This is a genomic window from Ruegeria sp. CE9 (assembly GCF_056537425.1).
In genome coordinates, this window is the sequence record NZ_JBQFRO010000004.1 from 1 (window position 1) to 55754 (window position 55754).

Consider the following 55754-nt stretch of genomic DNA (forward strand, 5'->3'; position numbering starts at 1 on the left):
GCATGCGGGAAATGCCCGTTGCGACGTTCAATGTCGATAAAGGTCCGGTAACGGCCTTCGTCATGCAGCCTGGCAATCGCTGTATCGAGCTGAGCAGTATAGTCCAACGGACCCTCCTTGGATGCCCGGTTACTATAGCTCCGGGCGGCTATTTTCGCCACCTTGCTGGCTTGCCGCAAGAATGACGCCGCGTTCATCTGTCCGACCTGCCTACAGCCGAACCGCTGAACCCAACTTTGATTTGCATCAAATAACGTCTAACGCCCAGACCGACAAGCAAAGTTACGGCCAATAAACGCGAGGAAACGACGCAGGTAGATTCATCAGATCGGTTGGTCAAATCGGGCTGGACGGCCCTACCAACGCTGCTAGGCTCTGCGCAAAATCCAGACCTAGTAGGAGAGCCCCATGTCGCTTGATGCCGTACTCAGCCGGATCGACACCGATCTGACCACCTCGATTGACCGCCTGATGGAGTTTCTGCGCATTCCGTCAATCTCAACTGATCCCGCCTACAAAGAACATGTGGACAAGGCGGCCGACTGGTTGGTCGCCGATCTTCAAAGCATCGGTATTGCGGCCGAGAAGCGCGAGACGCCCGGCCATCCCATGGTCGTTGGCCATGTCGGTGAAGACAGCGATGGCCCGCATGTGCTGTTCTACGGACACTACGACGTGCAACCGGTTGATCCGCTGGAGCTGTGGAACCGCGACCCGTTTGACCCGGCCCTGGAGGACACAGCACACGGACAAGTGATCCGGGGACGTGGGTCATCCGACGACAAGGGCCAGTTGATGACCTTTGTTGAGGCCTGCCGTGCTTGGAAAGCAGTCCACGGCTCCCTGCCCTGTCGCATCACCTTCTTCTTCGAGGGTGAGGAAGAATCGGGCTCGCCCTCGCTCGTGCCGTTCCTGGAGGCAAACAAAGCCGAACTTCAGGCCGATCTGGCGCTGGTCTGTGATACCTCGATGGTCTCGCGCGGCGTGCCGTCGATCGCTTCGCAGTTGCGCGGGATGCTGAAAGATGAGTTCACCATTATCGGCCCCCGCATCGATCTGCACTCGGGTCACTATGGCGGGCCCGGCCTGAACCCGCTGCGCGAATTGTCGCGTCTTGTCGCGTCTTTCTACGATGAAGAAACCGGTCGCGTCGCTGTCGAAGGATTCTACGAAGGTGTGCACGAAGTCCCTGCGGATCAGTTGCGCCAATGGCAGAACTGCGGCTTTGACGAAGCAGAATACCTGAACTCGGTTGGTTATTCCGAACCTCATGGCGAAAAGGGGTATTCGACGCTGGAACAACAATGGGCACGCCCGACGCTAGAAGTAAACGGCCTTTGGGGTGGATACAATGGTGCTGGCTCCAAAACCGTGATCCCGTCCGAGGCGCATTGCAAAATCACCTGCCGTCTTGTCGGAGACATGGACCCGGACGCGCTACGCGATAAAATTCGCAAACATGTCGAAGACCGCTTGTCGACGGATGCCAAAGTTGTCTGGGATAATGACCTAGAAGGATCTCCTGCGTCGGTCATGAATCTTGACCGCCCTGAATTCGAAGCCGCACGCGGCGCATTGTCTGACGAATGGGATCGCGAAGCCGTCTTTACCGGCATGGGTGGCTCGATTCCTGTCGTTGGATACTTCAACACGGTTCTGGGTCTGGATTCGATGCTGGTCGGCTATGCCAATGATGACGATGCGATCCACTCACCGAATGAGAAATATGACGTCAAAAGCTTCCACAAAGGCATCCGCTCATGGGCGCGTATACTGGAATCTTTAACCAAGAAATAGACCTGGAATTTTGCGAGGCTCTGCCTCGCGCTCCGGGATATTTTCGGCCAGATGAAGTGCGGATCCCCTGCTTCATCTGGCTATAAATATCCCGGGGGAGTCGCGGCTTGCTGCGGCGGGGGCAGAGCCCCCTTCCCTTACATGTGAATCACGCGCCCATAGGCATCCAGCACACTTTCATGCATCATTTCTGACAGCGTTGGGTGCGGGAAGACGGTGTTCATCAGGTCTTCTTCCGTGGTTTCCAACTGGCGGCCAACCACATAACCCTGGATCAACTCGGTCACTTCGGCGCCGATCATGTGCGCGCCCAGCAACTCTCCGGTCTTGGCATCGAACACAGTCTTGATCAGGCCCTCGGGTTCACCCAGTGCGATGGCTTTGCCGTTGCCAATGAACGGGAAGCGTCCGACTTTGATGTCATAGCCGAGCTCTTTGGCCTTGGCTTCGCTGTAGCCGACTGAGGCGACCTGTGGCTGGCAGTAGGTACATCCCGCGATGCTTTCGGGTTTGACCGGATGTGCATGCTTGCCCGCGATCAGCTCGGCCACCATGACTCCTTCATGGCTGGCTTTATGTGCCAGCCAAGGCGCGCCGGCGATGTCTCCGATGGCATAAAGCCCATCGACGCCAGTACGGCAGAACTCATCGGTCACAACATGGGTGCGGTCGATTTTGACGCCCAGAGCCTCAAGTCCAAGGTTTTCGACATTGCCGACGATACCTACGGCCGAAATCACGGTGTCAAAATCGTGCTTCTCGACCTTGCCCTTTACCTCGATATGCGCGGTGACCTTGCCTTTGGCGCGATCCAGCTGTTTGACCATCGCCTTTTCCATGATGGTCATGCCCTGCTTGGTAAAGGCCTTCTTGGCAAAGGCGCTGATCTCGGCGTCTTCGACCGGTAAAACGCGATCCATAACTTCGACAACGGTCGTGTCCGCGCCTAAGGTATTGTAGAAGCTGGCGAATTCGATGCCGATTGCGCCCGAGCCGATGACCAGCAGTTTCTTTGGCATCCGAGGCGGCTGCAACGCGTGCTTGTAGGTCCAGACCAGATCACCGTCGGCCTCTAACCCCGGCAATTCGCGCGCGCGGGCACCTGTGGCCAGCACGATATTCTTCGCTGTCAGCTCTTCTGTGCCCTTGTCGGTCTTGACGCTAACCTTGCCTTTGGCCGGGATCGATGCCTCACCCATCACAACGGCCACTTTGTTCTTTTTCAGCAAGTGACCGATGCCGCCCGAAAGCTGCGCCGCAACACCGCGTGAGCGTTTAACGACAGCGTCCAGATCATATCCAACCTTATCCGCCTTCAGACCAAAGTCCTTCGCGCGCTCCATCAGATGGAACACTTCTGATGATCGCAGCAGCGCTTTTGTCGGAATGCAGCCCCAGTTCAGACAGATGCCACCCAGATGTTCGCGTTCTACAACCACGGTTTTCAGGCCTAACTGCGCCGCGCGAATTGCAGCAACATAGCCACCGGGGCCAGCCCCGATTACGATCAGATCATAGGATTGTGCAGCCATGTTTCCCTCTCGGCGCAGGTCGGTTTAAAAACTAGTTTACCGTTAAACTATTTTTCTCAGCGCATCAACATGGCAACCCGCGACATATATGACGCAGGGTCAAATCACATGTATCAAGCTGATTTCAGCCTATACCCACTCTTGAACAAAGGCTAGAACCGGGGTTTCAGGACCATCTGATTTTGAATTTCCGATTTCCGAAAGGCGTCTCATGGCTAAAACGCTCAAAGACCTGCTTCTTGCTCTTTTGAATGCGACATTGATATTGCTGGCGATATGCCTCTTTCTAGGCTGGAAGCTGGCGCAATCCGTAGATCAGATCCGAACCGGGTTTGCTGAAAACCTGCAAGTCGTGGCGCCGTTACGCGAAGAGGCGCAAGGAATTCGCGGAGAACTGACCGCGCTGCGCAGCGATCTTGCCTCCCTAAGCGCGGGATCATTGCTAGACGCGACAATGCGACAACAGGTGAATGCCGCCCTGCAACGCCTTAATAATTTGGAAGGTAAACTCGAAGACACACAGACCCGGCTGGCGAAGCTTGTCGAAGAACCGGAAGACCTGATCAACTATGCGATCACGACATCCGCAGACAGCTTCACCGACCGGATTTTGGTCATCAAGGGATGCGAGCCCGCGACCTAAGTCGCGGCCTGCAATTCGCGCACTGTGGAACCATAGCCGCCGTTGCTGACATATGCGGCTTCGTGTTCAGTTGTGGCGCGTTCCAAAGCATCGTTGCGATATGGGAAACGACCAAACTTTCGGATCACCTCGCGATGCGCACGCGCATGCAGCAGGTTGCTATCGCCACCTTCCGGCATCCGTTCGAGCATCAGGCGCACACAACGCTCCTGATCACACAGATTTTCCGAATGCATCATCGGCAAGTAAAAGAACTGCCGCGCCGGTTCATCGATTTTCAGATCCCAGCCTTTGTCGACCGCGCATTTCGCGGCTGCCAACGCTGCCCTATCCGATGCAAACGCTTGTTTGCTGCCCCGGAACATGTTGCGAGGCAACTGATCCAAAAGGATAATATATGCCAGCGATCCGCTGGGATATGTCAGCCAGAGCGAGAATTTCCCCTCGCACGCATCTTCCCATGTCTTTAGGAATTTTTCCCGGATCCGCGCATCCAGCGCGTCATCCTGTAGGTACCACCCGTCGGGGCCAACCTCATCTAACCAAAAACTCAATACTTCTTCAGGACCTGCCATTGCCCTAGACTCCGTAATTGTCCTCCCCAGGACGTAACGTCATTAAAATCACTTTTACAGATTTGTGACAGTAACATATTGCAACACAAAAGTCACAATTCCGGCGCTCAGGCGGGATCTTGCGTATCCTGCTCATCCTGCGCGGCTTCGATGGCAACCTCTTGCGCTACTTCCAGGGCAACGGGCGACGATGTCGGATAGATCGGCGCAATCGTTCCGGTCTCATCAACGGGTTTGTAGACGCGCTGGGTCATGCGATAGGCGGCATATGCCGCCATCGTAAACATCAGTGCGGCGATGAACAGAAAGAAGCCAGACGGACCGACCACGCCTGCCCCCATCAGCCAACCGGTGATGATTGGGCCGGCAATTGCGCCAAGCCCGTTGATAAAGATCAGCCCGCCCGAGGCCGCAGACATATCGTCATACTCAAGATAGTCGTTGGTATAGGCGATCAGCAGGGAATAGAGCGGGCTTGTCATCCCACCGATGATGAATGCCGCGACCAGAAGCATGGTAAAGGTAACACCGTAGATCATGCCAATCAGCGCGCCAGCACCGCCAACCGCTGCCGTCAGCAAAATCAGCAAACGCCGGTCCATCCGGTCCGAGATCCAACCTATCGGGAACTGTAACAGGACAGCCCCGATGTAGAACACGGCCACGAAGGTCGAGATCTCGACAAGGCTCAGACCGACAGATGCGCCGTAAACCGCGCTCATCCCGAATTGAGCCGAGAATATGCCACCCAACAGGAACATGCCAACACAGCCCAGAGGAGAGGTATCCATCAGCTTGCGCAGGGTCATCGGTTTGGTGGTGTCAAATGCGGGCGTCGGAGAGATCGACAGCAGAATCGGCGCAAAAGAAACCGAAACCAGGATTGATGCGATGACAAAGGTTTCGTACCCGGCTGGATCGCCCACCAACAGCAGGGCCTGCGCGCTGACGACGCCCAACATCTGCACGATCATATAGAGTGACAGTGCCTGCCCCCGGTTCTCGTTGTTTGCAGCGTTGTTCAACCAGCTTTCGGCGGTCACATACACACCCGAGAAACAAAATCCGATGATCACACGGCCCAGCGACCAAGCAATTGGATTGGTCAGCATGGGATACATGATCATGACGGCCGAGATGAACGAAGCGAGCGCCGCAAACACGCGCACATGGCCCACACGGCGGATCATTTCAGGTGCCAGACGCGAGCCGCCCAGAAATCCAAGGAAATAGGCAGACATCACAAAGGACATCTCGAGGGTTGAGAACCCTTCAATCTCTCCGCGCACACCCAGCAACGTGCCCTGCAGGCCGTTGCCAACCATCAGCAACCCCATTCCAAGAAGAAGCGCCCAAGCGCTGGAAAGTACCTGAAGCATTCTGCCTATCCAAAATTGCTGATGTGTTTTGTCCGCTTTGCAATCTTTCCCCAATAACATCGCGCCTGTCTACGACATCATGAAGACGTGGATGGCCAAGTTACGACGATGGGATCAGCAAAGACGCATCTCCATACGAGAAAAAGCGATACTCGCCCGCAACGGCATGGTCATATATTGACTTGACCCGATCTTGCCCCATCAGCGCCGAAACCAGCATCAGCAGGGTGGATTTTGGCAGGTGAAAATTCGTCATCAGCGCATCGGTCACGTTGAATCGGAATCCGGGGTAAATGAAGATATCTGTCTCGCCTTCCCAAGGCTCGATCTGTCCACCACGCGCCGCACTTTCGATCAAGCGCAAAGCAGTCGTTCCCACGGGAATAACCCGTCCGCCTGCTTCTTTGGTTGCCGCGATCTCGGCTGCAGCCCGCGCGCTGACCCGTCCCCATTCAGCATGCATCTTGTGGGTGGTCACGTCTTCGACCTTAACCGGCAGAAAGGTTCCTGCGCCTACATGCAGCGTGACATGGGTGAAATCGACGCCGCGCGCCGACAGTGCCTCCAACAAGTCGTCGTCGAAATGCAACGACGCCGTTGGGGCCGCAACAGCACCAGAGTTTCGCGCCCAAACGGTCTGGTAGTCGGTTTTGTCCTGTTCGTCCGCCGCACGTTTTGCCGCGATATAGGGGGGCAGAGGCATCGCGCCTGCTTGCTCCAATGCTTGATCGAAATCCTCTCCGGTCAGGTTGAAGCGCAAATAGGCCTGGCCATCGGCTACTTTCTCCAAGGTTGCGCTCAGATCATTCGAGAATACGATCTCTTCTCCTGGCTTGACCTTTTTCAGAGGCTTGATCAGCGCCGCCCAGCATCCATCAGATTGCGGGTCCAGCAATGTTGCCTCGATCGCAGCCGAAACCGGCCCCTGCGCGCTGTCCCGGTGTCGCCGACCGCTCAGCCTCGCGGGGATGACGCGGGTGTCATTCAGCACCAATCGATCACCGGGCTGCAATATGTCCAGCAGGTCGAACACGTGCCGATCCTGAATGGCCTCGCCTTGCGCAAGCAGCAGCCGTGCTGAGGAGCGCGGGCTGGCAGGACGCGTGGCAATCAAGTGATCCGGCAGATGGAAGTCAAAATCGCTGAGTTTCATGGCCGCGCCATACATCGGCACGATAGATTCGGCCACCATTCAGATCAGCGATCCTCACCTCGGGTCTGGAGTGCTGGGTGCTCCTCGTCTGGTCGGTCCGGCGTGGCATTGGGACCATCCGAAACAGTTGGGGCAGGTTCGCGTAGGAGATTGCGAAGGAATAGAGGTGCAAGGCCCGAAAGCGGATTGACGGAAACCTTTGGGTCGCTCAGCGGGCCAGTCAGAGTATAATTGAAGGCAAATATACCTTCGCCCTTTTTAGACAGCACACTGCCAATCGCATTGACCAAGTAGATCGGTGAAATCGCGCCGCGCAGATTCAACATACCAACCACCGTATCGATAGTGCCATCAAAGGAAATCCCCATCGACGGCCCTACGGCACTGCCGCTCAACACCTTAACCTCGGTCGGCGTGATGCGCATCTTGCTGTCGATTGCGGAAAAGAAGATACCCTGCCCCGCCATTTCATCCAGCAAACCCACCAAGCTGATCGCGTTCAAAATCGCCGCCATGGCCGGGGCGTCGGTGATCCGCGTGTTCTTGATCTTTAGATCAACATCATAATTTCCGGGCTCAGCGATCGGATCGAGTTGCAATTGCATCGTTCCACCGCGCGCCTGTGTCAGAACCCCGGCCGAGCGCAGAACTGCTCCTGCGTCCTCAGAGGTCAGTCCAACCGCAGATCGCGATGCGCGCGGCGTGACCTGCCCTCTGATCGAAGCACCGCCGTTTATCTGAGCGCTAAAGTCGCCGGTCAGCCCGCCAGTCGTTTGAAACGATCCTTTAAGTCCGGTCAGCGCAACGGTTTCAGTGACCTGCAACCGGTCGAGCGCCACGTCCAGCCTTGGCCCGGGCCCCGCAGCGCCGCCACTGTTACTCCCTTCGCCAATTGTGGATTTCCCAAGATCGAGCACGCCGCCCAGAACGCGGATATCTGGCAGTGCAGAACCGCGTCCAATCAGTTCCGCCGGAACTGCCAACCAATTTCCCAACTCGAACGAGCTGAAACGCACTCTGTCAAACCCGCCGTCCCGGAAAGAGATCGCCGCACTTGTCCGCAATCCCGCCGCATCAATTCGCAGTGAATCAACGCTGAGTTCCGCGCCCAAAGTCGCCTCGGCGGTCAAAGTGCCGCTGGTACTGGCCGATTTTCGCCATCCAAGTTCCGGGATTGCCAGCGCGACACCGACCAGATCGGAATCCGCTGACAAGCGCGGCGGCTCACCTGCACCTAGGCTCAGGCTGAAATCGGCTAACCCTTCTCCGGTTAGCATCCCGCGCGGCAGCCCGGCGTTGATCTGCTCCATCAGACGCGGGGAAAGCTCGATCTGTCCGGTCAATTCGCTTTGCTGCGGAGTTTCTCCGCCAATCGGCTGACGCCACTCGGCCTCGACCGGGACAACACCAAACAGACCATCGCCCTGAATCGCCACCTGCGTCTGATCCCCGATCAGATCCAGGCGGTCGGCGCTGACTTCAAATCCGGGGACCAGCCTGCTGCTCTCCAAATTCGATAACTCGCCCGTATAGTGAAACTTTGTGTCCTCCAGCTTCAGGCCTTTGATCAGAGGCAATGAAAGCGTCCCGGTCAGACTGACCTGACCATCGGCCAGATCGACGGGCAGGTTCGCCTTGGTTAGCAATTGCAGCGGCGGCCGATCCAGCAACGACATAGCCGCGGTCACGTTGCCGCTGGCCTCAATCCGCGCGATTCCGGGAGTGGTTTTTTTGATGCCGGTGTCGGGAATGATGAATGACGTGCCCGAGGCATCAACCACTCCGCCCTCATCCGCGATCACGATCCCTTTTTGTGCCGAAACAGTGAAGCGCCGGTTGAGCAGACTAGCCTGTCCTTGTGCATCCTGAATAGGCGGCAAGGTCTTAGCGAACCGAATTTCGGCCTTGTCGAATTCGAAATCCACGTAGATGTCGGGCTTTTCGTCAGGCCGCAAACGCAAGGCGAAATCCAGATCCGACATCTCTCCGTAGTTCAGATTTTCAGTGACCCACAGTCGCGGCTTCGGGGCCAGCCGTTCCGGCCAGTAATTCAACAGCTGGTCCGAGCTCATCTGGTCGATCTGGGCATCAATCGCAGCCACCCACCCTTCGGACAATCCGGCCAGAGACCCGCTGAGCCGCGCGCGGTGGGCACCGTCCTCGATCGTCATCTGACCCAATTGCATCCGGAAGGGGGCCAGCTTCATCTGGAAGTCCACATCAGCCCGCGTTAGGTTCAACGCTTCGGGGAACAGATTGGCCGGGTTGATCTCAATCCCGCTCAGGCGAAATTGCCCCGACATACTGTCCAGACCGCCCGCATTGACACCTTGGAGGAAGGCTTTGCCATCGGCCTGCACCGTACCCCAGGCGGAACGGATCGATACCTCGTTGAAATCAAGCACCTCTTGCGCCGGATCGTAGGTAAAATAAGTGCGCGCCGATTCAAATTTGATCGGCGTCGTCTCGGGCGTAGGCTGCACTGCGCCCGCACCAAGATTGAGCGTTGCAAAGACTGGGCCCAATGCGCCCTCTGCATCCACGCTGCCACGCAAGGCACCCGAGATCGGGGTGCGCAGAATCTGCATCCAAGCCAAGGCCGGGCTGTGACCCGCAATATCTTCTGCCGGAAGATCAGTGATCGAAACGCCGAATTGTGCGGCAGGGCTGCCGAGCAAACTGGTATAGTTCGCCTCGATCATGCTGACATAATCACGCCCCGCGAGAACCGAGAAACTGGTGGCCAGCCGCACCTCGCCGGCGCTGCGATTAGCTTGAATGCGCCCTCCATCCAGCACCCAGGATCGCCCAAGCCGAAGGTCTTGATAGTCCAGCGTAATCGCATCCAACTCGACCGAGGTTAGGGCCGACAGAGCTGGCGACTGGAATACCTCATCCGAGGTCTCGATCAACTGCGCCAGATTTCGGGCCTGCCCGACCGGTGCGCTATCTGCCCCGACGGTCAGTGAAAGCGCACCATCAACACCCCGGGTCAACGCAATCTGAGCGCCTTGCAGGATGATCCGCTTGGGCCGCACATGTCCGCGCAGCAGTGGGCGCATCGATAGGCTGGCCCGCAGGTCCGAGACCTCTGCAATCTGCTGACCGGCGGCGTCACTGATACGAACGTCTGTCAGCCGCAAACGCGGGCGCCAGCCTTCATGGATGATAAAGCTGACGTCGCCAAATCGTATCTGCACACCACCCAACGCCTGATCAAGGCGCGCCTCAACCCGATCGCGCAACCAGTCGGGCGCGTGCATGCGCTGGCCAACAACCATAAAGCCGGTGAACAGCGCCAGAAACCCAAGGACAAAGACGCCCCGCAATGTCCACAGCCCAGCCGTGCGCCGGCGTGACCTTCGGCGCGGTTTTTTCTCCGCTTCCGTGTCATCCTGCTGTTCTTGCTGGACCAATTTGCGTTCCACGCCTTTCAACCTGCCAACGGAGCCCTATGATAAATGGCAACCGTTAATTTCTCAGCCGGAGTTTGAATATGCCCGAAGTCTCAGACATCGCACCCGACTTTACTCTGCCCCGCGACGGTGGCGGCGAGGTGTCCCTGTCGGAACAGCGCGGCCGCGCAGTCGTTCTGTTTTTCTATCCCCGTGATGATACGCCGGGCTGCACCAAGGAATCCATCGGTTTCTCGGAACAACTGCAGGCCTTTGCGGACGCGGGTGCTAACGTTTTCGGCATTTCGCGCGATACCGTGGCCAAGCATGACAAATTTGTCGCCAAGCACGGCCTGACCACGCCGCTGCTATCCGATGACGGCCGGACCGTGTGCGAGGACTATGGCGTCTGGGTCGAAAAGAACATGTATGGGCGTAAATCCATGGGCATCGAACGCTCGACCTTTCTGATCGATGCTGAGGGCAAGATCGCCCGCGTCTGGCGCAAAGTAAAAGTGCCCGGGCACGTGGACGAAGTGCTCGAGGCGGCGCGCGCACTCTGACCCCCTCGACCCGCGTGGGCATCAAGGGTATGACCCGCGCGGAATGCAGCACAGGGGGGCAAGCGTGTCAAAAACACTGACCGAAATGGCGACCGAGGTTCTGACCACATCGGTCGGGCGCGAGAAAACAGCCCTGTCCAAACGCTATGCCGCCGATTGGTTTGCCGCCCGGAAAGGCGAAGCACCCGAGATCGCAGTGGGCACTGCCGAGCCTCCGCTTTACCCTGCGCGTCCCGATAAACCCGAGCTGTTATCGCCCCGCGATGTACCCCGCCGCAGGCCGGGGTCAGAAGCGGGCCGCATCGCGCTGTTGCACGCCGTGGCCCATATCGAATTGAACGCCGTTGATCTGCACTGGGACATCATCGCCCGGTTCGGGCATGTGCCAATGCCTATCGGGTTCTACGACGATTGGGTGAAATGCGCCGAAGAAGAGTCGCGCCATTTCGAGATGGTCTGCGACTGCCTGGAACAAATGGGAAGCCATTATGGCGCCCTGCCCGCCCATGCCGGAATGTGGCGGGCCGCTGAGGACACGGCCGAGGACTTGATGGGTCGACTGGCCGTCGTTCCCATGGTGCTTGAGGCGCGCGGGCTCGACGTGACGCCCGGGATGATCGACATCTTCCGCAAGGCAAAGGCCGACGATGCCGTCGCCGCGCTGGAAGTGATCTATGCGGAAGAGGTCGGGCACGTCGCCTATGGTTCGAAATGGTTTCACTTTCTCTGCGGGCGCGAGAATACCGACCCCAAGGATGTGTTCCATGCCCTCGTCCGCCGCTATTTTCACGGCGTGCTGAAACCACCTTTCAACGAAGAAAAACGCGCCGAGGCTGGGCTGCCGCCCGATTTCTATTGGCCGCTTACTGAAGACCTGCCACCACCCGGGGCTGTATCAGACTGACAGTAGGTGCGCGTTATCGGCAAGTTCTCGCCGATCACACGCGGTAAAACTCCGTTCATAGCACTTGATTGGTTAACAAACTTGCCCGATTGGCCCGTCCCCTTTATGCAATCGCGTCAAGGAGCGGCTACTCACTCACGACCGGCTCCGAGATATGGGGACTATTGAGGTAGGACGCGTGCGCACACGTCTGGCAATTAAACTACACTCACTGCTCGAGCGGCACTTTCCTGAGCGCCGCGTATTCCTGAAATCCGACAATGATACACGATTCATCCGGCTGAGTTCTGAAACCCAGATCGCCGCCGTCGCCGGTGTATCGGTGATGGTCGCATGGACGGCCATCGCAACGTCGATCCTGCTGATGGACAGCATCGGATCGGGCAATTTCAGAGAACAGGCAAAACGCGATCAAGCCACCTATCAGGAGCGGCTGAACATCCTGTCTGCGGAACGCGACGCGCGCGCGACCGAAGCCTTGGCCGCTCATGACAGGTTCAACGCCGCGCTGGAACAGATTTCGGTCATGCAATCCGAATTGCTGGATTCCGAGAACCGCCGCCGCGAGCTGGAAACGGGCATCGAAGTCATCCAGACCACCTTGCGCGCGACCATGAAACAGCGCGAAGACGCACGGACCGAGCTGGCGGAACTGCAAAACAGCACAGATGGCGACGCAGCTTACATGATGGCATCTGCCAACCCGGCACAGATGGAATTCATGACTGACGCACTGGCCCGGACTGCAGCGCAACGCGACCAGATCGCCGCGGATGCCCAAGGCGCGTTGGACGAACGCGACGAGCTTGAGCTGGAAATTCGTCTGATGCAGGAACGCAGTGACGAGATTTTCCGCCAGTTGGAAGAAGCGATGCTGATCTCGGTTGAGCCTCTGGACAAGATGTTCCGCAACGCGGGCATGCCAACAGATCGTATCCTCGACGAAGTTCGGCGCGGATATAGCGGTATGGGCGGTCCGCTGACCCCTTTATCCCTTAGCACACGCGGTGAGGAACTGACCCCCGACCAGATCCGCGCCAATATCCTGCTGGAACAGATGGACCAGCTGAACCTCTATCGCATCGCTGCCGAAAAGGCCCCCTTCGCCAGCCCTGTGCGCGCCGCCGTCCGTTTTACCAGCGGCTATGGAACCCGTCGCGACCCCAAGACCGGTGGCCGTCGCATGCATAATGGCGCGGACTTTGCCGGCCCCTCAGGCACCGATATCTTCGCGACCGCTGATGGTGTTGTCACTCATGCAGGCTGGCAATCGGGCTTCGGACGGCTGGTTAAGATCAAGCACGCGTTCGGGATTGAGACACTTTACGCTCATAACACCAAGTTACGCGTAAAGGTCGGCCAAAGGGTCTCGCGTGGGGATCATATTGCTGATATGGGTAGCACCGGACGGTCCACCGGAACGCATCTGCACTACGAAGTACGCGTGAATGGTAAACCCGTGAACCCTATGACCTATATCAAGGCTGCGAGAAATGTTTTCTAAGAGCAAAATCAACGAACCCGGATCGAAAGAGACTGAGGCAGCAAAACCGGCCGCACCTGCCACCCCCGCGGCCCCTGCACCGGCTGAAACCAAGGCCAGCACCCCGCCCAAGCCAAAGCCGCCCGCATCGGTTCTGTCCTCGGATCTGCACATCACCGGTAACCTGAAGACCTCGGGTGATATCCAGGTTGAGGGCACAGTCGAGGGCGACATCCGCGCCCACCTACTGACGATCGGCGAGACTGCTACCATCAAAGGCGAAGTCACCGCTGACGACGTTGTTGTAAATGGCCGCATCGTGGGTCGCGTACGTGGCCTTAAGGTCCGCCTGACCTCGACCGCACGCGTCGAAGGCGACATCATTCACAAGACCATCGCTATCGAAAGCGGCGCCCATTTCGAGGGTTCAGTCCAGCGTCAGGACGACCCCCTGAACCCAGGCCGTAGTGGCAAATCGGGTGCCAATCCGGCAGCGGAAGTCAAACAGTAAGACAAACACTTCTATCCAACAGAAACGCCGCGATCCTGTTCGCGGCGTTTTTTGTTTCTTGGGTGCTGAGAAAGTTCTACACCAATTGAGAATGACGCACTCAACGGCATGGAGGTCCGATGGAACTGGCCGATATTGTTGATCTCACCACCTACCCGATCGAGTACCCGGACTTTCGCGCCACGCTCAGGCAGAGCTATCAGCGCGACGGTGTGCTGGAGATGCCGGGTTTCGTAACTGAAAGCGCGATATCCTCCATTCGGGCAGAGGGTCTGGCAAACAAAGATAAGGTATATGCCAAGACCGAGAAGCACACGGTCTACCTCAGCCCGCAGGACCCCGCCTATAACCCTGAGCACCCGCGCAACCGGTTGGTGACCTCGTCAAAGGGTTGCTTGACCGATGATCAGATTGCCGAGGCTTCTGCCCTTCGTGCGCTATACGATTCCGATGTATTCCGCGCCTTTCTGTGCGACGTGCTGGAAGAAGACGCTCTGTTTGAGTACGCCGATCCATTGTCGTCAATCAATCTCCACTTTGCCGAACAAGGGCAAGAGCTGGGCTGGCATTTCGACAATTCCTCTTTCGCGATCACGCTGATGGTTCAGCCGCCAGAACATGGCGGTTCCTTTGAGTATGTCCGCGATGTGCGCGATGCAGATGCTGGTGAGATGAGCTTTGACGCGGTTGGCGACATCCTCGATGGCCGTACTCAGGTCAATCAGCTCGACGCCGAGGCTGGAACATTGGTATTCTTCCGTGGTCGGAACTCGATCCACCGGGTGGCTCCAAACGAGGGCGAACAAACCCGTATCCTTGCCGTGCTTGCCTATAACACCGAACCGGGCATTTCCTTGTCCGAAAGCGCACGCCAAACATTCTACGGACGCACCGGATAGTTTTCAGGCGCTGAAGAAGAGCCTTAAAAATTCCCCGCAGACGTTAGTTTCACAAAAAGCGTTTTTTGAATTAACTTTAAAGCCATTGTTTTCTGGAGGACTTTTCATGTCATCAAAACTCATGGCTGAATTCTTTGGCACATTCTGGCTTGTGCTAGGCGGTTGCGGCAGCGCGGTTCTGGCTGCGGGCGTTGCCGACGTAGGCATCGGCTGGCTGGGCGTTTCCTTTGCCTTTGGTCTGACCGTGCTGACCATGGCCTATGCGGTCGGGCATATTTCGGGCGGGCATTTCAATCCTGCGGTCAGCCTTGGGCTGATGATCGGTGGACGGTTCGACGCCAAGGATCTGATCCCCTACTGGATTGCCCAGGTGATCGGCGCGATCGCAGCTGCGGCTGTTCTTTACCTGATCGTCAGCGGCGCGCCCGGGTTTGAAGGCGTCGGAGGGTTCGCATCGAATGGCTATGGCGAGGCATCGCCCGAAGGCTATTCCATGATGTCCGCGCTGATCATCGAAATCGTGATGACTGCGTTCTTCATCGTGATCATTCTGGGCGCGACCTCAAGCGGCGCACCTGCAGGGTTTGCACCGATAGCAATTGGATTGGGGCTGACTCTGATCCACCTGATCTCGATCCCGGTGACCAACACATCCGTAAACCCCGCGCGCTCGACAGGTGTCGCGCTGTTTGCGGATGGTCCGGCTCTGGCGCAGCTTTGGCTGTTCTGGGTGGCCCCGCTGATCGGAGGCGCGATTGGCGCGCTGATCTGGAAAGCGATGACCACCGACGACTGATCTGGCGCACAGATAAAATCTACCCGTCGCCCTGAAAATCGCGATACCATCGCGCAGCAGGGCGGCGGCAACCGCCGCGCCCATGATTTGGGAGGACGCAATGAACACACTCACTACAACAGTGTTTCTGGGCTGTCTGGCCTCGGCCAGCTGGGCCTCTGAGCAATGGATGACTATTCCAGAGGCCCCGGCCATGCCCGAGGCCGCGACCTCGGGCACAGCTGCGGTCAACGGCATCGATATGTATTACGCCACCTATGGCGACAGCGGCGGCACCCCGATCCTGATGATCCATGGCGGTCTGGCGCACGGCGATATCTGGGCGGCGCAGGTGGCGGACCTTGCTCAGGATCACCCGGTCATCGTCGCGGACACGCGGGGCCATGGGCGGTCGACCAATGATGGCAGCACCTATGCTTATGACCTTCTGGCGCAGGACTATCTGGCCCTCCTGAATCATCTGAATGTCGACAAGGTTCATCTGGTCGGTTGGTCGGACGGGGCCAATATCGGTTACATGATCTCGTCAACCGATCCGGATCGTCTGGCCAGCCACTTTGCCCATGCGGGCAATGTTTCACTGGATGGCATCGATCCTTCGGTTGAAACCAATGAGGTCTTTGGAACCTATGTCGGAATGATGGCCGAGGACTATGCCCAGATGTCCCCCACACCGGACAAGTTCGAAGAGTTCCTCGGTGGGGTTGCGGCCATGTGGGCCACGGAAAAACCTGGCGGTCTTGAGGGGTTGGCCTCGGTCACCGTTCCCACTCTGGTGGTGCAAAGCGCCCATGACGAAGCGATCCTGACCGAGCATTCAAAGGCCATTGCCGAGGCGATCCCCGGTGCCGATCTTCTCATTCTTGAGGATGTGAGCCATTTCGCGTCGTTTCAGGACGCAGCCGGATATACCAAGGCAATCCGGGACTTTATCGATCAATAGAGCGAAGCCCGGCGCTGCAGCCAACGCCGGGCTTATCCGTTATTCCGTAACGGTGACTTTTTTCATCGCGTCCGGCTGGCCGATTACGGCGCCGTTCGGGCCGTCTCCGCGCTTGATCGCATCAACCACGTCCATACCGCCGGTGACCTGTCCCACAACCGTATACTGGCCGTTCAGGAACGGGCCGGGTTCGAACATGATGAAGAATTGTGAATTGGCGCTGTCGGGGTCTTGCGCCCGCGCCATGCCCACAACGCCCCGGTCATAGTTGAAATCCGAGAACTCGGCAGGCAGATCGGGGCGGTCTGAGCCCCCGGTGCCTGCGCGGCGCATATCACCACCGATACGGCCAAACTCAACATCACCAGTCTGCGCCATGAAGCCATCGATCACGCGGTGAAAGACCACCCCATCATACTGACCTGCAGCGGCAAGGGCGGTGATTTGTTCCACATGTTTGGGCGCAAGGTCTTCGAATAGATCGACGGTAACGGTGCCATTGGCCTCCTCGCCCTCAATCTCGATCTCCAAACCCGTGGCCAGCGCGGGGCTGGCCAGCAGGGCAAAAGCAGCAGCCAGCTTATGCATCTGCGGCCACCTTGACGCTGATCATACGGTCAGGGCTTGCTGGCGGCTCGCCCCGGACGATGGCATCCACATGCTCCATCCCGTCGATCACGCGGCCATAGACCGTATATTGACCGTTCAGGAAGTGATTGTCCTTGAAATTGATGAAGAACTGCGAGTTGGCCGAATCCGGATTCTGCGACCGCGCCGCGCCCAACGTGCCGCGATCATGAGGCAGTTTCGAGAACTCTGCCGGAACGTTCGGCAGCGAAGAGCCACCGGTGCCCGCCATACGAATGTTGAACCCGTCTTCCATGTCACCATGCTGCACGTCGCCGGTTTGCGCCATGAACCCGTCGATCACGCGGTGGAAGGCGACGTTGTCATACTCACCGCCACGGGCCAGTTCTTTCATACGGGCCGAATGCTGAGGGGCCACGTCCGGCAACAGCTCGATGACGACATTGCCGTCTTTCAACTCGATGATGATCGTGTTTTCGGGGTCTTTGATCTCGGCCATTTGGCCCTCCTGTCTTTGAAACTTGCGCAAATACCTATGACGCGGACGCGTGAATGCCAAGTGACGCATTGACCTGAAGGCAAAATGCAGGAAAAGAACCGCCTGAAACTGGATGCAATGGGCAAGGATAGGCGTGATGGGCTGGAAATCTCTGGACGATATGGATCTGAACGGCAAACGGGTTCTGGTACGGGTGGATATCAACGTGCCTGTCGCGGATGGCGTGGTGACCGACGACACCCGCATTCAACGGATCGTGCCAACCGTGCGCGATATCCTCGCCGCAGGCGGTAAACCCATCCTGCTGGCCCATTTCGGGCGCCCCGGCGGTCGGCATGTACCCGAGCTGTCATTGAAGCAGCTTGTACCCGCACTTGAAACCGCTTTCGGGGTCCCCGTCCACTTTGCCAGTGATTGCGTCGGCTATGAGGCGGAAACCGCTGCTGCCGCCCTAGCCGAAGGTCAGGTTCTGTTACTAGAAAACACCCGCTTCCACGCCGAAGAAACCAAGAACAGCGTCCCTCTTGCCCAAGGCATGGCCAAGTTGGGCGACATCTACTGCAACGACGCTTTTTCAGCCGCGCACCGGGCCCACAGTTCGACCGAGGCACTGGCGCGTCTGCTGCCCGCCTGTGCCGGTCGCCTGATGCAACAGGAACTGAGCGCGCTTGAGGCCGCCCTGGGCGCACCCAAACGGCCCGTCACGGCGGTTGTCGGCGGCGCGAAAGTGTCGACCAAGCTGGACCTGCTGGGCAACCTGATCGAGAAGGTCGATTACCTGGTCATTGGCGGAGGTATGGCGAATACCTTCCTGCTGGCCCAGGGGATCGACATCGGTAAGTCGCTGGCCGAACACGCGTTGACCGATACCGCCGCAGACATCCTGAGCAAAGCCGAATCTGCAGGCTGCACCATTGTCTTGCCGCGCGACCTCGTGGTTGCTGAAGTTTTCGAAGCCAACGCCTCGCATCAGGTGCTGCCTGCGGACCAATGCCCCGCGGATGCGATGATCCTGGATGCCGGTCCCGAAAGCGTAGCGGCAGTGTCTGAGGTGCTGGAGAAAAGCCAGACCCTGATCTGGAACGGCCCCCTTGGTGCGTTCGAGCTGACCCCGTTCGACGCCGCCACCAACGCTGCGGCGCTGAAAGCCGCCGCATTGACGCGCGAAGGCAAACTGACCTCGGTCGCGGGCGGGGGTGACACGGTCGCCGCCCTGAATGCCTCGGGCGCGGCGGCTGATTTCTCATACATCTCCACCGCTGGCGGGGCTTTCCTGGAATGGATGGAAGGCAAGACCCTGCCGGGCGTTGCGGCGTTGGACCAATAATCGCCAAACCTCAGCTTTTTTGTCACAGGGGATTCACAAGCCGAATCACCTGTGACATAGTGCCTAGAGATACCCGCTAAGGGTACGTTTCTGAGGCAGTTTGTTATACGGCGGTTAACACAGTGACCCGTTCCCATCGGCCCGGTCTTGGGGCATTCATCTTCTTCTCGGTTGCCTTCATGCTGGGTGTGTATTTCACCTTTGCAGCCGTGCAGGGGGATTACGGTTTGTTTCGTCGGGTGGAAATCGCAGCGGAACGCGACGCACTTTCCCGCGACCTGGATCGGCTCAACAATGAGATCGCGCAGATGGAGAACCTGACCCGCCGTCTGTCTGACACCTATCTGGACCTTGATCTGCTGGACCAACAGGCACGTTCGGTCCTTGGCATGATCCGCGCGGACGAGATTGTCATCCGCTGATCGCCCTTAAGCATCAGATTTTTCGCAATAAATTCTCCGTTGTAAAAATCTTCTCCGAAGATTTTTAGGTGCTGCATCGTCGCGCCCTGCCCCCGCGTCACATTAGCACTCGCCAGATGGGACGAAATGCTTTATGAGATAGTTTAACACTAAACTATCTGTCCGAGAGGGGGAGATCGCCACGATGGCTGCGCGAAAAACCACAAAGAAACCAAATGTTTCTGCGGAAGAGCTCAAGACCTACTACCGCGAGATGCTGCTGATCCGCCGATTCGAAGAAAAAGCCGGCCAGCTTTACGGCATGGGTCTGATCGGTGGGTTCTGCCACCTTTACATCGGTCAAGAAGCTGTCGTTGTCGGCCTCGAGGCTGCAGCCCAAGACGGTGACAAGCGGATTACTTCCTATCGCGATCACGGCCATATGCTGGCTTGCGGCATGGAACCCGGTGGCGTGATGGCCGAGCTTACCGGGCGTGAAGGCGGCCTGTCCAAGGGCAAGGGCGGCTCGATGCATATGTTCTCGAAAGAGAAGCATTTCTACGGCGGTCACGGCATCGTCGGCGCGCAGGTGCCACTCGGTGCGGGTCTGGCCTTCGCCGACAAGTACAAGGAAAACGGTGGCGTCACCTTCACCTATTTCGGGGACGGCGCAGCCAACCAGGGTCAGGTCTATGAGACGTTCAACATGGCCGCCCTCTGGGATCTGCCGGTCGTCTTCGTGATCGAGAACAACCAATATGCGATGGGCACGGCGCAGGCGCGTTCGACCTCCTCGCCGGACATATACGTGCGGGGCGAGGCGTTCGGCATCCCCGGCGAGATCGTCAACGGTATGGACGTGCTGGCGGTCAAAGCCGCTGGCGAAAAGGCCGTCGCACACTGCCGCGCGGGTAAAGGCCCATACATTCTTGAGGTTAAAACCTACCGCTATCGCGGCCATTCCATGTCCGACCCGGCCAAGTATCGCACCCGCGAAGAGGTTCAGAAGGTTCGCGAACAAAGCGATCCGATTGAACATGTGCGCGAGCTGCTGCTGACCGGCAAACACGCGACCGAAGATGACCTGAAAGCGATCGATAAAGAGATCAAAGAGGTCGTCAACCAGGCCGCCGAATTCTCAAAAGAAAGCCCCGAGCCCGCGCTGGACGAGCTCTGGACAGATATCTACGCCTGAGAGGACGAATAAGACATGGCAACCGAAATTCTTATGCCCGCCCTTTCGCCCACAATGGAAGAGGGCACGCTGGCCAAATGGCTGGTCAAGGAAGGCGACACCGTATCCTCGGGCGACATCATGGCCGAGATCGAAACCGACAAGGCGACGATGGAGTTCGAAGCCGTCGATGAAGGAATCGTCGGCAAGATCCTGATCGACGAAGGCACCGAAGGGGTCAAGGTCAACACCCCCATCGCGATCCTGGTTGAAGAAGGCGAAGACGCCTCCGCCCTGCCCGCGGCTGCGCCTGCAGCCGCAGCGGCGACCGAGGCCGCCCCTGCGGCGGTTGAGGCCCCCGCTCCTTCCGCCGCCCCAGCCGCTCCGGTCGTTGACCTGTCGCCGGATTGGCCCGCCGATGCCGAGATGAAGTCCGAAACCGTCCGCGAAGCGCTCCGCGATGCGATGGCCGAGGAAATGCGCGGCGACGGAGACGTCTACCTGATGGGTGAAGAAGTCGCCGAATATCAGGGTGCGTACAAAATCAGCCAAGGTCTGCTGGACGAATTCGGCGCCAAACGCGTGATCGACACCCCGATCACCGAGCATGGCTTTGCCGGTATCGCCGTGGGTTCAGCCTTTGGTGGCCTGAAACCGATCGTCGAGTTCATGACCTTCAACTTCGCCATGCAGGCGATTGACCAGATCATCAACTCTGCCGCCAAGACGCTCTATATGTCCGGCGGTCAGATGGGCTGCCCCATCGTGTTCCGTGGCCCCAACGGTGCCGCCGCCCGCGTGGCCGCGCAGCACAGCCAGGACTACGCCGCGTGGTATATGCAGATCCCCGGTCTGAAAGTCGTCATGCCCTACTCGGCAGCCGACGCCAAAGGTCTGCTGAAATCGGCGATCCGCGACCCCAACCCGGTGGTCTTCCTGGAAAACGAAATCCTCTACGGGCGGTCCTTCGACGTACCGCAAGTGGATGACCTGACCATCCCGCTGGGCAAAGCCCGCATCTGGCGCGAAGGTTCGGACGTGACCATCGTCAGCTTCGGCATCGGCATGCAGTATGCTCTGGAGGCCGCCGACAAGCTGGCCGAAGAGGGCATCAGCGCCGAGGTCATCGACCTGCGCACCATCCGCCCGATGGACACCGGTGCGATCATCAACTCGGTGATGAAAACCAACCGTCTGGTGACCGTCGAAGAAGGCTGGCCGCAAGGCTCGGTCGGCAGCTATATCAGTTCGGTCGTAATGCAGGAGGCGTTCGACTATCTCGACGCGCCGGTCATCAACTGCACCGGCAAGGATGTTCCGATGCCCTACGCCGCGAACCTCGAAAAGCTGGCGCTGATCACCACGGAAGAGGTGATCGCGGCAGTCAAGCAGGTGACCTACCGGTAATGGAGATCAGGGGCCGCGATCCAGCAACCGAATGCTACCGGGTCGAGATTGATCTCGACGACCGGACCGTGCGGGCGCTTGTGCCCGAGCGGTTGGCGGCGGATATGCGGTTGATCGGCGCGCGCCCCTCTCACCAGACAGCTTATGTCTGGATCGCTGAGAACAAAGATAAAATCGAGGCTGCGATTGCGACGCTCGCACGCGGCACCGGGCGCCCAAGGGCGCCTTTTGACCAAATTACTTTGATTGAGGAGCGCTGAGATGCCCACCGAAATCCTGATGCCCGCCCTGTCCCCGACGATGGAGGAAGGCACGCTTGCTAAATGGCTCGTCAAAGAAGGCGACACCGTCTCCTCCGGTGATCTGCTGGCCGAGATCGAAACCGACAAAGCCACCATGGAGTTTGAGGCCGTTGATGAAGGCGTCGTCGGCAAGATTCTGATTGCCGAAGGCACCGAAGGGGTCAAGGTCAACACTGCCATCGCGGTTCTGCTGGAAGATGGCGAAAGCGCCGATGATATCGCGGCCGCGCCTGCCGCAGCTCCCGCGGCTGCACCAGCCGCCGCAGGCAACGAGGCTGCCGCGCCAGCGGCACCCGAGGCGCCTGCCCCAGCCCCGGCTGCGCCTGCCAAGGCCGACGGTGGACGCATCTTTGCCTCGCCACTGGCCCGTCGGATTGCCGCGCAAAAGGGCCTCGACCTCACGCAGATTGCCGGTTCGGGTCCACATGGCCGCATCGTCAAGGCAGATGTCGAAGGCGCAACAGCATCCGCGCCTGCGCCCGCCCCGGCGGCTGCCGCCGCTGCACCAGCACCTGCCGCTGCTCCGCCCGGCCCGTCGGCAGACATGGTCGCTCGGATGTACGAGGGACGCGAATACGAAGAAATTCAACTCGACGGCATGCGCAAGACCATCGCCGCACGTCTGTCCGAGGCGAAACAGACCATCCCGCATTTCTACCTGCGCCGGGATATCAAGCTGGATGCGCTGCTGAAATTCCGCAGCCAGTTGAACAAGCAACTCGAAGGCCGGGGTGTGAAGCTCAGCGTCAACGACTTCATCATCAAGGCCGTCGCCAACGCGCTGCAACAGGTGCCCGAGTGCAATGCCGTCTGGGCGGGCGATCGTGTTCTGCAACTGAAACCCTCGGACGTTGCTGTTGCGGTCGCTATTGAAGGCGGGTTGTTCACGCCGGTTCTACAGGACGCCGACACCAAGTCGCTTTCCGCGCTCTCGACCGAGATGAAAGACCTCGCCGGTCGCGCCCGCGAACGCAAGCTGGCCCCGCATGAGTATCAGGGCGGCACTTTCGCTGTCTCGAACCTCGGCATGTTCGGCATCGACAACTTCGACGCCATCGTGAACCCGCCACACGCAGGCATTCTCGCAGTCGGCACCGGGCTCAAGAAACCCGTCGTCGGAGATGACGGGGAACTGACGGTCGCGACCGTCATGTCCGTCACCATGTCAGTCGATCACCGGGTCATCGACGGCGCGCTTGGCGCTCAGCTGCTGCAAGCCATCGTCGACAATCTGGAAAACCCGATGGTTATGCTGGCCTAAGCCTATCATTACACGCACAAAAAAGGCCGCCTCGATCCACGAGGCGGCCTTTTTCGTCTATTAACTATTAATTACTGGTCTTTCCCCAGCATATGATCCATCGAGATCGACGGCTGATCGCACCCGGCCTCGCCCACGATCTTGGCGGGAATACCAGCAACGGTCGTACACGCCGGAACCTCTTGCAGAACCACCGATCCGGCGGCGATACGGCTGCAATGGCCGACCTCGATATTACCCAGCACCTTGGCGCCCGCGCCGATCAGAACGCCGTCACCAATGGTGGGATGGCGCTGTTCTTCTTCCTTGCCGGTCCCGCCCAGCGTCACCGAATGCAGCATCGACACATTGTCACCCACAACCGCAGTCTCGCCGATCACGATAGAATGCGCATGGTCGATCATGATGCCTTTCCCAATGCGGGCCGCAGGATGGATATCGATCCCGAATATCTCGGATGAGCGCATCTGAAAGAAATAAGCCAGATCATGCCGCCCCTTCTTCCATAACCAATGCGCCACACGATAGGCCTGCATCGCCTGATACCCTTTGAAATAAAGGATCGGCTGAAGCAAACGGTGGCAGGCCGGATCGCGCTCATAGACGGCCATCAGGTCGGCGCGCGCTGCCTCGATCAGTGAATTGTCATCGGCATAGGCCTCATCCACGATCTCGCGCAGCACCATCATCGACATCTCGTTCGAACACAGCTTCGCCGAAATACGATAAGATAACGCCCTTTCCAGGCTGCGATGGTGCAGGATACAGGCATGCACCAACCCACCCATCAAGGGCTCTTTTTCGACTGCGGCGTGGGCCTCAGAAGTGATGCGATCCCAAACAGGGTCCACAGGTGTCACTCGGCTGCGCGTTTCAAACATGGCTTTTCATCCTTTGCTGCGCTTAGAATAGCCATCTAGTCGTAAAAATGCCAAACGCAAACCCTTGATATGCATTACAACAAAAAATGAACTCGGCCGATCTTGAACATTTCAGACAGCTTATCAGCCAGCGGCTAAGCGATCTCGAGGCACAATCCGCCGCCGGACAGGACGCGCAATCCGTGGTGGAACTGGATCAACAGGCAGTGGGTAGGCTTAGCCGAATGGATGCGTTGCAAAATCAGGCCATGGCCAAGGCACAGCAAGCCCGGCGCGACACCGAAGTGCATCGGCTTCAGGCCGCTCTGATCCGAATGGATGAAGGCGAATTCGGTTATTGCGAGGACTGCGGCGAGGAAATCGCACGCGGACGGCTGGAATTGGACCTCGCTGCCTCAAAATGCGTCAGCTGCGCCTCTGGTTAGTCTGATACCGGATCAATTTTCGCAGAACTATCTCGAAACACTGACAATAATCCAGATCGTCGAATCTCGGCTCATCTGCCAGAGGTCGGCTGCGCGCAGCCGCCATAAGTGAGCCATTTCCGTAAATAGGATGCAGCCGCCCGGTCCGGGCGACATGCTGATCTGCCGTCTCTGCCTCAGTTATCATAAGCGTACTTAGCCTGTCACGCTCGGGCAGCGGCACGGCCAATAAGGCCCGCGCCGCCGCGCTGATGTCTCCATGCAGAACCGGCCTCACTGTACGCCGACCGAAAGGCGTGCAAACGCCCCGGGCCCGTAGGTCGCCGAAACCTGCGCGACTGTAATGTCGTAAGGCCCAGACACCCCGTCATCGGCTTTCATCGCGGTAGAATACTGCCACGCTGGAGTGCTCACGACCGTTTCACGCACCAACGCTCCGTCGGCGAAGACCCGGATCAAGTAGGATTCGCTTTCTTCCCCCAAAGGCACGTCCAGCGCACCCCAATCGTCGCCATCGATCCGTGTCCGGCGCACCCATGATATATCATCGCCAGCGGCAGACCCAGCGACTCGCAGATGCGCCGGCGCATATGGTCTTAACCCGTTACCATCAAACGCTTCGACCTGATGCACATAGGCCGGATCCTCATAGCCGCGGGTTGCAGGACCGATGCGATAATGCTTTGCCACACGCCGTTCGGTCCGCAGCAATCCGGTCTGATAGACACGTTCATCCAGCAGCACAAAGGTGGACCCTTCAGGCCAGACATCAGGTATCAGGGCATCTGTCCCCAGCTGCCCGCGCAATCGGCCAGACAGGTTGTAGATACCAGTCTCCTGCAAGGTCGCATCCGAGAACTGAAACACTTCCCAATTGCCCGGCGTCCCATCTCCGATGGCGGCCAGATTTGCCCCGCTTAGAAGCGCCGAGCGGGGACGAGACTCCAGCACGCCATCGATCAGATTGACCTGCAGCGGCGCCCCTTCATCCCAAAGCCCAGCGCCAGCGCGTCGCAATGGCGTTTCAGTGAACCCAATCACCGCCTGCCCAGCGATCACCTGATGCAGCGTATAGTCCTCATCCTGAGCGGCCGAATAGACAGCCACGTTACCGGGCCACGGCTCGGCCGAGATTGCCAGATAGGGCGCGTGCGGCGCTTCCGACCCGGTGATCAATGGCAGGTCCAGGAACACCGGCAGAACCGGCACCGGAGCGATGAACGGCTTGGCCGCCACCACATCATCCAGCACATCAGAAGGCGTATAAACGTCGGGTTCGATGCGTACCGCATCCGCCAACTGCATCTCGGCCTGTTCCAACCGGTCGATCCGATAAAGGGCTCCTTCCCCGGCATCCGGCAGACGCACCACATCCCCGGCCCCGACATTCAACAGCGATGGCGGCAGAGCAAAGCGCGCCGTCGCTCTCGAAATGCGGGATTCGCTCAGCCAGCGCTCGACCGTTTGCCGCCCCTCGGCGCGGGTCATCGACAGAGGCATTTCGTTGACCGCAACCGCATGGGTTTTGTCATCCGGCAGAACAGCCTCTTCCGCGACCACATCGTGATCTGCATCCGACTGAACGAACCGCAGACGCACACGCCCGGTCATCTCGGCCTCAGCCTCGCGCCGATGTTCTACCGACCCGTCGATATCTGCGCTGATGGCGATCTGCTCGGGGTCAATGTCAACGGCCCGACGCCCATCGCGGGTTCTAAACTTCAGAACCCCGTCCCGCTCGATCGCATCGAACCCATAGCGCAGCATCAGCGGCTGCAAGGCCTGCCGGGCGTTCATTACGTCCTCAACCGCGTATCCGCGCACCACACCGAAGAGCTCGGACACATCAATCGCCGTCACCCCCGCTGCATGGCAAATCTCAGTCACGACCGAGGCCAAAGTCCGCGACCCGGATCGCCCGTTCAGCCAATGCCCACGCGCATAGTTATCTCCATCCGACCATTGCGACCGCAGGTTCGGGAAGGTTGGAAACGGACGCGCATCCCAGGCCCAGACAAAGGCGTTCGACATGTCCACCATCGGACCGCCATAGATGTCCGAGACCGGGTTGATTTCAGGATCACCCCAATAGCCAAGGATGGCCCGGAGGTACTGAACCATGATAAAGTCGTCCCGCACACCGTTGGAATAATTCGGCAAATCCGATTCCGATGATTTCGGGTCAAGAAACTTGTTCGGCTGGTTGGTCCCCTTGTCGATGGCTGCACAGCCCAGTTCGGTGAACCAGATCGGCTTGGTCTCCGGCACCCAATCCGTTGGGGTTTCCTGCCGTACGCCTCCGATCCGCTCATGATGTCGGTTGGCCCACCAGTTACGGACATCCTTGTACCGCCAGACCCATGGTTCGCCATGCGCCTCATCCGTGATCGGGCTTCTGATCTGCGCTTCAGCTTCCGCGGGCGAGGCATAGTACCAATCATACCCCTCGCCGCCTTCGATATTGCCGCGCAGATAGTCCAGATCGTAGATCGACCCGTTCGACACCTCGGCATCCAGATGCGAGGCGCCATCCCGCCAATCAGACAGCGGCATATAGTTATCGATACCGACGAAATCGATATTCTCATCGGCCCATAGCGGGTCGAGGTGGAAATACCGGTCTCCGCTGCCGTCTTGCGGCTGATATCCGAAATACTCGGTCCAGTCAGCGGCGTAGCCGATCTTGGTCTCCGGCCCCAAGATCGCGCGCACGTCTGCCGCCAGAGACCGCAGCTCCTCAACCGCCGTAAAACCCGACGCGCCCCGGATTTGCGTCAGCCCGCGCATTTCCGAGCCAATACAGAACGACTCAACGCCGCCCGCCGCCTTACACAAGGCCGCGTAATGCAGAATGAACCGCCGCAAGCCCCATTCACCGGGGCCGCTGTAAGACACGTTCCCGCTGCCGACGGTAAAGTGCGAGGCCCGCGCCGTGCCAAAGAACGCCGCCACCTGCGTATCCGCATCGGCTGTCTGATCGGGTGAGCCCGGCCGCCCCGGAGCAACATCCAGCGTAATCCGCCCCCGCCATGGCAAATGCGGCTGATCCGGCGCATCCGACCAGGGATCGGGCAGGCCGTTGCCCTCGGACTGCTCCATCAGAATGAACGGGTAAAACATGACCCGTTTGCCTTGGGCTTTCAGGTGCTGGATCGCCTGCACGACCGCCCTATCCGCCGGCGTGCCGCCATAGACCGGGCGTCCATCCTCCCATTTGACCTGCCCTGCCGCCGCGCGGGACAGGCCCGAAACGCTCCAGGGCATGTTTGCGCCTTCGATATTCTTGCGCTCGACCTTGGGGCGGATCTGGCATTCTCCGCAGCGCAAATCATCACCGAACCACGACACAATCAACGAGGCCGCCTCGCATCCCGGCAATTCGCGGCTCAGCGCGCGGGTCGAGGTCACAAGATCGGACTTGCCTGACGGCGAATTGACATTCGCTGCCCAACTGCGTCCCCGGCCCTTGGTGTAATTGACCTGTGACGCCGCCAGCGCGTATTCGCCCGTCCCCGGCATCAAGGCCACACCCTTGATGGCCCGAGACAAGGCATCTTCGGCATCCGGCATTCCGTCCTGTTCCTGCCGCACCACCTCGAACGAAAACTGCGGCACCCGGTTGCCAAAGGGGGCTAGCGCCAGATCTTCGATCACCACATAGGCCGTGCCGCGATAGGCAGGCACCGTTCCTGCCCCTTCAACCGCTTCGATTAGCGGGTCGGGCAATTGCTCATGATCCCCGTGATAGATCCGCATGTTCAGCGTTCTACGCTCAACCTCTTCGCCATCGGCCCAAACGCGCGTGACATCCGCAACCTCGCCTGCGCCGACAGCAATCGCCAGTGATACCGAATAGCTATAGCTATGGGTCGTCGTAGTCGTCGTCACTTCGACGGGCTTCGGCTTGCCTTTGCCGCCACCGCCACCACCCGAAGTTTGGGTCGAGGTCGAGGTCGATCTGGTTTCCAGAAAGTCCGAGGCCCAGATGACCTGCCCGCCAACTCGCATGCGGCCAAAAACCGTTGCAATTGGCGCGCCTTCACCGGTTTCGGTCAGGCGAAAGCGGTCCAAGCGGCCGGTCTCGACCACCTCGCTGCCGCCACCCAACACGGATTGGCTTGCCATCAGGCGATTGTCGATCACCCGGCCCAGCGTCGCACCTACAGCGCGGCCAATCACCGCCGTCGACAGCCCCGCGACCGACCCACCGATAGATCCGCCAATTGCCGCCCCGGCGGCGGACAGAAGAATTGTAGCCATCAGAGGTCCTCCAGCGGGAATTCAAAGCAAGCAACAACGCGGCGACGCCACGGTTCGCTCAGCGTGTTTTCAACAACCCCATGCCCTGTATAAGCGTGGATGAACCGCGTCGGGTCATGGGCACTGACGATGCCCAGATGTTTGGCGACCGCCGCATCCCGCATCCGAAACAGCAGCACATCGCCCGGAGCCATGTCCTCGGGCGATTTCTCGATCAGATGACGACGGGCGGCGGCCCACATGCGTTCCTCACCCTGCGGCTCGGACCAGTCCCTGCTGTAGACTGGCACCGCTTCGGGCTCATGCCCCACTGCAGCGCGCCAAACACCCCGCAGCAGGCCCAGGCAATCCGCACCCGCGCCTTGTACCGAGGCTTGATGCACATAAGGCGTACCCAGCCATCCGCGCGCCTCGTCCACGATGTCTTGTTTTGTCCGCATCACCGTCTGCTCCCCCCTCTGTGCTGACTGCTGCGCTTGGGTACGGCCATGACCCAATCTTCATGCGGCAAATCCGGGAAACCCTGAAAGTTCAACATGTTGTTGAATTTGAACTGGCATGTGGTTATGCGCTTGTCGCACCCGGCAGTCAGCTGAACCCGGTCGCCGACCGCCAATCCGCTGCCGATCGTTGACCACACCGTAACATCCCGCCCATCTCGAACCGGTTCATCCAGCTTGATCGACGCCCAAAGGCCCTGCGCCACGCCGTCCAGCACATCCAGCCTGCCGCGCTCGAACCATCCTGCGTCAGAACTCTCCGCGCCTTGCAAACGCAACACCGCACCGTCCAACGAGACAATTACGGCCTCGGCACGATAGCCCGGTGTCTCAAGGGCAAACCGGCAGTCGTTATCGCCCAGCACAGCCGTGCAGGGCTTCTGGTAAATCCGCCCCAATGGCCGGTTCAGCAGATCGGTCAACCCGCGCAATTCCGCATGAAACGCCCCACCCGCGCGCCGCAACTCGCCAATCGAGCCGCGAAACTGCAGCATCCTCTGCTCTGGATCGGCCCAGTTGACCAGCCAGGCCCGCACCTCGGCCCCGTCAAAGCGCCCCGCCTCGATATCCTCTTCCCGGACCGAGGCATCAGACAGCGCGCCCATCGCCTCGGAATTGTCGATCGACAAGCCCGTCGCTTGCTCAATCGCCGCAGCCGTCAAACCGGTGCTGGCCTTGAAGACAAGATCGTCAAAGCGCAGCTCCATGTCGTGATCCGTGAAGCCATAGACCTGTCCATCGCTGCGCGTGATGGCCCAGCAACGGCAGGTGGTGGTCAGCCCGCTTTGTAAATGCGCCTGCAGCGCCTGTTTGTCCCCGCCCATCAGACCCGAACCTCGACCACCGGCACATTGGGAACGTCGCCCGCCTGAAAGCTGGCCACGCTGGTCTGGATCTTGTCGGTGTCGAACCGCACCGGCACATCGAACTCAAACCCGGCTGTAATCTCAACCTGCTCAGGCGGCGGGGCCGAGAACATCACGCGCCCGGTCGCCAGATCGACCTCAAAGTCCACGCCCTCACGCTGCGCGTCCTGATCCAACCCCAGTGTCACAGTGCCCAGCACCGGCTTCAGGATCGGCCTCACATAGCTGAACCCACCCGAGCTGTAGGTCTTGATCAGCTGAAATCCGGTCGTCTCGCCATCCCCGCGCGCGATCACCTGATCGCCCTTGTCGACCTCAGCAGTTGCTGCGCCCGACTTGAAATCCGACCAGTCCTTCCAGCGGAATCCAAACATCTGCCCCTGCCGCGCCTCAAAGAACGAGATCAACGTCTCGACATCGTCCAGCGACCGCATCCCCAGACCCGCATCATAGCGTCTGCGAGAATGCGCCCAGGGCGTGTTGCGTTCCTCAAACCCATTCGCCAGCGTCACAATATCCGTGCGCCGCTCTGGCCCGCCGACCGAGCCGAAGCTCAGGCTGGCCGGAAATCTCACCTCATGGAAATTCATAACTTGCTCCCCTTATCTGTTGCGATTGCCACGGCCCAAGGCGCGGCTCATCTGCGCCGCGATCTGACCTTGCGAGCGGCGGAATCCCTGCACATCGGGTGTGGAGATATTCATCACCACATTCACCGCCCGGCCCCCGCCTTGTGTCCGCACGCCCAGCTTGCCATCCGCGCCGCGCGCCAGCGGCATGATCGCCTCGGGACCCGCCTCACCCATCAACCCGGTGCCGCCGCGCATCGGGAACATGGTCGGGCTGCTGACGATGCCACCATTGGCAAACGGCATCACCCTGCCTTGGGAAAAACTGCCGCCATCGGCAAAGGGCAAAATGCCCTGCACCAAACCGCCCACCCCATTGGCCAGCATCCCGCCAAAGTGATCCGTCACCGGCTTGATCGCCGCCGAATAGGCCGTGCGGATCATCGAGTTCTTCAGCACATCCAGCGCGCCCGACAGGTTCATTCCGTCCAGCACCACGCCATCAAATGCCTTGCGCAACCCGCCGGACATGCCGCGCTCCAGCGTGGCCACATCCTTACCGGTCTCTTCAAACGCCGCCTTGATCCGCCGCATCTGACCATCAAAGGCCGAGGCCATGGTGGCGGCATCCCCCAGCGCATCGCCCAGTGCCTCTCCCCGCTCCTGCAGGTCGTCAAAACCCTCACGATCCGTCATCACGCTCTCCTTGTGTCTTGTCCGGATAGGCCGCCAGCAGCGCATCCAGCCCCGCCCGGTTCATCGCAGGCATCCCCGCGCCCTGCCCCAGCATCAGCCGCAGCTCGGCCGGGGTCAGACGCCAGAACTGGTCCGGCGTCAGACGCAGGCCGAGGAACCCGGCCCGCATCAGTACGGGCCAGTCAAACCCGCTCACTCGGGCACCATGAAGGCGCGCGCCAGCAATTCGGCAGCCGCCTTGGCCCCCGCCATCGGCCCGCCCGCGATCTCCGCGTGCAGCAGGTCATCGCGGGTGACCTCGGCCCCACCACCGCGCAGCCCGGCAACAAGCAAGGCCAGCACATCGCTGCTGGAATAGGCCCCGCCCTCAAACCGCTGCACCAACTCGACCAGAGACCCCGCCCGCAGCTCTTGTTCCAATTCCGCCAAAGCACCCAATGTCAGCTTGAGCACCTGCTGCTCCCCATCGATGGTCAGCGCCACCTCGCCCGTCCACGGATTGGCCATCAGAGCGCCGTAAAGCTCAGCGCACCGGCGCTTGCCATGCTCATCTCATAGGTCGCCTCACCGTTATGCGAGCCCGCATATTCGATACTGCTGACCTGGAACGGGCCTTCGACAATGCCGAAATCGGGGATGATCACCTGAAAGCCGGGCGTCTCGCCGTCAAAGAACAGCTGGCGCGCGCGCTCATCCGTGCCTTCATCCTTGAACACGCCCGAGCCCGAGATCGAGGCCGATTTGACCCCCGCCCCCGAGAGCAACTCGCGCCACCCGCCTTGACTTTCCAGGCTGGTGACATCCACACTTTCCGCGTTGAAACTGATCCGCGTGGCGCGCAGGCCCGCGATGGTCTCGAATAGACCGGTGCCGTTCATATCCACTTTGACCAAAAGGTCTTTTCCGTTCTGGGCAGCCATATGCTCTCTCCGTTGATTGCTTAGTCATCTTCCACGCGGGCGCGGAATCTCAGATCGATCTGGCGGATTGCTCCGCCGGTTCCAGTGCGGCGGGCTGAGGCGCGTTCGAACCACAGCCCGACAAGATGGCCCCGGTTCAGCGTCAGCGCTGCACCTTCCAGCGCGTCACACACCGCGCCTGCCAGCGTCTTAGCCGCACCAAAACCCGCCGCCTCGGACACCACCGAAACCGTGAACCGATGCACCGCACCCGAACCGGATCGGTCCGACGCCTCGCGCACCTCTTCCGGGCCAAGTGTCACGTAGGTCTGCGGCAACACCCCCGAAGGCACCGCGTCATAGATCGCACCACCCGAAAGGGCGCTGAACTGCGCATCGCCCGCCAATTGTTGAAACACCGCCGCCTGCAAAGCGGCTGCAACGCCATAGCTCATGCCGCCACCTCTTCATCTGCGAAACAAGTCAGGTACTGGCCGCGCCCGTCACGTTCAGCCACCGCGCGGATCACGAACCGGCGCGCCCCCTCAACAAACCGTTGATCAGGCGTGGGCCGCATGGATGATCCCTCGGGTGCGCCTCGGACTACGATCCGATATCCAACCCGCGACACCGAGGCGCCACCGACCGACCGCTCCGCCCCGCTGCGCGCCGTCACCTCGGCCCAAAGCGAGCCCAGCGCGGCCCAGGTCTCGGTGTATCCACCCGCGCCGTCGGCGCTGCGCACCGGAGCCTCAAGCACTAGTTTGCGGTTCAATCGCGGCGCGCTCACTGCGTCACCCCTGCGCCGAAGCGCACTGTGCGGTAACGCTGGATCAGACTGGTCACACCAAACGGCATGCACCCCGCGCCCAGCGCCGTCTCGTCGCGATATTCGTAATAATGCGCCGCCAACAGCAGCACCGCCTGGCCCAGATCAGCGGGCAATCCGCCCCAATCCGCAGCCATCCCGGCGGTGAAAGCAATCTTCACCGCGCCGCCGGTCCTGATCGTCGGCAAAGCAGAACCCGCAGGGCGCAACCGAGGGCGCTGCGCATCACGCTCCAACCGGAAAGCCGCCGCCTCAAGCACGGTCTCACCCCCCGCCGCATCCGTTAGCGTCACCGCGTCGATACCCACCACCGGAGCCACCGGCAGCACCTCGCCCGCTGCATCGCGCCAGCCGTTCAGCGACCACGAAAACCCACGAGCGATCAGCACCTTACCGGTGCGCGCCTCAATCGCCGCAATGGCCGCACGCAGAAAGCCATTCAACACCTCGTCCTGCACATTGCCCTCAGCAAAGCCTGTGCCCAGCCTCAGATGCGCCTTGAACTGATCCACCGGCAGCGCCGCATCCGCGATGGCGGTTTCTTCGATCAACATCATCCATTCACTCCGCAATCTCGGACCCCTCCGGGGCCGTAACTTCAGGAATTGACGGGCACGCGCCGCCCCACGTTGCTCGGACGGAGGGGAGCAGCTAGACAACGCGGGGGATCTCACCCCGGCCCGCGCCCGCCGCCCGAGGGGCCTTGCAGCCCCCCGGATTCAGCCCGCTTTAGGCGGTGCCGAATTTCACCAGCTTGATCGCAGCAAAATCGCTCACGTCGCCGCCCACGCGCTTGGTCGCGTAGAACAGGACATGCGGCTTGGCGCTGAACGGATCGCGCAACACACGCAGATCGGGACGTTCGGCAATGGTGTAACCCGACTGGAAGTCACCAAAGGCAATCGAGTAGCTGTCGGTCGCTGCATCCGGCATATCCTCGGCGATCAGCACCGGATAGCCCATCAGACGCGCGGGCTCACCAGCGGCCAAACCATCTGACCACAGGAAGCGGCCATCGCTGTCCTTCAGCTTGCGGATTAGGCCCGCGGTTTTCGAGTTCATCACGAAAGTGCCATTCACCCGGTACTGCGCGCCCAGCGCGTAGACCACGTCCACAATCGCATCGGCATCGACGCCACCATCAATGCCCGACGCGATATAACCCAGGCTATCCCAGCCCCAGCTGCCGTTTTCCATCGTACGATGGGTCAGGATACCCTTGGGCTTGTCCACACCATCACCATTGATGAACGCCTCCGCCTCGGCGCGGGCGAACTTGTCGGCGATACGACCGGCCAGCCAGCCTTCGACATCAAACGCACTGTCATCCAGCAGACGCTGCGACGCTTTGGGCAGCGCGCTCAGCTCGTGCAGCGGGATCGAAATGCGATCAATCGATGGGGTTGAGGTCTCAGCCGTGGCCGAATTCTCATCCGCCCAACCCGCGCCCACATCTGTGTGATCGATCAACACGTCGAAAGAGTTCGCCTCGACATTCACCACCGACGCAATCGAACGGATCGAGGCGGTCGAATTCAGGACCGACTTGATCATCTCAGCGGTCTGCGGATCAACCAGAAATCCGCCATCACTGTTCACCGCCGCCGAAAGCGACTTGGCCTCAATCTCCAGCCCGCGCAGCCCGTCATCCTCGCCCGAACGCACATAGGCATCAAACGCCTTCTGGTGCGGGGCTCCGTCCTCGATCGAGGCCGCAAGATGCGGACGCGCCGCGATGGTTGATTTACGATCCAGCATGGTCAGTCGCTCTTCTGTCTGTTGCAGTTTGGTTTTAACTTCAGCCTTCAGGCCTTTGAATTCATTCACGAAGCAAGCCATCGCCTGCTTCACCTCCTGAACCAGGGGCGCACCCTCTCCGGTCAAGGCCGGGGTCTCGGTCTTGCTCATCAGCACTTCCTTTTTAGGGGGTTGAGGCGCTAGGTCCGCGCCAGCTCCTGCCGGGCGTGATCAAACACCTCAGCAATACTGCGCCAGGTGTTTTCAACGTCAGGCTCAACACCTTTCGCCGCCACCCGCGCACTGGGCAGCATCGGGAACGTCACCAAAGACACCTCCCACAGCTCCAGTTCGGTCAGGACCCGCTGGCCCTTGTCATTTTTCACGGCCCGTTTGGTGCGATAGCCGATCGACAGGCCATCCATAGCGCCTGCCCGGATCAGCTCCGCCGCCTCGCGGCCCTTCTGAGTGCTCTCCAGCAGACGCCCTTTGACCCACAGGCCGGTGTCGTCCTCGCGCACTTCATCCCAGACGCCGATGGGCTGCGCCGGATCATGCTGCCACAGCATCTTGACCCGCTGACCAGCGGCCTTGAGCCCCTCAAGCGATCCGCGATACGCCCCGCGCTGCACCACGTCACTTCCCTGATCAACCTGCCCAAACCGGCTGGCGTAACCTTCGATCACCGCATCCTCGGTCACCGACAAACCGTCTCCGAACCGTGCGAATTTATGTTCTAATTCCATGAACTTCTCCATGTAACCCGCTGACATTATGGCGTTACCGCAAGGAATGACTGAAACGCCTGCGCCAGGATCACCGCCGCCACACCATAGACCGTCAGCCACAACCGCTTCTCCAGCCGCTCCATCATCTCTTCGATCTGATCCAACCGCCGACACAGATGCGCATGCTGGATCTCGGCCACCCGCTCATGCGCGGCCAGACGCAAGCCCGGCGCGCAGTCGAACGGAGGATACCCGTCACCCATCGCCACGCTCCGGCAGCCCCAGCAACGCACGTTTCTCGGCAACGCTCAGGAACTCGGCCCCGCTGACCCGCGCCCATTGCGCATCGCGTTCCGCAGACAGCGCGGGCACCTGATCCAGATCCGGCTTCAGCACCAAATCCTCACCCGAGAACCCCGCCAGCCACTCCGACACCGATGCCGCCACCCGCGTCACCAGGGGCAGAACGGTCAGGCGATAGAACGCCCGGTTGGCCTCCTGATAGTTCGAATAGGTCGCGTCGCCCTGGATCCCCAGCAGCATCGGCGGGACCCCAAAGGCCAGCGCGATCTCGCGGGCGGCGGCTTCCTTGGTCTTTTGAAACTCCATGTCGGAAGGAGAGAACCCCATCGGCTTCCAATCCAGCCCCCCTTCCAGAACCATCGGACGGCCAGCATTCCGCGCCCCGCGATAGTTCTGCTCGATCTCATCCGACAGTCGCCGGAACTGATCCTCGGCCATCACCCCATGGCCATCGCCCTTCCACACCAGCGCCCCCGAAGGCCGCGCCGCATTATCGAGCAGAGATTTCGACCACCGAGACGCGCTGTTATGCACATCAATAGCCATCGCCGCCGCCTGCATGGGCGAGAACCCATAATGGTCATCCTGAGGATGGAACGACTTGATATGGCAGATATTTTCCGCCGCAAACCGATGCTTTTTCCCGCCCACCGCGTAATCATACGCCTTGGGCCAGCCATCCGCGCCCGGCACCACGCTCATCCGGTCGGATCGCAACACATGCAACTCAACCGGCAGCCCATCGTCGGCCTGCACCGCCTCGACATAAGCATTGCCCGACAGCAACAACTGCCCGAACATCGCCTCCATCATCTCGGCCCGCCCCTGCGCCGCATTCGGACGGCGCATGAGGGACAAGATCGGATGGGTATCAAACCGCTGCGCCTGATCCTGCAACACCAACGGCAGCGCCGCCGCCGCCTCGGCAATCAGCTTGACCGAGCGGAACCCCACCGGGTTCCCCGAAAACCCCGTCCGCGTCAGCGACACCGCGTCCCTGGGGCTCCACGCCACGCGCCCGCCCGTCTGCCACGCCACCACAGGCCCCGCCGCGCTCGCCTTCGCCTCGGGCGCTGCCTCAGCCGATCCACGACGCAAGAAATCGAATACCATCTGTGCTCCTTTCTGCCGCCGCTCTGCCCGGCTTGTTGAAAGGAGTTATGATGGAAAGAAGTTTAGGGCTTGGGAATGGAGCGTACGGGGGTTGGGCAACAACGGTCTCGACCCTTTGGTGCAATTAGTTTTGCCTACGAGATCGGATTCTTCTTTGCGAACAATGCATTTATTTGCAGCAACTTCGTCAAAGGGAGCTGTTGTTAAATTTCGGCGGGCTGTTTAGAGGTTTTCAATACACCTTCAGATTGTTCTGCATGGCAAATCGTTGGGACGGCAAATCGAGTTGTAAAACTATGAAAAAAAGTACTTTGATAAGACTATTATTAATAACCTGCTGCGCTGTCGTCGCTGTTGTGGCTTTTTTATTGGATTTGAGATCATCCTCGGCAGACCACCTCAACAGCGAGCTGACGAAAGTTGTCGGCAAAGAAGGTTCGGTTTCGCTCAAAAGTTGTAACCTATCTATCATTTTCGAGACACGAGGTCTGCCAGACAAACCAATCGCTCTGACGCGAGTTGTCTTGCGAGCAGACCTAAAGAACTACAATCTGGATACTGTACGCTTTCTTCCCTTTCCTGACAGATTTGACCTCCGCATCAACCGAGGACCTGTTGATGACCACATGCTGGCTCAGGTCGATAGTATTGTGGATGCCGGAGATGAGATGACAGAGCTGTTCGGCTCTGACGCAGAAGCCACAAAGAAATTGTTGGAAGCCGAAGGGAGTTCATTGTTCTTTCGGGTCATGGCGGAAGTTGTAGTTTCTGAGGAAGGGGCCCAAAAGCTCGTTGCTCACGACGATGCGCCGGAATTCTTTCGGTTTACAGAAGCCGTGGAGTCCATACCGATACCCACAAGTTATCGCACAACAACCACATTCGCCTCTGGCGAAGCTTCCGCCGAAACTTTTCTGACTGGGGAAGTCGTTGCAATACCGTTCCTGCAGTTTTCTGTGGGTTCCGAATACCAAGCCAAAACACTCGCACGCGCTTTCCATGAATACGCAAAGGCGTACAATTGCAACTAGTGCCTGTGACACTAATCAAGCGCCCCATTTGAAACTCGTTACAAATCGGCAATATACATCTTAGGCATCTGGCAATTGTTTAGTGTTGAAGATGCAATTTTGCTTCACAAACTCCGCACCCTAGGCCGCCGATACGCCCCCGCAGGCCCCACAACCAACTCATGGAGCGCCCAGACCAGCGCGTCGACCCGATCGGGCGAACCCTGCCCCTCGAACCCGCGCGCGGTCATCTGGCACATTTGTTCCTCCAGCGCGTCCAGCCCGGCCCCATGGCGCACCCGCCCCTGTTCGTACAAGGCCGCCACAGGCTCGGCCCGCGCGACCTTTCCGCGTGACGCCCGCACCGCACGATAAGGGATCAGAGGGTCCACCTGCCGCACGACCTCTTCCACCAGTTGCCCGCCCTGATTGACCTCGGCCACCAGCCGCTCGGCCCCGAATTCATCCATCGCGTCAATCGCCGCCTGCGCCCAGCCCGCCGGACCAACGCCCTGCACCGTCCGGTCGGCCAGCACATAGGCGCGCCACGCCTCGGGCGGCCCCTGTAGCTGAGCGCCCACGACCACGATCCCGCAAGCATCCGCATCCGCCCCCGCCGTCACCGCCGGGTCCAGCGCCACGACGATGCGGTCCAGCGCAGGCACCCGCGCGCACCGCGCCGCCTCCAGCATCGAGCCTGTCCACAGCGCGCCTTCAGCATCCGACAGCAGCACCCCGTCCAACTCCTGCCGCCCCAGCCGCGTGCCCGCGTACCGCGCGCGCACCTCGTCCAAGAAGGACTCCGCCAGATTGGCCCGGTTCGCCTCGGTCGGCGCATGGGTCTGTACGGTGGACGGCGACGCCAGCAACGCCTTCAAAACCTTCACATTGCGCGGCGTGGTCGTCACACAGACCCGAGGCTGCTCTCCCAACCGCAGCGCAAATTGCAACATATCCCAGGTCTCCCCGGCCTTCTTCCATTTGGCCAACTCATCCACCCAAGCCGCGTCAAATTGCGGCCCGCGCAGCCCCTCGGGGTCATGCGCCGAAAACGCCTGCGCCTCGGCCCCGTTGGGCCAGACCAGCTTGCGTTCGGATGCCTTCCACACAGGCCGACGATCCGGCGGTGAACACTGCAAAATCCCGCTGTCGCCAAAGATCATCACATCGCGCACCTGATCAAAGGTCTCACCGACCAAACCCACACGACGGGCCTCGCCCTTATCCAACGGCAAAGATCCCTCGACCACAGACCGCACCCACTCAGCCCCGGCCCGCGTCTTGCCAGCGCCGCGCCCCCCCATGATCACCCACGACCGCCAATCCCCCTCGGGCGGCAATTGATGCGGCAGCGCCCAGAACTCGAACAAGAAAGGGAGGGCACACAGCCCTCCCTCCCCGATCTCACTCAGAAACCTGTCCTGCGCCGCAGCAGGCGCGGAGGCGAGCCAGCCTGCACCCGATCTCAGATCGTGCCCGATCAAGGTCGAGCGCATAGCCCCCTTGGGCAATTCCGGCTTGTCTGTGATGTTGTTCGACAAAGCTTGTCTCCACTTTCTGGCAACTGCGGATCAGCCCCTCTAGCTGACCCAGTTGCTTGCCTGTTCCGGCAAGGTCTGCATCCTCCCCGGCACTGATCTGTTTTCGCAGTTCTTCCGCTGCTTGGCGCAGATCGCGAATGGATCGTTCAAGCGACTGCAACAAATCAGCCGTCTGAGAAATCCGCTCTTCCGGGGTAATCAAAGTCATGTTTGCCTGTGACCTCATGCGTGAGTTTTTCCGCACGAGAGAAACGAAAAACGGCCACCGGGTCGCCCCGGGGCCGTTGCCCACTTCTTCTAGCATGACATAATTCATACCAATAAAAGTGCGCAAAGTCAATCTGTTACGCAACATTCCCGCAACGCCCAGCGTTCGGTTCGTTAACGATCAGCCCCGCATGACCTCCAAAAACGCAGCACTCACGATCAGCGTCGCACCCAATGCCTCCCGCACCCCAAACGGCTCGCCCGAGAAGAGCGCAGCCGAGATCAGGCCAACCACAACTTCGCTCATCAGCAGCAGACCCACGCGTGCGGGCGTCAGCTTGGTTGCGGGCCAAATCGTCAGAAAGAACATCGGCAATGTGTACAGAACAGACAGCAAAGCCAACGGACCGATGCGCACCACCATATCGCCGATCATCTCCGAAGATGCCAATCCTCCGCCGAATGGAAGGCTCAGCAAAGACAGCACCAGTGCGCCCGATATAAAGGCAAAGACCTGCCCCGAAACAGAAATGCCGGACGCCCGATAAAGCCCCAGTGAGCCCATTGCCCATGTGATCCCCGAGATCAAAGCCAGCCAATCGCCAGTATTGCGAGGCCAGGGAATCCCCTGCTCTCCGCCAAGCACAATGAACATGCCACCCAAACCACACAGCAAGCCCAACAGGCGCGCAGGGCTCAGGCGCTCACCCAGAAACACCATCCCAAGGATCGTTCCCCAGACCGGTGTCAGATAAAACAACAGGATTGATCGGACGACATCCGTGTAAACCAGGCTGATGGTAAACAGGCTGAACGCGGCTCCGGTGAACATCCCGCTGAGGATGAGCCCGCGCCAGTCTTTCAACAGAGCGTGCCGTTCGCGCATCAGAAACGGCGTCAGCACGATCAGCGCGGCGGTATACATCACGATCCCCGGCCATGGACCGTCCAGCCCTTGGTCGACGAAGTACCGAACCGGAATCCAGTACAGCCCCCACATCATCCCGCCGATGACAAGGGCGATGCTGGCGGTCTTTAAATCCGCCCCCTGTAATGCTCTGAATGTCATGGTCCGACTCATAAAACCTTCCGAACCGTATCTGGCAATCGCGCAACCTCCGCAAGCTCTTGCCCGACACAGCGCTTGACAATCACGACCACAAGGCGCATGTGCCGCTCAAACACAGCGCTGACGCGTGAGCATTGGCGGGTCCACCCCGCCCCGACAGCGCCCGATTCACCCATAGTTCCCCATCACGCAGGGTTCTTGACGCGACGACCGGATGATGCAGGAAACGCCTGCGCGTCCCGAGGTCTCGCATAACCCTGTTGGTCGCGGATGCGGCCCATATGACTTGCCCGTGGGCCATTGCCTCGGGCTGCAAAGGATAGTTATTTGTTCGACTTCGATATGCTGGGCCTTGCGCCTGCCCTGAACGACGCGTTGCAACGCGCCAACTTCACCCAACCGACCCCGATCCAGAACCAGGCCATCCCGCTGGCCCTGAACGGCCACGACATTCTTGGCCTCGCGCAAACCGGCACTGGGAAAACGCTGGCCTTTGGCCTGCCGCTGATCGACCACCTGTTGGCCCAACCTGGCAAGCCCGCGCCAAAAACGGCCAAGGCCCTGATCCTTGCGCCCACGCGTGAGCTGGTGAACCAGATCGCGGACAGCCTGCGCAACCTGACCAAAAAGACCAAGATCCGTGTCGCTACTGTGGTCGGAGGTCAGTCGATCAACAAACAGGTCATGTTCCTGTCACGCGGCACCGACATTCTTGTTGCTACACCGGGCCGCCTGATCGACCTGATGGAGCGTGGCGCGGTTAATCTGGGTTCGGTCAAGCACCTCGTGCTGGATGAAGCCGACCAGATGCTCGACATGGGTTTCATCCACGCGCTGCGCCGCATCGCACCAGAACTTGGCACGCCACGCCAGACCATGCTGTTCTCGGCCACCATGCCGAAACAAATGGAAGAGCTCAGCCGCGCTTACCTGACCAACCCGCAACGGGTGCAGGTCTCACCCCCCGGCAAAGCAGCCGACAAGATCACCCAATCGATCCACTTCGTTGAAAAACCTGCAAAGCCCGCCAAACTGCGCGAGATTCTCTCGGCAGATATGGACGCGCTTACGCTGGTCTTCTCCCGCACCAAACACGGGGCCGAAAAGCTGATGAAGGGGCTTGTCGCCGACGGTTTCAACGCCGCCTCGATCCACGGCAACAAAAGCCAGGGCCAGCGCGACCGCGCCATCAAGGCCTTCCGCGCCGGTGAGGTCAACGTCCTCGTCGCTACCGACGTCGCCGCGCGCGGCATCGACATTCCGGGCGTCGCCTATGTGATCAACTACGACCTGCCAGAAGTGCCCGACAATTATGTCCACCGCATCGGCCGCACGGCTCGCGCAGGCCGCGAGGGTGAGGCCATCGCCTTCTGCTCGGCGGAAGAGGTCGACCTGCTGCGCCAAATCCAGAAGCTGATGAAAATCGAAATCCCGGTCGCCGGCGGTGAGATGCCCGAGGCGATCTCGCCAAAGAAGACCCCGCGCCGTCCAAGCAACCGTCGTCGTGGCCCCAAACCTCAGCATTCGGGCGCACCCAAACCCGGCGGTCAGAAACGTCGCCGCCCGCGTCGCGCCAAGGCGGCCTGAATAAAGAACGGCCCGGTCTCTTGACCGGGCCGTTTCAGTTTTGGGGCTGTCAATTCAAGTTGTACAAGTCGGACAACATGCCGTTTCAAGCCTGTACAACTCGGAAGATCAGATCAGTTCCCTGAACTCCGCTCCGCCTCGATCTCGCGCCATTTGGCGACGTTGCGATTGTGTTCATCCAGGGTTTCGGCGAAGGCATGGCCACCGGTCCCGTCCGCAACGAAGAACACAAAATCGGTTTCATCCGGAGCCACCGCAGCCTCAAGACTCGCAAGCCCTGGATTGGCGATCGGGGTTGGAGGCAACCCTTCGATAACATAAGTGTTCCATGGCGTTGCACGGCGCAGCTCACTCCGCCGCAGACCACGGCCCAACGTGCCCTGTCCTTTGGTCACGCCATAGATCACGGTCGGGTCTGTCTGCAGCCTCATCCCCTGATTCAGGCGGTTCACAAAAACGCTGGCCACCTGGCCACGCTCATCCGGCACACCGGTTTCTTTTTCGATGATCGACGCCAGGATCAGCATCTCTTCGGGGCTGCCCAGGGGTAGTCCGTCCTGACGCCGTTCCCATGCGGCATTGATCCTAAGCTGCTGTTTTTCCTGCATATCCGCAAGGATTTCATTCCGATCCTCACCGGGCCTGACCTCATAACTATCAGGGGCCAGCATCCCTTCGGCGGGCAGCTCGGCCACCTCACCGGTCAGCAAATCCATCGCCTTCAGCGACTCAACAACCTGCCAACTGGTGACACCCTCCGCCAGAGAAACCCGATAGCGTGTATCCGCCTCACCACGCTTCTCTGCGTAAACTTCGGGCGCGTCCTCTTCGCCGATCACAAAGGATGCAACCTCATCAAAATCCAAGGTCGCTGGGTTCAGCTCACGCACGCGGGTTTGCATACGCGTCACACCGATGCGGTATTCGATCTCCGTCCCGCAGGTGCTGGCGCCACTATGGGTGATATCATCGATGATCTGCTCCATCGACGACCCCTCACGCACCAGAAAGCTGCCCGCTTTCAATTGCTGAGATTTCTCTGTGTAATCAGAGGCTAAGCGGAAAATCAGCCCGCTGCTGATCGCCCCCTGATCCTCCAGATCACGGCTGACGCGCGTCATGTTGGACCCAGGCTTAACCTGCAGGCAGATCGCGGTTTCCAACGGACCAGACGACTTGTATTGCGACTGCCCCCAAATGACGACACCGCCCATCAAGAACAACCCAACAATCAGAATAGTCAATGCGTTCGAAGCGAGCGCTCGCCACATTTAGCTGACCTTTCCGAAGATCACACTTGCGTTGGTGCCGCCAAACCCGAATGAGTTCGACAGGGCCACGTTGATCTCACGCTCTCGTTTCGCATTCGGGGCCAGATCGATCGGAGTCTCAACCGCAGGATTGTCCAGATTGATTGTCGGCGGAGCAACCTGATCGCGGATCGCAAGGATTGAGAAAATCGCCTCAATCGCTCCAGCGGCCCCCAGCAGGTGCCCGGTTGCCGATTTGGTCGAGGTCATGGTCGCATTGCTGGCATGATCTCCCAACAGACGCTCGACCGCGCCCAATTCAATGGTGTCCGCCATGGTCGAGGTGCCATGCGCGTTGATGTAATCCAGATCTTTCGGTTCCAGCCCTGCGCTGCGCAGGGCGGCTTTCATCGAGCGTTCAGCTCCGTCGCCATCCTCAGACGGTGCGGTGATGTGATAAGCGTCACCCGACATGCCATAGCCCAGAACCTCGGCATAGATCTTGGCTCCACGCGCCTTGGCGTGTTCATAGTCTTCCAGAACAACGATGCCCGCACCCTCACCCATGACAAAGCCGTCACGGTCAATGTCATAAGGCCGGCTCGCCTTTTTCGGATCGTCCGCATATTTGGTCGACAGCGCCTTACAGGCGTTAAAGCCCGCAATGCCGATTTCGCAGATGCAGCCCTCGCCACCGCCTGCGATCATCACGTCGGCGTCTCCGGCACGGATGATGCGGCTAGCGTCGCCAATCGCATGGGCACCGGTCGAACATGCTGTCACGACCGAGTGGTTCGGCCCCTTGAACCCATGACGGATCGATACCTGACCCGAGGCCAGATTGATCAGAGCACCGGGGATAAAGAATGGCGAGACACGACGCGGACCCTTGTCGCGGATCAGGTTCGCCGTGTTGGCAATTGACCCAAGCCCACCGATCCCGGAACCGATCAGAACACCGGTGCGCAGCCGATCTTCTTCATCTTCGGGCAGCCAGTCGGCATCCTTGCAGGCCATCTCGGCCGCCGCGATGGAATAGAGGATGAAATCTTCGATCTTGCGCTGCTCTTTCGGCGGCATCCAGTCGTCAGGGTTGAATGTCCCGTCGGTGCCATCGCCGCGCGGCACTTCGCAGGCATAGGTCGTGGTGACCCCGCTTGCCACGGCATCAAATTGCGTGATCGGGCCCGCGCCGGATTCTCCGTCCAGCAGCCGTGACCAGGTTTCCTCGACCCCACTAGCCAAAGGAGTGACCAATCCAAGACCGGTTACAACGACTCTGCGCATGAAATGCCTCTTGCCTGCTTCCTGTTATGAGAACCGCTCATACCCCGGCCCGGGGTGTGGGGGCAAGAGCAACGGCACATTCTGAACCGGCATCATATCGCCATTGCCGGATCAGAGCGTTTGCCAAGTGAGTTGAAATCGCTTCGAGTGCATATAAACCGCCTAGCCCTGCAAGACGCGCTAAGCGGTTTCACCTTGACTGTTTAGCTTACTGGAATTCAGCAACAGGCTCATGCGCCAGTTTCGCAACCTCGAGCGCGTCGGCCAAATCAACGGTCTTGCGGAACAGCGCACGTCCGACAATCGCACCCGAGATGTTCGAGATATAAGCCAGGCGCGAAATGTCGTCCGACGTACGTACAACACCGCTGGCGATGATCGGTGTGCGTGATTGTTCGGCCAAACCCGAGATCAACCCAAGCTGCGCCTCGACATCCTCCATATCGCTATCGATATCGGTGACCAGAATGGCCGCAAAGGGCGCGTCGGCGAAGGCTTCAATAAAAGCTTCCGGTGTAAACGCACTTTGGCTGCGCCAGCCTTCGGTCATCACCTGACCCTGCCAAACATCCACCGCCAACACGATCTGATCGGGATAGAGCTTTGCCAGTTCTTTCACCAAAGTCGGGTCCCAGGCCGCAAGTGTGCCGATGACGATTCGACCAGCACCCTTGTTGATCCAGTATTCCACCTGTTCGCGTGTGCGCATGCCGCCTGCCAGTTGCACTGACATTTCACAGGATCGAATGATCTCTTCGACCAGTTCAGAATTGGTGTCGCGACCTTCGATGGCGTCAAAATCCGTCAGTTGCATCCACTCGGCACCCGCCGCAGACCAACTGCGGGCAGTTTCAACCGGATTCACATGCCAGACCATCGCGTCATCCAGACGCCCCTTGTCCAGCGTTACGCACCGGCCGTTCTGCAACTCCATCGTGGGGTAAATCATCATGATCCATATCCTCCGCTGAATCATCCCGGAATTCCACGATAGCATAAAGTCTCAAATTGCCGCCTTATTTCACAAGATCGGCAAAGCTCGGTCATTTTGCGGCATCAGACGATTGGATGCGTTTCACACCCGTGCAGGGGGTCCATTTCGGCGAAACAGGTGAACTTGCGTTTCGCGGTATTCCGCCTCGCGCAGCATGGTATATCCAAGCTTTTCGGCCAGCCGTTGTGAGGCTTCGTGATCCGCATCGATCAAGGCGACCAGCGGGCCGGGTATCACACGGTCAAACCAGTCATGCGCGGCCTGCACAGCCTCGCACCCGTATCCCTGCCCCTGCATCTCGGGTGCCAACACCCAACCGGCCTCGGGGAAACCATCAAAGTCGTCTCCAAGCCCGCGATTGCCGTAGAAGAACCCGGCCTGCCCGATCAAGGTACGATTCGATTGCAGCACGACACCCCATTGGCCAAACCCGGTCATCTGCCAATGTCCAGCATTACGCAAAAACTTGTCCCACGCCTCGCCACGTGTCAGCGGGGTGCCGCCGATATGGCGCACAACATCTGGATCACGCCAAATCTCGGCGAAGCGATTGAAATCTTCAGGGCGCATCGCACACAAAGTCAGACGCGCCGTATTGATCATCGGGGTGGATCTTATCATGCCCGTGCCCGCTCTGAATTGTATGCCTCAGACTGCAGAGTGCGAAGCACGGCCCACATATGGCAAGCATGAATTGTGGCAGGCACAAAAAAACGGCGCCTCCGTTGCCCGGAAGCGCCGCTTTTCTATCAGTCAGTTAAGCTTAGGAAGCTTCGCTGATGAATTTGACCGCGTCGCCAAACGTCTGGATGGTTTCGGCGGCGTCGTCCGGGATCTCGATGCCGAACTCTTCTTCGAATGCCATTACCAGCTCAACGGTGTCCAGGCTGTCTGCGCCCAGATCGTCGATGAACGAGGCGTTTTCAGCAACCTTGTCCTCTTCAACACCCAGGTGCTCAACAACGATCTTCTTTACGCGATCTGCGACGTCGCTCATGTCTATTCCTCATTTCATTTCAGGGCTGTCCGCCCGGTTCTGCCCTTGCCCGTTCGGGATGGACTTGTTTTGCCCTTTCCGGGCGGTTTGGGTCCCGGGTCCCCGGGAAATCAGAGAACCGGCCCTTGGACCGGTTCCTGCGCATATGCGCCGCCTATAACACAGACAACGCACAAGGCAAACGCTTTCGCATCCGCCTCAAATTGCGATTACAACATGGCCATACCGCCATTCACATGCAAGGTGCTTCCGGTTACATAGCCCGCCTCGGGGCTGGCAAGGTATAGAACGGCTGCGGCGATTTCATGCGGATCGCCCATGCGACCGGCCGGAACCTTGAGCAACAGACCCTTCTTTTGTTCATCCGTTAGCTTTTCGGTCATGGCGGTTGTGATGAAACCCGGTGCCACCGCGTTCACCGTAATACCACGGGTTGCAACCTCATGCGCCAGCGCCTTGGAGAAGCCGATCATACCGGCCTTGGACGCGGCATAGTTCGCCTGCCCCGGATTGCCGATCGCCGCCACTACGGATGAGACATTCACGATCCGGCCCCAACGCGCCTTCATCATGCCGCGGATCACGCCTTTGCACAGCTTCATGGTGGCGGTCATGTTCACGTCGATCACGCTCTGCCACTCTTCATCCGACATGCGCATGAACAGGTTGTCGCGCGTGATGCCAGCATTGTTGACCAGAATATCGACGGAACCCATCGCCTCGGCAGCCTGTTTTGGCAGGGCTTCGACAGCCTCGGGATCACTCAGGTTGCAAGGCAAGACATGTGCGCGCTCGCCCAGGCTCTCGGCCAAGGCTTGCAGCGGCTCGACGCGTGTTCCTGATAGGCCAACAGTGGCTCCGGCATCGTACAATGCGCGGGCGATATCGCCGCCAATGCCACCCGAAGCGCCTGTGATCAGCGCATTCTTACCTGTCAAATCAAACATCAATGTTCCCTCTCTGGCCGCCGACACCGGCGACTGTTCTTTGTTCATGCGCCGGGGTTAACGGCTTTTTGTACGTCTTCGGGCGACCCAACCGCCGTGCAGGCCAAGGCACGATCGATCTTGCGGATCATACCCGACAGTGCTTTGCCAGCGCCGATCTCCCACGCCTCGGTCACACCCTGCGCAACCATGTACTGCACGCTTTCGCGCCACCGGACCGAGCCGGTGACCTGTTCCACCAGCAGTTGGAGGATCACATCCGGATCGTTCACAGCCTCAGCGCGCACATTGGCGATCAGGGGCGCCGCAGGTGCCTTGATTTCCACAGAAGCCAAAGCCTCTGCCATTACATCTGCCGCAGGCTGCATCAGCGCACAGTGAAATGGAGCACTTACCGGCAACATAATTGCGCGTTTGGCGCCTTTTTCCTTGGCGATCTCGGCTGCGCGCTCAACAGCGGCCTTTGAACCAGACACGACAACCTGCGTTGGGTCATTGTCATTGGCCGCCTGACAGACCTCGCCTTGCGCGGCTTCATCAGCGACCGCACGCACGGCCTCAAGGTCGAGCCCCAGGATGGCCGCCATTGCACCTTCGCCGACCGGCACCGCGCTTTGCATCGCCTGTCCGCGTGTCCGCAACAGGCGAGCCGTATCAGCAACACTCAGCGCCCCGGCTGCTGCCAAGGCCGAATATTCACCCAGCGAGTGCCCGGCCACATAAGACGCCATCGAGATTGAAGCTCCTTCAGCCTCGAGCGCACGCATCGCTGCTATCGAGGTTGCCATCAGCGCGGGCTGCGCATTTTGGGTGAGGGTCAGTTCCGCGATATCGCCTTCCCAGATCAGGTCACTCAGCTTTTCGTTCAAAGCCTCATCGACCTCATCGAATATGGCGCGGGCGGCTGGATAGGCCTCGGCCAAAGCTTTGCCCATTCCGATGGTCTGGGCGCCCTGCCCCGGGAAAACAAACGCGCGTGTCATTGGTGCCTCTTGCGTGACGTCAGGTTTCGGCGCGGTGTAAACTGACTGATCGCGCGGCACAAGCATTGCCTGCGTTCTGCATCAGGACACCTTTGATGTGCATTTCTCTGCCTTGTGTCCGCACAGCATCCATTTAACTTACCCACAACTCAGCAATGCGGAGAGCCCAGCAATGTCCCTGACAAACACCCACTCCAGCTATGGTGGTGTAACCAAAGCATTTCATTGGCTGACCGCCCTGTTGATCTTCACGGCTCTGCCTCTGGGTTGGTTCGCAAATGAACTGGCTCATGCGATATACGATCCGAACATCCCAACGACCGAAGAGGATATCGCCCGCGCGGCCCGCCTGTTTTCGCTGCATAAAACCGTTGGGCTCACTGTGTTCTTCGTGGCATTGGCCCGAATCCTCTGGGCCATGACGCAGACCAAGCCGGGCTTGCTGAACGCCGACAACAAGCCCGAGGCCTTTGCGGCTGAAACGGTGCACTGGCTGCTGTACGGATCGCTGATGCTGGTCCCGCTCAGCGGCTGGGTTCACCATGCTGCAACCGATGGTTTTGCACCGATCCTTTGGCCGTTTGGCCAAAACCTGCCTCTCGTCCCAAAGTCAGCCTTCCTGGCCGAGATTACTGCGGCGCTACACTGGTTGTTTGTCTGGATTCTGGGCGTTTCGCTGGTACTGCACATCGCAGGCGCATTGAAACACCACGTGGTAGACAAAGACAGCACCCTGCGCCGCATGCTGCCGGGGCGGTCGGATGCGCCCGAACCACCAGAACAACACCATTCGGTCTTGCCTGCGTTTACCGCTTTGGCCGTCTGGTGCGTGGTGCTTATCGGAGGTTGGGTCACTGGTGAGTTTGACGATCACGGCCAATCTGCGGTGGACACTGCAGAGCTTGAAGAGGTCCAATCGGACTGGGAGGTCGAAGACGGCACCCTCTCGATCACGATCTCCCAACTGGGCAGCCCTGTGACAGGCAAGTTCGCAGATTGGACTGCTGCCATTGCATTTGAGGACCCAGCAGAGCCGGGACTGGCAGGCACTGTTGATGTGACGATTGCCATCAACTCTCTCAGCCTCGGTACTGTGACCGAGCAGGCAATGGGCGCTGATTTCTTTGACAGTGCTCAGTTCCCGACGGCCCAATTCAAAGCTGATCTGTTCAAAACCGATGCGGGCTATGAAGCCCGCGGGCCTTTGACGATCCGGGATCAGTCCGTGGATGTCATCTTGCCGTTCACATTGGAGCTTGAGGGTGACACCGCGACCATGTCAGGCACGCTGGAGCTTAACCGCATGGATTTCAATGTTGGGACGTCGCAGCCGACCGAAGACTCACTGGGATTCGCTGTCGCAGTCTCAGTTGAGCTAACGGCAGAACGCGACGAGGAATAAAGAAACCGCCGGAGGGTTTGCCTCCGGCGGTTAGAAATTCTGTTCAGGTCAGCTTAGTCGGCTTTCTGTGCCTCAACCGAAATCCGAACCTCAACCTCGTCACTCACGAACGGAGCGAACTGACCAAGGTCGAACTCGCTGCGCACCAGCGTGGTGGTTGCGTCAAAACCGGCCCATGGCTTGCCTGCCATCGGATGTTCGCCCACTTGATTCAGCTTGGCATCAAGAACAACGGATTTGGTCACGCCGTTCATTGTCAGATCGCCGGTGATATTGGCTGTGCCTTCGCCTGTCACTTCGATGCCGGTCGAGGTGAAGGTGATCAGATCGCCTTCGGTCACGCCAAAGAAGTCTTCGGTCATGAAGTGATCTTCGCGTGGTTTCCAGCCGGTGAACATCTCAACGACTGGCATCGACACGCTCACGCTTGAAGCAGCCGGGTTTTCCTGATCGAACATGATCTCGCCTTCAAAGCCTGAGAACATGCCGTAAGTGGTCGAAAAACCAAGGTGGTTATAGTTGAAGATCACCTGGCTGTGGCTGGGGTCCAGTACGTATTTTTCTGCGCTGGCGAATGCTGTGGTCGCCGATACGGCCAGAGCAGCGGCAAGAAGGGTGGATTTCATGACAATCTCCGCAAATTTTGTGTTGGCAAACCGGGTGGGTTGCTCAGAAACCAAAATGTGCCGCCCAAGGGCGGCACACAAGTATTTTTGATTCACAAACTCTGTTCCTTTTTGAACAGAATAAAATTCAGGCGAAAATTGTTACGTTTTGGCTGAGTTGACCTTTGAGCGCTGAGCTGACATCCGCTGACTCCAGCGGCAGCTTCATCAGCAGGCTGCCATCGACGTCGAACAGTTCGACCTGATCATCCACAAAACGTGCTCCACCCAGCGAGTCATAGCTGCGGCGCAATACTGTTTGCGGGCGGCCATTTTCATTTTTCTGGAGAATGCGAACCTCGCGACGGATCGGATCGAAATACGCATCTGGACGCGGGTCCATCGTTTGGATGGTCAGCAGGCTGACACCAACGATCAGGAACATGAGTGACGCGACCAGTTTGATGGGCCAAACCTCGGCGCCCATCACAGCACCGGGCATCAGCCACATCGAAAAGGCGGATACGATCAGGAATGCACCCACGGCACGCAAAAGAACCATCCGGGCGCGCCAGTTCGGAGCGAATGTAATCAGAACGGGTACGGATTTCTCAAATACCGCGCGGGGCGCTGTTTGTTCAAAAGTATTTGTGTTCATGACGGCCATTGTCTTGCCCTGTCTATGTTTTTCGGGTTGCCGGGTTCTCCCGACCTCGTAAACAACCTCGGGGTGAAAAGCGTCAGGAATTGGGCGCACCAGTGGAAATTGGGCGACTTCACAAGGGCATATGTGGCAGGGCTTGCCCCGCCGCCATAAACGTGTATACGGGGCCATCCTTCGCAGGAGTTATGAATCGCGCAGCCTCTCGTGGCAGGGTCGCGAAGGATCATCTGGCCCCGCCTTTGAAATGCGCCTTGATATAAACAGGAGTGCACATGCCACTGTATGAGCATGTAATGATCGCGCGTCAGGATCTGTCCAACGCGCAGGCAGAAAGCCTTGTCGAACATTTCGGCACCGTTCTGGCTGACAACGGCGGCAACGTTGTTGAAAGCGAGTACTGGGGCGTCAAGACGATGGCTTACAAGATCAACAAGAACCGCAAAGGCCACTATGCCTTTCTGAAAACCGATGCCCCTTCGGGTGCGGTTCAGGAAATGGAACGCCTGATGCGCCTGCATGACGATGTGATGCGCGTTCTGACCATCAAGGTTGACGAGCATGCCGAGGGCCCCTCGGTTCAGATGCAGAAGCGCGATGAGCGCGAAGGCCGCCGCGAGCGCCGCTGATCAACGCCTGACGAAAGGACATAAACCATGGCCGCAAAACCATTTTTCCGCCGCCGCAAGGTCTGCCCGTTCTCGGGTGAGAACGCGCCGAAAATCGACTACAAAGACACCCGTCTTCTGCAACGCTACATCTCTGAGCGTGGCAAGATCGTACCTTCGCGCATCACCGCCGTTTCGGCAAAAAAGCAGCGTGAACTGGCCCGTGCTATCAAGCGCGCCCGCTTCCTCGCCCTGCTGCCCTACGCCGTGAAGTAAGGAGAGACTGACATGCAAGTTATCCTTCTGGAACGCGTTGCGAAACTGGGTCAGATGGGCGACGTCGTTGACGTCAAGCCTGGCTACGCCCGCAACTTCCTGCTGCCCCAAGGCAAAGCGCTGAGCGCGTCGAGCGCGAACATCGCCTCGTTCGAAGCCCAGAAAGCACAGCTTGAGGCGCGCAACCTGGAAACCAAGAAAGAAGCTGAAGCGCTGGCTGAAAAGCTGGACGGTCAGCAGTTCATCGTGATTCGCTCGGCATCGGATGCCGGTGCTCTGTACGGTTCGGTCACACCGCGTGACGCCGCAGATGCTGCAACCGAGGCTGGTTTCACTGTCGACAAGAAGCAAATCGTTCTGGTTGCTCCGATCAAGGAACTGGGTCTGCACGCGGTTGCCGTCAAGCTGCACCCCGAGGTCGAAGTCGAGATCAAAATGAACGTCGCCCGTTCGGAAGAAGAAGCCGAACTGCAAGCGTCGGGCAAATCGATCCAGGAACTAGCCGCTGAAGAAGAAGCTGCTGCTGAATTCGAGATCGCCGAACTGTTCGACGACATCGGCTCGGCCGCATCAGAAGACGAAGATCTGGTCGCCGAAGAAGCTCCGGCTGAAGAAGACGAAGCCAAAGCCTGATCTGGCAATACTTCAAAATGCGAAGGGCTGTGCTGTTGCGCAGCCCTTTTTCCTTTCGCGAGGCGACAGGCAAAATTTAGCCCGATTATGCTCGTAGGCTTGCGGACAGGTCGTGGTTTCATATCATCACCGCTCGAAATCAGGAGTACGAGAATGACCCCCCTCCTTCGCCGCAGTGTATTAACTTTGATGCTACTGGCACCATTGGCCGCGTGCGGTGGCCCCGGATCGTCGGGTGGCGGGGACTCATATGATCCGCCACTTTACCCGAATGAAACACCCGAACTGCGCGCCTCGATCAATAAATGGGCTGATCATTACGAGCTTCCGCGCGAGTTGGTGCACAAGTTGGCGATCCGAGAGAGCACGCACCGCCCCTGGGCCGTAAACCGGCCCTACTATGGACTGCTGCAAATCCTTCCGGCGACCGCAAGATCAATGGGGTATTCTGGAAACGCCGAAGGCTTGCTTGACGCGGATACAAATCTGGAGTTCGCCGGAAAATACTTGCGCGGTGCCTGGCTTTTGTCTGATGGAGATCAACAGCGTGCCATCTTTCTCTATGCCAAAGGCTATTGGCCCGAGGCAAAGGCCCGCGGCATGTTGGTTGAAACTGGTCTGGTTTCTGCCACAGAATAGGCATGTTTAATTCGCAATCGTCGTGTAATGCACACACATAATCATCATAATGCCACGGCGAATCCCATGACCTACTGCACAACCCTGACGTTAACACCCTGCGGCGGTGCGTTATTGTGTGTCTGAAAGGCACAAATGCCTATAAAAGGCAGACATTTCCCACATCTTCTTGTCTTAACAGGCGAAATGTGATGTGCTGCTTGACGTCAGGGAAGACTGTACCATTTTCCTGGCCAAGGGGATCCGCCCGCTCACTCGGGTCTAACTGGTCGTTACCGTATGGATATTGTTGATCTCAGCACCCTTCCCGAACAGGACTCTCGCTATGATGAGTTCCTGCAGCAGGTCTGTGACAAATACGAAATGGACCATGCGGCCTATGCCGGTATGAACCCGGCAGCGGGAACAATCCATGGCCATGTGACCTATGGTGACGACTGGAAAAATCACTATCAAGAGCAAGGATTGCACTTGATTGATCCTACTCTGCACATGGTTCAACGCAGCATCGCCCCAGTCGATTGGAGCCGCCTTGAGCGCGGCAAGGATTTCCAGCGCGTATTCCGTGATGCGCATGATTTTGGAATACCTGATCAAGGGGTTACCATCCCTGTCAGGGGCCCATATGGTGACATCGGTCTTTTAAGCGCCACAAGGGATTGCAGCCGCGAAGAATGGAAGAAGCTGGTTCCAAATGTGATCAGCGACCTGCAATCTCTGGCCGTGCACATCCATGACAACGTCATGACGTCGGATACGATCAGCCGGATGCTGTATCACCCAACCCTTTCCAGCCGTGAGTTGGAGATTTTACAGTGGGCCGCAGCGGGCAAATCCCAGCAGGATATCGGCGATATATTGTCCATTTCGCACCGCACGGTTGAGGTACACTTGCGCTCTTCCCGCGAAAAGCTTAATGCACTCACGACTCCCCAGGCAGTCGGTCGCGCCATCGGAATCGGTCTAATCTACCCAGGTTAAAGCCAAATTCTTCCGAAATTCGGCCAAAAAAAGCCAATATTACGGGAAACCCCCAATAGATTCGCCCTCGAATCCGAGTAACGTCTTATCCACAGACAGATCACTCGAAGGGGGTTAACATGATTTTGGTAGTTGATGGGCTGAACAGACATCTGTTCACCGAGGTACTTGACGAAATGTTCGAACTGCGCGCCCGCGTCTTTGGCGGACGGCTTGGATGGGATGTACAGATCGAAGATGGGAAAGAAATCGATCAGTTCGACCACCTGGATCCTGCATACGTAATCGGTCTCGACGATGAGGGGAACGTCGTAGCCGCAGTGCGTGCACTCCAGACCACCGGTCCACACATGCTTTCAGATGTCTTCTCGGATATCCTGTGCGGCGAAGCACCAATGCGCAGCGCGACATTGTGGGAATCAACCCGTTTTTGCGTCGACACGCAGCGCCTGACGCGTGGCAAGGAAAAGAACTCGGTCTCTTATGCGACTTGCGAGTTGATGATCGGATCTTTGGAATACTGCCGCAGCGCAGGTATTCAGGACATCATCACCGTGATCGACCCGGTTATGAACCGCGTCCTCAAACGATCGAATTGCGCACCTTACGACTATGTGGGCGAGACGGTTCCGATGGGAAAAGTGCCCGCGATGGCCGCCCTACTGGACTGCAGTGAAGAGCGGATTTCGGGACTTCGTGAATTTGCAGACATCCAACATGATGTCTTCATCGAAGAAGA

The 55754-nt window shown here is 59.0% G+C and carries 60 protein-coding genes (1 of these 60 running past the window's edge); 25 read left to right on the forward strand and 35 right to left on the reverse strand.

The features are described from left to right. The first annotated feature begins 408 nt into the window (after positions 1 to 408). Positions 409 to 1797: a dipeptidase gene (locus ACR0B3_RS09305; RefSeq protein ID WP_480808822.1), complete on the forward strand. Its 1389-nt coding sequence runs from the start codon at positions 409 to 411 to the stop codon at positions 1795 to 1797. A gap of 137 nt (positions 1798 to 1934) precedes the next feature. Here ACR0B3_RS09305 and lpdA read toward each other — a convergent pair whose 3' ends face one another. After that, positions 1935 to 3329 carry a dihydrolipoyl dehydrogenase gene (gene lpdA / locus ACR0B3_RS09310; RefSeq protein WP_480808823.1) on the reverse strand — a complete coding sequence of 465 codons (1395 nt, stop codon included), beginning with the start codon at positions 3327 to 3329 and terminating at the stop codon, positions 1935 to 1937. A gap of 211 nt (positions 3330 to 3540) precedes the next feature. Here lpdA and ACR0B3_RS09315 point away from each other — a divergent pair, with 211 nt between their 5' ends. After that, positions 3541 to 3972 (forward strand): hypothetical protein, encoded by a 432-nt coding sequence (locus ACR0B3_RS09315; protein WP_480808824.1) that lies wholly within the window; start codon positions 3541 to 3543, stop codon positions 3970 to 3972. Here the strand turns inward: ACR0B3_RS09315 and ACR0B3_RS09320 are convergent. The 4 genes from ACR0B3_RS09320 to ACR0B3_RS09335 form a co-directional block, all read right to left on the reverse strand. Further along, complete coding sequence (locus ACR0B3_RS09320) at positions 3969 to 4547, reverse strand: DUF924 family protein (RefSeq protein ID WP_170686129.1); 579 nt, start codon at positions 4545 to 4547, stop codon at positions 3969 to 3971. The genes ACR0B3_RS09315 and ACR0B3_RS09320 overlap by 4 nt on opposite strands. A 107-nt stretch (positions 4548 to 4654) precedes the next feature. Beyond that, on the reverse strand, positions 4655 to 5926 hold the full coding sequence (locus ACR0B3_RS09325; protein ID WP_170724187.1) for an MFS transporter: 1272 nt from the start codon (positions 5924 to 5926) through the stop codon (positions 4655 to 4657). 100 nt (positions 5927 to 6026) lie between these two features. Beyond that, a complete protein-coding gene (gene queA, locus ACR0B3_RS09330; protein ID WP_480809121.1) occupies positions 6027 to 7079 on the reverse strand; it encodes a tRNA preQ1(34) S-adenosylmethionine ribosyltransferase-isomerase QueA in 1053 nt (350 codons plus the stop codon). Positions 7080 to 7123: 44 nt separating this feature from the next. Beyond that, positions 7124 to 10507, reverse strand: coding sequence for a YhdP family protein (locus ACR0B3_RS09335; RefSeq protein ID WP_480808825.1), 3384 nt, complete (start codon positions 10505 to 10507; stop codon positions 7124 to 7126). A 68-nt stretch (positions 10508 to 10575) separates the two neighbouring features. Here ACR0B3_RS09335 and ACR0B3_RS09340 point away from each other — a divergent pair, with 68 nt between their 5' ends. The 7 genes from ACR0B3_RS09340 (at position 10576) to ACR0B3_RS09370 (ending at position 16573) form a co-directional block, all read left to right on the forward strand. Further along, a complete protein-coding gene (locus ACR0B3_RS09340; protein WP_480808826.1) occupies positions 10576 to 11037 on the forward strand; it encodes a peroxiredoxin in 462 nt (153 codons plus the stop codon). A 43-nt stretch (positions 11038 to 11080) separates the two neighbouring features. Beyond that, on the forward strand, positions 11081 to 11941 hold the full coding sequence (locus ACR0B3_RS09345) for a ferritin-like domain-containing protein (RefSeq protein ID WP_480808827.1): 861 nt from the start codon (positions 11081 to 11083) through the stop codon (positions 11939 to 11941). Between the two features lie 178 nt (positions 11942 to 12119). Further along, the gene (locus ACR0B3_RS09350; protein ID WP_480808828.1) at positions 12120 to 13445 is read left to right on the forward strand and encodes a DUF5930 domain-containing protein; all 1326 of its coding nucleotides are present in this window, start codon (positions 12120 to 12122) and stop codon (positions 13443 to 13445) included. Beyond that, positions 13435 to 13935, forward strand: a complete 501-nt coding sequence (locus ACR0B3_RS09355; RefSeq protein WP_170585092.1) for a polymer-forming cytoskeletal protein — start codon at positions 13435 to 13437, stop codon at positions 13933 to 13935. Before ACR0B3_RS09350 ends, ACR0B3_RS09355 begins: the two co-directional genes overlap by 11 nt. A gap of 119 nt (positions 13936 to 14054) precedes the next feature. Then, positions 14055 to 14834 carry a HalD/BesD family halogenase gene (locus tag ACR0B3_RS09360; RefSeq protein WP_480808829.1) on the forward strand — a complete coding sequence of 260 codons (780 nt, stop codon included), beginning with the start codon at positions 14055 to 14057 and terminating at the stop codon, positions 14832 to 14834. A gap of 106 nt (positions 14835 to 14940) precedes the next feature. Continuing rightward, on the forward strand, positions 14941 to 15630 hold the full coding sequence (gene aqpZ / locus ACR0B3_RS09365; protein ID WP_170686137.1) for an aquaporin Z: 690 nt from the start codon (positions 14941 to 14943) through the stop codon (positions 15628 to 15630). A 100-nt stretch (positions 15631 to 15730) separates the two neighbouring features. Then, the gene (locus ACR0B3_RS09370) at positions 15731 to 16573 is read left to right on the forward strand and encodes an alpha/beta fold hydrolase (protein ID WP_480808830.1); all 843 of its coding nucleotides are present in this window, start codon (positions 15731 to 15733) and stop codon (positions 16571 to 16573) included. 39 nt (positions 16574 to 16612) lie between these two features. Here the strand turns inward: ACR0B3_RS09370 and ACR0B3_RS09375 are convergent, their stop codons facing one another. Both ACR0B3_RS09375 and ACR0B3_RS09380 read right to left on the reverse strand, forming a co-directional pair. Next, positions 16613 to 17161, reverse strand: coding sequence for a peptidylprolyl isomerase (locus tag ACR0B3_RS09375; protein ID WP_480808831.1), 549 nt, complete (start codon positions 17159 to 17161; stop codon positions 16613 to 16615). Beyond that, positions 17154 to 17660 carry a peptidylprolyl isomerase gene (locus ACR0B3_RS09380; RefSeq protein WP_170686140.1) on the reverse strand — a complete coding sequence of 169 codons (507 nt, stop codon included), beginning with the start codon at positions 17658 to 17660 and terminating at the stop codon, positions 17154 to 17156. Before ACR0B3_RS09380 ends, ACR0B3_RS09375 begins: the two co-directional genes overlap by 8 nt. Positions 17661 to 17796: 136 nt before the next feature. Here ACR0B3_RS09380 and ACR0B3_RS09385 point away from each other — a divergent pair, with 136 nt between their 5' ends. From ACR0B3_RS09385 to ACR0B3_RS09410, 6 genes are all read left to right on the forward strand, one after another. Beyond that, positions 17797 to 18987, forward strand: a complete 1191-nt coding sequence (locus ACR0B3_RS09385) for a phosphoglycerate kinase (protein ID WP_480808832.1) — start codon at positions 17797 to 17799, stop codon at positions 18985 to 18987. 122 nt (positions 18988 to 19109) lie between these two features. Continuing rightward, positions 19110 to 19409 carry an FtsB family cell division protein gene (locus ACR0B3_RS09390; protein ID WP_480808833.1) on the forward strand — a complete coding sequence of 100 codons (300 nt, stop codon included), beginning with the start codon at positions 19110 to 19112 and terminating at the stop codon, positions 19407 to 19409. A 184-nt stretch (positions 19410 to 19593) separates the two neighbouring features. Continuing rightward, positions 19594 to 20583, forward strand: coding sequence for a pyruvate dehydrogenase (acetyl-transferring) E1 component subunit alpha (gene pdhA / locus ACR0B3_RS09395; protein ID WP_480808834.1), 990 nt, complete (start codon positions 19594 to 19596; stop codon positions 20581 to 20583). A gap of 15 nt (positions 20584 to 20598) precedes the next feature. Continuing rightward, positions 20599 to 21969: a pyruvate dehydrogenase complex E1 component subunit beta gene (locus ACR0B3_RS09400; protein ID WP_480808835.1), complete on the forward strand. Its 1371-nt coding sequence runs from the start codon at positions 20599 to 20601 to the stop codon at positions 21967 to 21969. Then, complete coding sequence (locus ACR0B3_RS09405) at positions 21969 to 22229, forward strand: hypothetical protein (protein ID WP_480808836.1); 261 nt, start codon at positions 21969 to 21971, stop codon at positions 22227 to 22229. Before ACR0B3_RS09400 ends, ACR0B3_RS09405 begins: the two co-directional genes overlap by 1 nt. 1 nt (position 22230) lies before the next feature. Continuing rightward, the gene (locus ACR0B3_RS09410; RefSeq protein WP_480808837.1) at positions 22231 to 23532 is read left to right on the forward strand and encodes a pyruvate dehydrogenase complex dihydrolipoamide acetyltransferase; all 1302 of its coding nucleotides are present in this window, start codon (positions 22231 to 22233) and stop codon (positions 23530 to 23532) included. Positions 23533 to 23603: 71 nt separating this feature from the next. Here the strand turns inward: ACR0B3_RS09410 and cysE are convergent, their stop codons facing one another. Beyond that, positions 23604 to 24413 (reverse strand): serine O-acetyltransferase, encoded by an 810-nt coding sequence (gene cysE / locus ACR0B3_RS09415; protein WP_170758423.1) that lies wholly within the window; start codon positions 24411 to 24413, stop codon positions 23604 to 23606. Between the two features lie 86 nt (positions 24414 to 24499). On the opposite strand from cysE, the gene ACR0B3_RS09420 reads away from it, so the two are divergent. Then, positions 24500 to 24838, forward strand: coding sequence for a TraR/DksA C4-type zinc finger protein (locus ACR0B3_RS09420; RefSeq protein WP_170686148.1), 339 nt, complete (start codon positions 24500 to 24502; stop codon positions 24836 to 24838). On the opposite strand, the gene ACR0B3_RS09425 is transcribed toward ACR0B3_RS09420, so the two are convergent. From ACR0B3_RS09425 to ACR0B3_RS09500, 16 genes are all read right to left on the reverse strand, one after another. Next, positions 24819 to 25115 carry a DUF7742 family protein gene (locus ACR0B3_RS09425; RefSeq protein WP_480808838.1) on the reverse strand — a complete coding sequence of 99 codons (297 nt, stop codon included), beginning with the start codon at positions 25113 to 25115 and terminating at the stop codon, positions 24819 to 24821. The genes ACR0B3_RS09420 and ACR0B3_RS09425 overlap by 20 nt on opposite strands. Next, a complete protein-coding gene (locus tag ACR0B3_RS09430) occupies positions 25112 to 29098 on the reverse strand; it encodes a baseplate multidomain protein megatron (RefSeq protein WP_480808839.1) in 3987 nt (1328 codons plus the stop codon). Before ACR0B3_RS09430 ends, ACR0B3_RS09425 begins: the two co-directional genes overlap by 4 nt. Then, entirely contained in the window at positions 29098 to 29538 is a 441-nt protein-coding gene (locus ACR0B3_RS09435; protein WP_480808840.1) for an NlpC/P60 family protein, read from the reverse strand. The genes ACR0B3_RS09430 and ACR0B3_RS09435 overlap by 1 nt, the downstream gene beginning before the upstream one ends. Then, positions 29538 to 30422, reverse strand: coding sequence for a DUF2163 domain-containing protein (locus tag ACR0B3_RS09440; protein WP_480808841.1), 885 nt, complete (start codon positions 30420 to 30422; stop codon positions 29538 to 29540). The genes ACR0B3_RS09435 and ACR0B3_RS09440 overlap by 1 nt, the downstream gene beginning before the upstream one ends. Then, positions 30422 to 31054 (reverse strand): phage distal tail protein, Rcc01695 family, encoded by a 633-nt coding sequence (locus tag ACR0B3_RS09445; RefSeq protein ID WP_480808842.1) that lies wholly within the window; start codon positions 31052 to 31054, stop codon positions 30422 to 30424. The genes ACR0B3_RS09440 and ACR0B3_RS09445 overlap by 1 nt, the downstream gene beginning before the upstream one ends. A gap of 12 nt (positions 31055 to 31066) precedes the next feature. Beyond that, complete coding sequence (locus ACR0B3_RS09450; protein ID WP_480564070.1) at positions 31067 to 31729, reverse strand: phage tail tape measure protein; 663 nt, start codon at positions 31727 to 31729, stop codon at positions 31067 to 31069. Continuing rightward, positions 31716 to 31925, reverse strand: a complete 210-nt coding sequence (locus ACR0B3_RS09455) for a rcc01693 family protein (RefSeq protein ID WP_170374019.1) — start codon at positions 31923 to 31925, stop codon at positions 31716 to 31718. Before ACR0B3_RS09455 ends, ACR0B3_RS09450 begins: the two co-directional genes overlap by 14 nt. Further along, on the reverse strand, positions 31922 to 32236 hold the full coding sequence (locus tag ACR0B3_RS09460; RefSeq protein WP_480808843.1) for a gene transfer agent family protein: 315 nt from the start codon (positions 32234 to 32236) through the stop codon (positions 31922 to 31924). Before ACR0B3_RS09460 ends, ACR0B3_RS09455 begins: the two co-directional genes overlap by 4 nt. Next, the gene (locus ACR0B3_RS09465; RefSeq protein WP_170374021.1) at positions 32236 to 32649 is read right to left on the reverse strand and encodes a phage major tail protein, TP901-1 family; all 414 of its coding nucleotides are present in this window, start codon (positions 32647 to 32649) and stop codon (positions 32236 to 32238) included. Before ACR0B3_RS09465 ends, ACR0B3_RS09460 begins: the two co-directional genes overlap by 1 nt. Positions 32650 to 32669: 20 nt before the next feature. Further along, a complete protein-coding gene (locus ACR0B3_RS09470; protein ID WP_480808844.1) occupies positions 32670 to 33083 on the reverse strand; it encodes a DUF3168 domain-containing protein in 414 nt (137 codons plus the stop codon). Continuing rightward, positions 33080 to 33418, reverse strand: coding sequence for a phage head closure protein (locus ACR0B3_RS09475; RefSeq protein WP_480808845.1), 339 nt, complete (start codon positions 33416 to 33418; stop codon positions 33080 to 33082). The genes ACR0B3_RS09470 and ACR0B3_RS09475 overlap by 4 nt, the downstream gene beginning before the upstream one ends. After that, the gene (locus tag ACR0B3_RS09480; protein ID WP_480808846.1) at positions 33415 to 34014 is read right to left on the reverse strand and encodes a head-tail connector protein; all 600 of its coding nucleotides are present in this window, start codon (positions 34012 to 34014) and stop codon (positions 33415 to 33417) included. Before ACR0B3_RS09480 ends, ACR0B3_RS09475 begins: the two co-directional genes overlap by 4 nt. A gap of 172 nt (positions 34015 to 34186) precedes the next feature. After that, positions 34187 to 35365, reverse strand: a complete 1179-nt coding sequence (locus ACR0B3_RS09485; RefSeq protein ID WP_480808847.1) for a phage major capsid protein — start codon at positions 35363 to 35365, stop codon at positions 34187 to 34189. A gap of 29 nt (positions 35366 to 35394) precedes the next feature. Continuing rightward, entirely contained in the window at positions 35395 to 35940 is a 546-nt protein-coding gene (locus ACR0B3_RS09490; RefSeq protein ID WP_480808848.1) for an HK97 family phage prohead protease, read from the reverse strand. A gap of 26 nt (positions 35941 to 35966) precedes the next feature. Then, positions 35967 to 36185: a GTA head formation protein, RCAP_rcc01685 family gene (locus tag ACR0B3_RS09495; RefSeq protein WP_170724052.1), complete on the reverse strand. Its 219-nt coding sequence runs from the start codon at positions 36183 to 36185 to the stop codon at positions 35967 to 35969. Then, the gene (locus tag ACR0B3_RS09500) at positions 36178 to 37338 is read right to left on the reverse strand and encodes a phage portal protein (protein WP_480808849.1); all 1161 of its coding nucleotides are present in this window, start codon (positions 37336 to 37338) and stop codon (positions 36178 to 36180) included. Before ACR0B3_RS09500 ends, ACR0B3_RS09495 begins: the two co-directional genes overlap by 8 nt. Before the next feature lie 257 nt (positions 37339 to 37595). Here ACR0B3_RS09500 and ACR0B3_RS09505 point away from each other — a divergent pair, with 257 nt between their 5' ends. After that, complete coding sequence (locus tag ACR0B3_RS09505) at positions 37596 to 38369, forward strand: hypothetical protein (protein WP_480808850.1); 774 nt, start codon at positions 37596 to 37598, stop codon at positions 38367 to 38369. Positions 38370 to 38473: 104 nt separating this feature from the next. On the opposite strand, the gene ACR0B3_RS09510 is transcribed toward ACR0B3_RS09505, so the two are convergent. Next, the gene (locus ACR0B3_RS09510) at positions 38474 to 39844 is read right to left on the reverse strand and encodes a DNA-packaging protein (protein ID WP_480809122.1); all 1371 of its coding nucleotides are present in this window, start codon (positions 39842 to 39844) and stop codon (positions 38474 to 38476) included. Between the two features lie 433 nt (positions 39845 to 40277). Then, the gene (locus ACR0B3_RS09515; protein WP_480808851.1) at positions 40278 to 41165 is read right to left on the reverse strand and encodes a DMT family transporter; all 888 of its coding nucleotides are present in this window, start codon (positions 41163 to 41165) and stop codon (positions 40278 to 40280) included. Between the two features lie 327 nt (positions 41166 to 41492). On the opposite strand from ACR0B3_RS09515, the gene ACR0B3_RS09520 reads away from it, so the two are divergent. Beyond that, entirely contained in the window at positions 41493 to 42752 is a 1260-nt protein-coding gene (locus ACR0B3_RS09520; RefSeq protein WP_480808852.1) for a DEAD/DEAH box helicase, read from the forward strand. Between the two features lie 113 nt (positions 42753 to 42865). Here ACR0B3_RS09520 and mltG read toward each other — a convergent pair whose 3' ends face one another. The 7 genes from mltG to fabD all read right to left on the reverse strand — a co-directional run bounded on the left by mltG (position 42866) and on the right by fabD (position 49210). Next, positions 42866 to 44023 (reverse strand): endolytic transglycosylase MltG, encoded by a 1158-nt coding sequence (gene mltG, locus ACR0B3_RS09525; RefSeq protein WP_480808853.1) that lies wholly within the window; start codon positions 44021 to 44023, stop codon positions 42866 to 42868. Then, positions 44024 to 45289, reverse strand: coding sequence for a beta-ketoacyl-ACP synthase II (gene fabF / locus ACR0B3_RS09530; protein ID WP_170693637.1), 1266 nt, complete (start codon positions 45287 to 45289; stop codon positions 44024 to 44026). Between the two features lie 208 nt (positions 45290 to 45497). Continuing rightward, entirely contained in the window at positions 45498 to 46241 is a 744-nt protein-coding gene (locus tag ACR0B3_RS09535) for a 1-(5-phosphoribosyl)-5-[(5-phosphoribosylamino)methylideneamino]imidazole-4-carboxamide isomerase (protein WP_480808854.1), read from the reverse strand. 123 nt (positions 46242 to 46364) lie between these two features. Further along, on the reverse strand, positions 46365 to 46904 hold the full coding sequence (locus ACR0B3_RS09540; RefSeq protein WP_480808855.1) for a GNAT family N-acetyltransferase: 540 nt from the start codon (positions 46902 to 46904) through the stop codon (positions 46365 to 46367). A gap of 142 nt (positions 46905 to 47046) precedes the next feature. Then, positions 47047 to 47280, reverse strand: a complete 234-nt coding sequence (locus tag ACR0B3_RS09545) for an acyl carrier protein (protein ID WP_008756330.1) — start codon at positions 47278 to 47280, stop codon at positions 47047 to 47049. A 209-nt stretch (positions 47281 to 47489) separates the two neighbouring features. Next, positions 47490 to 48227, reverse strand: a complete 738-nt coding sequence (gene fabG / locus ACR0B3_RS09550; protein ID WP_480808856.1) for a 3-oxoacyl-[acyl-carrier-protein] reductase — start codon at positions 48225 to 48227, stop codon at positions 47490 to 47492. A gap of 44 nt (positions 48228 to 48271) precedes the next feature. Then, positions 48272 to 49210 carry an ACP S-malonyltransferase gene (gene fabD, locus ACR0B3_RS09555; protein ID WP_480808857.1) on the reverse strand — a complete coding sequence of 313 codons (939 nt, stop codon included), beginning with the start codon at positions 49208 to 49210 and terminating at the stop codon, positions 48272 to 48274. A 172-nt stretch (positions 49211 to 49382) separates the two neighbouring features. On the opposite strand from fabD, the gene ACR0B3_RS09560 reads away from it, so the two are divergent. After that, positions 49383 to 50612, forward strand: a complete 1230-nt coding sequence (locus tag ACR0B3_RS09560) for a cytochrome b/b6 domain-containing protein (protein WP_480808858.1) — start codon at positions 49383 to 49385, stop codon at positions 50610 to 50612. A gap of 53 nt (positions 50613 to 50665) precedes the next feature. On the opposite strand, the gene ACR0B3_RS09565 is transcribed toward ACR0B3_RS09560, so the two are convergent. Together ACR0B3_RS09565 and ACR0B3_RS09570 are read right to left on the reverse strand one after the other, a co-directional pair. Further along, entirely contained in the window at positions 50666 to 51238 is a 573-nt protein-coding gene (locus tag ACR0B3_RS09565; RefSeq protein WP_170724040.1) for a YceI family protein, read from the reverse strand. Positions 51239 to 51365: 127 nt separating this feature from the next. After that, a complete protein-coding gene (locus tag ACR0B3_RS09570) occupies positions 51366 to 51875 on the reverse strand; it encodes a hypothetical protein (RefSeq protein ID WP_480779936.1) in 510 nt (169 codons plus the stop codon). Between the two features lie 278 nt (positions 51876 to 52153). Between ACR0B3_RS09570 and rpsF the strand changes: the two genes are divergently transcribed. The 6 genes from rpsF to ACR0B3_RS09600 all read left to right on the forward strand — a co-directional run. After that, positions 52154 to 52507 carry a 30S ribosomal protein S6 gene (gene rpsF / locus ACR0B3_RS09575; RefSeq protein WP_068332653.1) on the forward strand — a complete coding sequence of 118 codons (354 nt, stop codon included), beginning with the start codon at positions 52154 to 52156 and terminating at the stop codon, positions 52505 to 52507. Between the two features lie 27 nt (positions 52508 to 52534). After that, the gene (rpsR, locus tag ACR0B3_RS09580) at positions 52535 to 52762 is read left to right on the forward strand and encodes a 30S ribosomal protein S18 (protein ID WP_005608650.1); all 228 of its coding nucleotides are present in this window, start codon (positions 52535 to 52537) and stop codon (positions 52760 to 52762) included. 12 nt (positions 52763 to 52774) lie between these two features. Next, on the forward strand, positions 52775 to 53395 hold the full coding sequence (gene rplI, locus ACR0B3_RS09585; RefSeq protein ID WP_170724038.1) for a 50S ribosomal protein L9: 621 nt from the start codon (positions 52775 to 52777) through the stop codon (positions 53393 to 53395). Positions 53396 to 53584: 189 nt separating this feature from the next. Further along, positions 53585 to 54034, forward strand: a complete 450-nt coding sequence (locus ACR0B3_RS09590) for a transglycosylase SLT domain-containing protein (protein WP_480809123.1) — start codon at positions 53585 to 53587, stop codon at positions 54032 to 54034. A gap of 279 nt (positions 54035 to 54313) precedes the next feature. Then, positions 54314 to 55015, forward strand: coding sequence for a LuxR family transcriptional regulator (locus ACR0B3_RS09595; RefSeq protein ID WP_170686177.1), 702 nt, complete (start codon positions 54314 to 54316; stop codon positions 55013 to 55015). A 119-nt stretch (positions 55016 to 55134) separates the two neighbouring features. Next, positions 55135 to 55754 carry the 5' portion of an acyl-homoserine-lactone synthase gene (locus ACR0B3_RS09600; protein ID WP_480808859.1) on the forward strand. It continues 235 nt past the right edge of the window, so 620 of the gene's 855 nt are visible here — the first part of the coding sequence; it begins with the start codon at positions 55135 to 55137; the stop codon falls past the right edge of the window.

Bases quoted from the DNA above. Each gene is read 5' to 3' on its own strand.
- cysE (WP_170758423.1), bottom strand. From the start codon at position 24,413: ATGTTTGAAACGCGCAGCCGAGTGACACCTGTGGACCCTGTTTGGGAT.
- ACR0B3_RS09565 (WP_170724040.1), bottom strand. From the start codon at position 51,238: ATGAAATCCACCCTTCTTGCCGCTGCTCTGGCCGTATCGGCGACCACA.
- ACR0B3_RS09500 (WP_480808849.1), bottom strand. From the start codon at position 37,338: ATGGTATTCGATTTCTTGCGTCGTGGATCGGCTGAGGCAGCGCCCGAG.
- fabF (WP_170693637.1), bottom strand. From the start codon at position 45,289: ATGCGCAGAGTCGTTGTAACCGGTCTTGGATTGGTCACTCCTTTGGCT.
- ACR0B3_RS09460 (WP_480808843.1), bottom strand. From the start codon at position 32,236: ATGGCCAATCCGTGGACGGGCGAGGTGGCGCTGACCATCGATGGGGAG.
- ACR0B3_RS09560 (WP_480808858.1), top strand. From the start codon at position 49,383: ATGTCCCTGACAAACACCCACTCCAGCTATGGTGGTGTAACCAAAGCA.
- queA (WP_480809121.1), bottom strand. From the start codon at position 7,079: ATGAAACTCAGCGATTTTGACTTCCATCTGCCGGATCACTTGATTGCC.
- ACR0B3_RS09515 (WP_480808851.1), bottom strand. From the start codon at position 41,165: ATGACATTCAGAGCATTACAGGGGGCGGATTTAAAGACCGCCAGCATC.
- ACR0B3_RS09405 (WP_480808836.1), top strand. From the start codon at position 21,969: ATGGAGATCAGGGGCCGCGATCCAGCAACCGAATGCTACCGGGTCGAG.
- ACR0B3_RS09510 (WP_480809122.1), bottom strand. From the start codon at position 39,844: ATGCGCTCGACCTTGATCGGGCACGATCTGAGATCGGGTGCAGGCTGG.
- ACR0B3_RS09430 (WP_480808839.1), bottom strand. From the start codon at position 29,098: ATGGCTACAATTCTTCTGTCCGCCGCCGGGGCGGCAATTGGCGGATCT.
- ACR0B3_RS09435 (WP_480808840.1), bottom strand. From the start codon at position 29,538: ATGCGGACAAAACAAGACATCGTGGACGAGGCGCGCGGATGGCTGGGT.
- fabD (WP_480808857.1), bottom strand. From the start codon at position 49,210: ATGACACGCGCGTTTGTTTTCCCGGGGCAGGGCGCCCAGACCATCGGA.
- ACR0B3_RS09380 (WP_170686140.1), bottom strand. From the start codon at position 17,660: ATGGCCGAGATCAAAGACCCCGAAAACACGATCATCATCGAGTTGAAA.
- ACR0B3_RS09305 (WP_480808822.1), top strand. From the start codon at position 409: ATGTCGCTTGATGCCGTACTCAGCCGGATCGACACCGATCTGACCACC.
- ACR0B3_RS09545 (WP_008756330.1), bottom strand. From the start codon at position 47,280: ATGAGCGACGTCGCAGATCGCGTAAAGAAGATCGTTGTTGAGCACCTG.
- pdhA (WP_480808834.1), top strand. From the start codon at position 19,594: ATGGCTGCGCGAAAAACCACAAAGAAACCAAATGTTTCTGCGGAAGAG.
- ACR0B3_RS09480 (WP_480808846.1), bottom strand. From the start codon at position 34,014: ATGATGTTGATCGAAGAAACCGCCATCGCGGATGCGGCGCTGCCGGTG.
- ACR0B3_RS09360 (WP_480808829.1), top strand. From the start codon at position 14,055: ATGGAACTGGCCGATATTGTTGATCTCACCACCTACCCGATCGAGTAC.
- ACR0B3_RS09505 (WP_480808850.1), top strand. From the start codon at position 37,596: ATGGCAAATCGTTGGGACGGCAAATCGAGTTGTAAAACTATGAAAAAA.
- ACR0B3_RS09315 (WP_480808824.1), top strand. From the start codon at position 3,541: ATGGCTAAAACGCTCAAAGACCTGCTTCTTGCTCTTTTGAATGCGACA.
- ACR0B3_RS09440 (WP_480808841.1), bottom strand. From the start codon at position 30,422: ATGGGCGGGGACAAACAGGCGCTGCAGGCGCATTTACAAAGCGGGCTG.
- ACR0B3_RS09325 (WP_170724187.1), bottom strand. From the start codon at position 5,926: ATGCTTCAGGTACTTTCCAGCGCTTGGGCGCTTCTTCTTGGAATGGGG.
- ACR0B3_RS09400 (WP_480808835.1), top strand. From the start codon at position 20,599: ATGGCAACCGAAATTCTTATGCCCGCCCTTTCGCCCACAATGGAAGAG.
- rpsR (WP_005608650.1), top strand. From the start codon at position 52,535: ATGGCCGCAAAACCATTTTTCCGCCGCCGCAAGGTCTGCCCGTTCTCG.
- mltG (WP_480808853.1), bottom strand. From the start codon at position 44,023: ATGTGGCGAGCGCTCGCTTCGAACGCATTGACTATTCTGATTGTTGGG.
- ACR0B3_RS09490 (WP_480808848.1), bottom strand. From the start codon at position 35,940: ATGGAATTAGAACATAAATTCGCACGGTTCGGAGACGGTTTGTCGGTG.
- ACR0B3_RS09345 (WP_480808827.1), top strand. From the start codon at position 11,081: ATGCAGCACAGGGGGGCAAGCGTGTCAAAAACACTGACCGAAATGGCG.
- ACR0B3_RS09355 (WP_170585092.1), top strand. From the start codon at position 13,435: ATGTTTTCTAAGAGCAAAATCAACGAACCCGGATCGAAAGAGACTGAG.
- ACR0B3_RS09570 (WP_480779936.1), bottom strand. From the start codon at position 51,875: ATGAACACAAATACTTTTGAACAAACAGCGCCCCGCGCGGTATTTGAG.
- ACR0B3_RS09320 (WP_170686129.1), bottom strand. From the start codon at position 4,547: ATGGCAGGTCCTGAAGAAGTATTGAGTTTTTGGTTAGATGAGGTTGGC.
- ACR0B3_RS09385 (WP_480808832.1), top strand. From the start codon at position 17,797: ATGGGCTGGAAATCTCTGGACGATATGGATCTGAACGGCAAACGGGTT.
- ACR0B3_RS09450 (WP_480564070.1), bottom strand. From the start codon at position 31,729: ATGACGGATCGTGAGGGTTTTGACGACCTGCAGGAGCGGGGAGAGGCA.
- ACR0B3_RS09595 (WP_170686177.1), top strand. From the start codon at position 54,314: ATGGATATTGTTGATCTCAGCACCCTTCCCGAACAGGACTCTCGCTAT.
- ACR0B3_RS09485 (WP_480808847.1), bottom strand. From the start codon at position 35,365: ATGAGCAAGACCGAGACCCCGGCCTTGACCGGAGAGGGTGCGCCCCTG.
- ACR0B3_RS09370 (WP_480808830.1), top strand. From the start codon at position 15,731: ATGAACACACTCACTACAACAGTGTTTCTGGGCTGTCTGGCCTCGGCC.
- ACR0B3_RS09420 (WP_170686148.1), top strand. From the start codon at position 24,500: ATGAACTCGGCCGATCTTGAACATTTCAGACAGCTTATCAGCCAGCGG.
- fabG (WP_480808856.1), bottom strand. From the start codon at position 48,227: ATGTTTGATTTGACAGGTAAGAATGCGCTGATCACAGGCGCTTCGGGT.
- ACR0B3_RS09495 (WP_170724052.1), bottom strand. From the start codon at position 36,185: ATGGGTGACGGGTATCCTCCGTTCGACTGCGCGCCGGGCTTGCGTCTG.
- ACR0B3_RS09470 (WP_480808844.1), bottom strand. From the start codon at position 33,083: ATGAGCTATGGCGTTGCAGCCGCTTTGCAGGCGGCGGTGTTTCAACAA.
- ACR0B3_RS09465 (WP_170374021.1), bottom strand. From the start codon at position 32,649: ATGGCTGCCCAGAACGGAAAAGACCTTTTGGTCAAAGTGGATATGAAC.
- rplI (WP_170724038.1), top strand. From the start codon at position 52,775: ATGCAAGTTATCCTTCTGGAACGCGTTGCGAAACTGGGTCAGATGGGC.
- ACR0B3_RS09445 (WP_480808842.1), bottom strand. From the start codon at position 31,054: ATGAATTTCCATGAGGTGAGATTTCCGGCCAGCCTGAGCTTCGGCTCG.
- ACR0B3_RS09590 (WP_480809123.1), top strand. From the start codon at position 53,585: ATGCTACTGGCACCATTGGCCGCGTGCGGTGGCCCCGGATCGTCGGGT.
- ACR0B3_RS09535 (WP_480808854.1), bottom strand. From the start codon at position 46,241: ATGATGATTTACCCCACGATGGAGTTGCAGAACGGCCGGTGCGTAACG.
- ACR0B3_RS09540 (WP_480808855.1), bottom strand. From the start codon at position 46,904: ATGATAAGATCCACCCCGATGATCAATACGGCGCGTCTGACTTTGTGT.
- ACR0B3_RS09375 (WP_480808831.1), bottom strand. From the start codon at position 17,161: ATGCATAAGCTGGCTGCTGCTTTTGCCCTGCTGGCCAGCCCCGCGCTG.
- lpdA (WP_480808823.1), bottom strand. From the start codon at position 3,329: ATGGCTGCACAATCCTATGATCTGATCGTAATCGGGGCTGGCCCCGGT.
- ACR0B3_RS09410 (WP_480808837.1), top strand. From the start codon at position 22,231: ATGCCCACCGAAATCCTGATGCCCGCCCTGTCCCCGACGATGGAGGAA.
- rpsF (WP_068332653.1), top strand. From the start codon at position 52,154: ATGCCACTGTATGAGCATGTAATGATCGCGCGTCAGGATCTGTCCAAC.
- aqpZ (WP_170686137.1), top strand. From the start codon at position 14,941: ATGTCATCAAAACTCATGGCTGAATTCTTTGGCACATTCTGGCTTGTG.
- ACR0B3_RS09340 (WP_480808826.1), top strand. From the start codon at position 10,576: ATGCCCGAAGTCTCAGACATCGCACCCGACTTTACTCTGCCCCGCGAC.